This window comes from Pseudoalteromonas sp. TB64 (genome assembly GCF_000498095.1).
Taxonomy (GTDB): Bacteria; Pseudomonadota; Gammaproteobacteria; order Enterobacterales; family Alteromonadaceae; genus Pseudoalteromonas.
Map to the genome: position 1 here is coordinate 1 of NZ_AUTQ01000054.1, position 42238 is coordinate 42238.

At 37.6% G+C, this 42238-nt stretch carries 36 protein-coding genes and 5 pseudogenes; 16 read left to right on the forward strand and 25 right to left on the reverse strand.

The window, feature by feature from the left end; all coding sequences use genetic code 11:
• Nucleotides 1-228: pseudogene (locus L647_RS0101825) on the forward strand (IS110 family transposase); the annotation flags it as partial.
• A 318-nt stretch (nt 229-546) separates the two neighbouring features.
• On the opposite strand, the gene L647_RS1000000125730 reads toward L647_RS0101825, so the two are convergent.
• The 6 genes from L647_RS1000000125730 to L647_RS0101860 all read right to left on the reverse strand — a co-directional run bounded on the left by L647_RS1000000125730 (nt 547) and on the right by L647_RS0101860 (nt 6461).
• Entirely contained in the window at nt 547-825 is a 279-nt protein-coding gene (locus tag L647_RS1000000125730; RefSeq protein WP_139015418.1) for a hypothetical protein, read from the reverse strand.
• 1019 nt (nt 826-1844) lie between these two features.
• The gene (locus L647_RS0101840; RefSeq protein ID WP_024609685.1) at nt 1845-2792 is read right to left on the reverse strand and encodes a hypothetical protein; all 948 of its coding nucleotides are present in this window, start codon (nt 2790-2792) and stop codon (nt 1845-1847) included.
• Between the two features lie 6 nt (nt 2793-2798).
• On the reverse strand, nt 2799-3920 hold the full coding sequence (locus tag L647_RS0101845; protein ID WP_024609686.1) for a DUF3696 domain-containing protein: 1122 nt from the start codon (nt 3918-3920) through the stop codon (nt 2799-2801).
• Nucleotides 3920-5098 (reverse strand): DUF262 domain-containing protein, encoded by a 1179-nt coding sequence (locus L647_RS0101850; RefSeq protein WP_024609687.1) that lies wholly within the window; start codon nt 5096-5098, stop codon nt 3920-3922. Before L647_RS0101850 ends, L647_RS0101845 begins: the two co-directional genes overlap by 1 nt.
• Nucleotides 5099-5353: 255 nt before the next feature.
• Nucleotides 5354-5605, reverse strand: a complete 252-nt coding sequence (locus L647_RS0101855) for a Rho-binding antiterminator (protein ID WP_024609688.1) — start codon at nt 5603-5605, stop codon at nt 5354-5356.
• Nucleotides 5606-5621: 16 nt separating this feature from the next.
• The gene (locus L647_RS0101860) at nt 5622-6461 is read right to left on the reverse strand and encodes a DUF417 family protein (RefSeq protein WP_024609689.1); all 840 of its coding nucleotides are present in this window, start codon (nt 6459-6461) and stop codon (nt 5622-5624) included.
• A gap of 311 nt (nt 6462-6772) precedes the next feature.
• Here L647_RS0101860 and L647_RS0101865 point away from each other — a divergent pair, with 311 nt between their 5' ends.
• On the forward strand, nt 6773-8239 hold the full coding sequence (locus L647_RS0101865) for a DASS family sodium-coupled anion symporter (protein ID WP_024609690.1): 1467 nt from the start codon (nt 6773-6775) through the stop codon (nt 8237-8239).
• A 65-nt stretch (nt 8240-8304) separates the two neighbouring features.
• Here L647_RS0101865 and L647_RS0101870 read toward each other — a convergent pair whose 3' ends face one another.
• Nucleotides 8305-8940 carry a trimeric intracellular cation channel family protein gene (locus tag L647_RS0101870; RefSeq protein ID WP_024609691.1) on the reverse strand — a complete coding sequence of 212 codons (636 nt, stop codon included), beginning with the start codon at nt 8938-8940 and terminating at the stop codon, nt 8305-8307.
• A 376-nt stretch (nt 8941-9316) separates the two neighbouring features.
• Between L647_RS0101870 and L647_RS0101875 the strand changes: the two genes are divergently transcribed.
• Complete coding sequence (locus L647_RS0101875; RefSeq protein ID WP_029880352.1) at nt 9317-10474, forward strand: hypothetical protein; 1158 nt, start codon at nt 9317-9319, stop codon at nt 10472-10474.
• A 146-nt stretch (nt 10475-10620) separates the two neighbouring features.
• On the opposite strand, the gene L647_RS01000000123465 is transcribed toward L647_RS0101875, so the two are convergent.
• Genes L647_RS01000000123465 through L647_RS0101890 form a run of 3 tightly spaced genes read right to left on the reverse strand, consistent with a single transcriptional unit; the run spans nt 10621 to nt 12271 of the window.
• On the reverse strand, nt 10621-11124 hold the full coding sequence (locus tag L647_RS01000000123465; RefSeq protein ID WP_024609693.1) for a hypothetical protein: 504 nt from the start codon (nt 11122-11124) through the stop codon (nt 10621-10623).
• Between the two features lie 33 nt (nt 11125-11157).
• Nucleotides 11158-11622, reverse strand: a complete 465-nt coding sequence (locus L647_RS0101885) for a hypothetical protein (protein WP_024609694.1) — start codon at nt 11620-11622, stop codon at nt 11158-11160.
• Between the two features lie 49 nt (nt 11623-11671).
• Complete coding sequence (locus L647_RS0101890) at nt 11672-12271, reverse strand: RDD family protein (protein WP_024609695.1); 600 nt, start codon at nt 12269-12271, stop codon at nt 11672-11674.
• Nucleotides 12272-13142: 871 nt separating this feature from the next.
• Here L647_RS0101890 and xdhA point away from each other — a divergent pair.
• The 8 genes from xdhA to puuE are packed head-to-tail and all read left to right on the forward strand — an operon-like array spanning nt 13143 to nt 22247.
• Complete coding sequence (gene xdhA / locus L647_RS0101900; RefSeq protein ID WP_024609697.1) at nt 13143-14660, forward strand: xanthine dehydrogenase small subunit; 1518 nt, start codon at nt 13143-13145, stop codon at nt 14658-14660.
• Nucleotides 14647-16995 (forward strand): xanthine dehydrogenase molybdopterin binding subunit, encoded by a 2349-nt coding sequence (xdhB, locus tag L647_RS0101905; RefSeq protein ID WP_024609698.1) that lies wholly within the window; start codon nt 14647-14649, stop codon nt 16993-16995. The genes xdhA and xdhB overlap by 14 nt, the downstream gene beginning before the upstream one ends.
• Entirely contained in the window at nt 16988-17890 is a 903-nt protein-coding gene (gene xdhC, locus L647_RS0101910; RefSeq protein WP_024609699.1) for a xanthine dehydrogenase accessory protein XdhC, read from the forward strand. Before xdhB ends, xdhC begins: the two co-directional genes overlap by 8 nt.
• Nucleotides 17887-18387, forward strand: a complete 501-nt coding sequence (uraD, locus tag L647_RS0101915; RefSeq protein ID WP_024609700.1) for a 2-oxo-4-hydroxy-4-carboxy-5-ureidoimidazoline decarboxylase — start codon at nt 17887-17889, stop codon at nt 18385-18387. Before xdhC ends, uraD begins: the two co-directional genes overlap by 4 nt.
• On the forward strand, nt 18384-18728 hold the full coding sequence (uraH, locus tag L647_RS0101920; protein WP_024609701.1) for a hydroxyisourate hydrolase: 345 nt from the start codon (nt 18384-18386) through the stop codon (nt 18726-18728). Before uraD ends, uraH begins: the two co-directional genes overlap by 4 nt.
• 2 nt (nt 18729-18730) lie before the next feature.
• Complete coding sequence (gene guaD / locus L647_RS0101925) at nt 18731-20095, forward strand: guanine deaminase (RefSeq protein ID WP_024609702.1); 1365 nt, start codon at nt 18731-18733, stop codon at nt 20093-20095.
• Nucleotides 20096-20098: 3 nt separating this feature from the next.
• On the forward strand, nt 20099-21310 hold the full coding sequence (locus tag L647_RS0101930; RefSeq protein ID WP_024609703.1) for a urate hydroxylase PuuD: 1212 nt from the start codon (nt 20099-20101) through the stop codon (nt 21308-21310).
• Nucleotide 21311: 1 nt separating this feature from the next.
• Nucleotides 21312-22247 (forward strand): allantoinase PuuE, encoded by a 936-nt coding sequence (puuE, locus tag L647_RS0101935; protein ID WP_024609704.1) that lies wholly within the window; start codon nt 21312-21314, stop codon nt 22245-22247.
• Between the two features lie 80 nt (nt 22248-22327).
• On the opposite strand, the pseudogene L647_RS01000000123470 reads toward puuE, so the two are convergent.
• The 4 genes and pseudogenes from L647_RS01000000123470 to L647_RS0101955 form a co-directional block, all read right to left on the reverse strand.
• Nucleotides 22328-23044: pseudogene (locus L647_RS01000000123470) on the reverse strand (LuxR C-terminal-related transcriptional regulator).
• A 129-nt stretch (nt 23045-23173) separates the two neighbouring features.
• Nucleotides 23174-24705: pseudogene (locus L647_RS01000000123475) on the reverse strand (trehalase family glycosidase).
• Between the two features lie 14 nt (nt 24706-24719).
• Nucleotides 24720-25937 carry an MFS transporter gene (locus L647_RS0101950; protein ID WP_024609705.1) on the reverse strand — a complete coding sequence of 406 codons (1218 nt, stop codon included), beginning with the start codon at nt 25935-25937 and terminating at the stop codon, nt 24720-24722.
• A 175-nt stretch (nt 25938-26112) separates the two neighbouring features.
• Entirely contained in the window at nt 26113-27120 is a 1008-nt protein-coding gene (locus L647_RS0101955) for a substrate-binding domain-containing protein (protein ID WP_024609706.1), read from the reverse strand.
• Between the two features lie 284 nt (nt 27121-27404).
• On the opposite strand from L647_RS0101955, the gene L647_RS0101960 reads away from it, so the two are divergent.
• Nucleotides 27405-29657 (forward strand): TonB-dependent receptor, encoded by a 2253-nt coding sequence (locus L647_RS0101960; protein WP_024609707.1) that lies wholly within the window; start codon nt 27405-27407, stop codon nt 29655-29657.
• Nucleotides 29658-29737: 80 nt separating this feature from the next.
• Here L647_RS0101960 and L647_RS0101965 read toward each other — a convergent pair whose 3' ends face one another.
• The 5 genes from L647_RS0101965 to L647_RS0101985 form a co-directional block, all read right to left on the reverse strand.
• A complete protein-coding gene (locus L647_RS0101965; RefSeq protein ID WP_024609708.1) occupies nt 29738-30259 on the reverse strand; it encodes a hypothetical protein in 522 nt (173 codons plus the stop codon).
• Between the two features lie 62 nt (nt 30260-30321).
• A complete protein-coding gene (locus tag L647_RS0101970; protein ID WP_024609709.1) occupies nt 30322-31860 on the reverse strand; it encodes an EAL domain-containing protein in 1539 nt (512 codons plus the stop codon).
• Between the two features lie 141 nt (nt 31861-32001).
• Nucleotides 32002-32628 (reverse strand): GDSL-type esterase/lipase family protein, encoded by a 627-nt coding sequence (locus L647_RS0101975; RefSeq protein ID WP_024609710.1) that lies wholly within the window; start codon nt 32626-32628, stop codon nt 32002-32004.
• 11 nt (nt 32629-32639) lie between these two features.
• Nucleotides 32640-33155, reverse strand: a complete 516-nt coding sequence (locus tag L647_RS0101980; RefSeq protein WP_024609711.1) for a DsrE family protein — start codon at nt 33153-33155, stop codon at nt 32640-32642.
• A 105-nt stretch (nt 33156-33260) separates the two neighbouring features.
• Entirely contained in the window at nt 33261-33725 is a 465-nt protein-coding gene (locus tag L647_RS0101985) for a flavodoxin family protein (protein WP_024609712.1), read from the reverse strand.
• A 90-nt stretch (nt 33726-33815) separates the two neighbouring features.
• On the opposite strand from L647_RS0101985, the pseudogene L647_RS1000000125140 reads away from it, so the two are divergent.
• Together L647_RS1000000125140 and L647_RS0101990 are read left to right on the forward strand one after the other, a co-directional pair.
• Nucleotides 33816-33962: pseudogene (locus tag L647_RS1000000125140) on the forward strand (MerR family DNA-binding transcriptional regulator); the annotation flags it as partial.
• A gap of 283 nt (nt 33963-34245) precedes the next feature.
• On the forward strand, nt 34246-34449 hold the full coding sequence (locus L647_RS0101990) for a PEGA domain-containing protein (RefSeq protein WP_343223022.1): 204 nt from the start codon (nt 34246-34248) through the stop codon (nt 34447-34449).
• Between the two features lie 46 nt (nt 34450-34495).
• On the opposite strand, the gene L647_RS0101995 is transcribed toward L647_RS0101990, so the two are convergent.
• Nucleotides 34496-34864, reverse strand: a complete 369-nt coding sequence (locus L647_RS0101995) for a DUF1294 domain-containing protein (RefSeq protein ID WP_024609713.1) — start codon at nt 34862-34864, stop codon at nt 34496-34498.
• 55 nt (nt 34865-34919) lie between these two features.
• Here L647_RS0101995 and L647_RS0102000 point away from each other — a divergent pair, with 55 nt between their 5' ends.
• Complete coding sequence (locus tag L647_RS0102000; RefSeq protein ID WP_024609714.1) at nt 34920-35456, forward strand: hypothetical protein; 537 nt, start codon at nt 34920-34922, stop codon at nt 35454-35456.
• Between the two features lie 68 nt (nt 35457-35524).
• Here the strand turns inward: L647_RS0102000 and L647_RS0102005 are convergent, their stop codons facing one another.
• Complete coding sequence (locus tag L647_RS0102005) at nt 35525-36067, reverse strand: carboxymuconolactone decarboxylase family protein (protein ID WP_024609715.1); 543 nt, start codon at nt 36065-36067, stop codon at nt 35525-35527.
• Between the two features lie 113 nt (nt 36068-36180).
• Here L647_RS0102005 and L647_RS0102010 point away from each other — a divergent pair, with 113 nt between their 5' ends.
• Nucleotides 36181-36765 carry a TetR/AcrR family transcriptional regulator gene (locus tag L647_RS0102010; protein WP_024609716.1) on the forward strand — a complete coding sequence of 195 codons (585 nt, stop codon included), beginning with the start codon at nt 36181-36183 and terminating at the stop codon, nt 36763-36765.
• A gap of 85 nt (nt 36766-36850) precedes the next feature.
• Here the strand turns inward: L647_RS0102010 and L647_RS01000000123480 are convergent.
• From L647_RS01000000123480 to L647_RS0102030, 4 genes and pseudogenes are all read right to left on the reverse strand, one after another.
• Nucleotides 36851-38970, reverse strand: a pseudogene (locus L647_RS01000000123480) (methyl-accepting chemotaxis protein).
• A 104-nt stretch (nt 38971-39074) separates the two neighbouring features.
• Complete coding sequence (gene arsJ / locus L647_RS0102020; protein ID WP_024609717.1) at nt 39075-40292, reverse strand: organoarsenical effux MFS transporter ArsJ; 1218 nt, start codon at nt 40290-40292, stop codon at nt 39075-39077.
• Nucleotides 40293-40316: 24 nt separating this feature from the next.
• Entirely contained in the window at nt 40317-41327 is a 1011-nt protein-coding gene (locus L647_RS0102025) for an ArsJ-associated glyceraldehyde-3-phosphate dehydrogenase (RefSeq protein WP_024609718.1), read from the reverse strand.
• Between the two features lie 59 nt (nt 41328-41386).
• Nucleotides 41387-42148 (reverse strand): IS5 family transposase, encoded by a 762-nt coding sequence (locus L647_RS0102030; RefSeq protein ID WP_024611512.1) that lies wholly within the window; start codon nt 42146-42148, stop codon nt 41387-41389.
• Nucleotides 42149-42238 lie beyond the last annotated feature (90 nt).

The following is a 42238-nucleotide window of genomic DNA, read 5'->3' on the forward strand; positions in this document are numbered from 1 at the left end:
GAATGGGCAGGCTTTTCTATTCGTTATTCGTTTTGGGCTAAAGCGTATTATGAGCAACAAAAAGCCAAGGGTAAGCCGCATAACAGCATTATTAGATCACTGGCATTTAAATGGATAAGGATTGTATTTAGGTGTTGGAAAACGAATACACCCTACGATGAATCGACGTATTTAGCGCCCTTAAAACGCAGAGGTTCACCACTTTTAAAATTTGCAATTAATAGCTAAATTTTACTAGTCGTCCACCTCAGGGCGTGTTGTTAGGTTTTCTGTTAAACCAAATAGCCGATAGTTATTTCTTTTAAAATAGTACATCAATTAGATAGTTACACATAATAAGTAAAATTATGGTCATAGAGATAAATGAACCTATTAAGGTATAACTACCAAACATAAATTCATTCTGGTCATAATGCACAGTATTGTCTCCATCAGAGAAAATCTTACTAGCAAGACCAGCATATATAGTAAGGAACATTACCCCAATGATAGTTAGTCCAATCTTTTTAATCATGCACCAATCTTCCCTGAAAACATAGCAGCTTATTAGGCTCCATACTGCTTACTCAGGTACTCAAAATATTGTTTTTCAGTATTCGTTGGCTTAAATAGGCTACTAGTTAGTATTGAGTACATCACACTAAATGTTTCATTTAGACGATCAGTAGTAAATACAATCCAGTCAGTGCCAAACTTGTCGTCAGACGGTTGTAAGTGGACCCTGTTTCTGAGTATTCTTAGTGTTTCGAGTCTTTCATACATCAGTGTTCTGGAGCCAAATATCGAATGGGATTTAGCAGATTTAATCATTGCGTCGAAAGTCATATGTTTTAGCTGCTTTTTGGATAGCTTTGAATATATGGTTGTGTCGATCCTGACAAACTCACCATCAAGCTTCTTTTGATTCCCTTTGAACAGGGCTTTTTGACTCCACTCTGTATTAGAATGGACGTCCTTAATGATCAAGGAGTAATGAAGCAATGATTCGATAATACTGCAGCTAACAAGGATGATAGTTTTTATTGTCTGAGTGTAAATAACCGAACTGAGTTTAATATCAAGAATTATCCGATATTGAAACTGAAGGTATTGCAAGTTGTAAGCGAGGTCTTTCTTCAATGTATATGAGTTTTTGTATGCATGACCAGATTCTATATACTTTGCCATATAGGCTTCAAGTTTTGAGATTGGAACAGGATACCAAGCTCCATGCTCTTCGTCAGTCCTAATTAATTTGCTCATTACTTTCCCTGTAGCCTAACGAGCCTGTAGATTAACTCGTTTTTTATTTATTTTTATTGATAAACAAACCATAGCTGAGTTCCTATTTTGGTTCAATTGATTACTGTATTTTTACGCAGAATATAGAAGTGTTTGATATTGTTTTAATTGGCGTTTTGGAAGGGATTACGGGTGTTTGAGTGGCTTTTATTTAGAGTAAGATGGCTTACCCTTCTTAATGCATCGTGTTTTGCAGCTTTTCTATATTATGAACAAGGCAATACAGTTGCCGCACAATAAAGTAAAGGCATTCACTTTTGTTTAACCTCGTAAAGTCAATTTATTCACGCCTTTATTTACCGTAATATTCCGTATTTAATTTGAAGCAGATTCTATACAGCCGAGTCGTTTACCATTCTTTAATAAAAATTGTTGCCGCCTATCGCGCTATCTCTTTTTACTTTCATCTTGTCAATGTAGTTCAGCTTTTTACGTGATGCAATTTCACACATTTAACCTAACCTACTGCTATTATTGATAATTTACGTAAAAATCAGAATGGATTTCATCCTAATTTTTCATTCGAAGGGTAATTGATTTTTTAGTACATATAAAAATACGATTCAATATTTAACTGTTGATAAATGAAGACCGAAATAACCAATTGATACTGTTTTTGAATGATAGTCCGCCAATATATGCATTCTCTTTCCATTTTGAAAGTTTTTAACGTGTAATTCAAAAAGTGAGTCACCTAAGAAAGGATGTTTAAACCACCTCTTTCGGGCATGTTTTGCACATTTCATTGTTTCTACACTTTCAAATGACATATTCAATTCTGAATTTTCAATTAAATCTTCAAGGCAATTAGATTGCTTTATAGCAAGATCGAGTTGATCCAGAGCATATATAATTTTTTTAAAATCAATTGTGGTGATTGAAATAGCTGTTAAATTTTTTAATGCTGACGTACAAAAAATAATATTTGGGTACTCTTTATTATCCTTGATGTCTAATGTTTTGAGATAATCCTTATTCGATTTTTTAGTTTCTATGATTTTATGTAAAAAAATATCGATTTGCTCAAGTGAGAATATGTTATCAACGGTTGTACTCTCAATTTTTATTGAGCCATCATCGTCCCAATGTTTTAAAACATCAATTGAATTTGATTTCCAATGTATACTTGATGCAAAACTAACACAGTAAGAATTTAAGATAGAAGCAACTCCCAATGCAGTCACTTCAATATCTTGATCACTTTTAAGCGAAAATATAATATCTTCAATTGGGTTATTATTAACAATAAGAGGACACGGTACATTAGCAACAACACTTTTAATTAGTCTACTGCTTTCAATATCATCTATTTGATTTAGCCACTTACCAAATTCAAATCCTTCTGCATAAATATAAGAGTTCCACCCACCCAGTTTTTCATCTACTTTATTGAAATTTACATTTTTCTCATTAATATAGAATATGATTTCAAAAAAAGTATCGATGTTATTTAAGCAATCTTCATTACTTAAAAATGGTAATGAGGCATCATTAAAAATAAGACTATTCACGTTTTATTAATTACCAATAATTAAAGAGTTTAGGCTTTTATCCCATTCGTCAAAGAAACCTGGTGGCCAATGACTAATCCTACCTGATGGCTCTACTCTAATTTCTTCGACTCTAGCACTATGCTCAGAACTATTCTCATCACGGTAAAGATAATAAATACACACATTATCTGATTCAATACAATTATTTTTGACCGATGTCCTGATACCATTTAAAAAGTGGTCGCTATGAGTTTCAACCAGCACCTGCACTCCATTTTGAGACGCTAAAGCAATTAACTTTGCAATTGTCGACTGCCCTGATGGGTGTAAATGAGATTCAGGATTCTCTATTAATAACATATCACCAGGCTTTGAGCTTAAAATAGCTGTCACTACAGGTAAAACATAAGTTAAACCAAATCCAGTGTTTTGGGGTGAAAATTGAGAGGTTAATTCGGTGTCTGTTTCAAATTGATAGTGTAAGCTAGCTTGATTAATCTCAGGTATTAATTTTGCGATAACTTTAGTACCGGGTGTAATCTCAGACATCCATGCATTCAAACTGCCAATTAAGTTATCGGAAATAGAGTTCTGATGCATTAAAGCGTTAATTGAGACTTTCTCATCGCCATGTTCAGCTAAGAAATGCGCAGTATATTCACCGGTTTTTCCAAGCGAACGTTTCTTATTAACAGCATACTCAGAAACAGAATAAATGCTTTTAGGACTAATTCTTTCTGCAGATAAATACTGAAATGATGAAGTAAATAACGCCTGTTCGAAAACATTAGGACTTAACAAGCTATTTTTTTCATCCAATGGCTGCATATCAGAATTTTCAAAATATAAAAATCTGGATTTAAGAGTTGTATTATTAGACCAGTATAATTCAATATCTACAAACTCATCCTCACCATCACTAAAAAGCAAATCCTTTCCATTACCAATACTTGCGTAATCACCGGCTAAGGACAAACCTGTACTGGGGAAAATATGTTTTTCAAACGACTGGCGAAGTAGCAATAATGATTGAAGAGCCGAAGATTTCCCCATACCATTTAAACCTGTAAACAAGGTAAGATTTTCTAAATCAAAAGTAGCTTCTTTTATTGATTTGAAGTTACATAAGCTTAGACGTTCTAACATTAAAAAATCCTCTTTGAATACTTTTCGATAATGTTTCTCATACCTTCAAATCGAGATTGAACATTATCAGTATTAGCTGTTGAAATTGTAATTGCTGTTAAGAATTGAGGCTCAAGTAACAAGCTTTTAAACTCTTGCTTAAAATGCATACTATTTGATTTGAGAATAGCTCTCTCTTCAAAATTAAGAGTCGCTAAATTCACGGATACTGTTTCAAATAATGGTTTATTAACGACTCGATTTTGATATGATTCTGCGAATGTTCTTCTGAACGCATCTCGACCAAATAAGTCATATGCATCTTCCATTGAATCTAAAAAGCTAGACTTTAACCTTATTATTTCAGTTTCACTCAGCTCGCCTAACTTGATCATGGCTGAATCTAAAAATTTGGGGAGTGAAGATTTATACGTGGATATATCAAACATTCTAAAAGCCATGTGCCTCAGCACCAGCTCTTGATGAGACATCCTCTTACTTTTGTTACCTATGACGTTTTTAAATGAATTTTCTTGAACAATTTCAGTTAAAAATTTAGAAGCAATACCCTTCTTAACTGATTGGCTCATAGCATGTCTAATTTCTTGATGGTTTAACTTTAACCCGCCTGTGTTAATTCGATTAAATAGCGAATATTTCATCACTAATGGAGTCCCTGGTTTTATTAGATAAACCGATGTTTGAAATTCATCAATTCTTCTTTTTAAAGATCGTGGTAAATCGTCATAATAAAAACCTTCGTACTCATTGAGGAATTCTAAATTAGTTAAGGCTAATTTTTTAGTTTTTACAAAGTTAACTATCGCGGATAACCTCTGTAGACCATCAACAACTTGCCAACGGTCTTCATTTAAGGCATCAAAATAAAAAGCAGGGATCGGTAGTCGAATTAAAATAGACTCAATTAAACGGCTTTGAGCTTGCTTACTCCACAAATCTGGAGATCGTTGAAAGTCAGGCATTAAATCTATTTCGTCGTATTTAAGCCTTTCAATGATTGCGCCTAAATTAGGATTAGATATAGATACATCAACTTTCTTTGGGTCAAATGGCTCTGTCTGATCAAATACCTCTTCAGATTCACCTAAGTCTTCATCCTCGAGATCTATGGAATTCTGTTCATCCAAGTCTATTGAGTTATTAAAAGAATCAAGAGATGTAACTTTTTTATCAGCCATAACTGTATCTAATCCACTTTAAATTTAAGGTATTATATTCATTGATAGTTTTTAATAATATCATAACTTGAGGCAAGTTAATTAAACAAATATATGCTTGACTGTGGCTTAAGAAAGACACGTTGAAACAAGTTTTGACCTAAAACGTACTGGCTGTGGAGTAAGCCTCAACTTCCGCATAGAAATAGTGCTGCGAGCCGATTAATACANCAGGCTCGCTGAGATGTTTATGATAAAAACGAATGAGTGAGGTGCTTACTTCACTTCAAAACTCACTTCACTAAAGTATGGGTTTTTCTCACGCGCTTTAAGTACGCTAATTGTAGTAAGCACAATGTGTTGCAGCTCGCCACTGACATTGATAACAATGCATTCATCTCTATTAGCATTGCGCTTAGTGTCGGTAGCTACGCCACATACACCATCGCCATTTTTTAATTTAAGCTCAATGCTTAAATGGTGCATACAGGCAATTTCGATGTAGTCGTATTGGTTGCAACTGATCATAAAATCCCTCTTTATATTATTTAGCCGGTTTAAAAATCATTAAAAAAGCAATAACAACAAGGTTGGCTATATACCAAAGATCTTTAATTACAAACTGCCCTAGGCGTTCCAGTAAAGTGGAAGAACTAAATGCACCGGTTGCGGTAAATAAGAATGTTTGGGTCATCATAAATACGCTTAAACACGCTAAGCCACTTACAATAATTAGTTTTTTATTATTTAAAAATAGCCCTAAACCCAATAACACAGCAAATAATACATCAAACCCGCCAATTACGTTAGATGCGCCTTGTACGCTAAATAACGTGTATAACCACGACATAAACGGTGAGGTTTCTACTAAACTTACAATACCTTTTGCTTCAAACTCGTAAAACTTCATGCCGCCAATCCACAATAAAACCATGGCAACCGGTATAAAGTTTAAAAGTACGTGTTGTTTGTCGGTAAGTTTGTCTTTATAAAATAAAAACAAATACAAAGGCACTACAGCAAAGTATTTAATTATGCCCTGCCCACTACCAATGATTGGAAAGCCACCAAGTTGCGCCATCCAGCGGTTACTGGCAAACAAGGTAAGTAATGCAACTAAACTTATAATTGCTGCAAGTAAAAGTGCTGGTGTAGGTTTCATTAATTTAAGGCGAGCGAGCACAGTGGCGAATGCTAAAGCAACCATAAATGAGCCACTAATTAAACCTAACGCAGATACAGACATTAGCGAATCAACGCCATAAAAACTAAACGTAGCCGTTAACGTATTAGGGTTAGCCCCTAATGCAAACGATAAGCCAAGTAACAAAAAGCTACTCGCTAATAAAAAAGTAATCACGTTGTTGGTTAATTTTAAGTTCATTGTATTTCCATGTATTCGTTAAGACCTACAAAGACCTTGAAGATATATAAAATAATTCAAATTAAGTAATTAAAATTAATAATTTACTATAAAGCTCAATTAGTTAAACAAAAAGTAAATGCTTGTTCATTAATTTAACTATTTATTTTCAACTTACGAGTTTTATTACTTTATTTATAAAATGATTTAAAACTGCTCTTCTTAGTTATTCATATGATGTGTATCATCTTTTTTATTATTAAATGAAGTAAGATGGAATTATTTCTTCGGTATTTAGAAGACGTGTATTTCTAAAATTTAAGGACGCATTAATGAAAGGTACTGATATTAAGGTTACCTCTGGGTTAATCTCAATAGTAATTGTTTTATTACTTTGGTTTGCTGTACCGCCTCCACAAGGTGTAACCGAAAATGCATGGCATTTATTAGCCTTATTTGTTGGTACTGTAGTTGCCATTATTGGTAAAGCGATGCCTATTGGCGCTATTGCTATTTTAGCTATTACTTCTGTTGCGTTAACGGGCGTAACAAATGATAGCCCGTCTGGTGCGATTAAAGATGCTTTAAGTGGCTTTTCTAATTCATTAATTTGGTTGATTGGTATTGCTATTATTATCTCTCGTGGTTTAGCTAAAACCGGTTTGGGAAATCGTATTGGCTATAACTTTATTTCGTTATTTGGTAAAAAAACAATTGGTATTGGTTACGCACTCGCGCTTTCTGAGCTGGTTATTGCACCTGTAACCCCTAGTAACACCGCGCGAGGCGGCGCTATTATTCACCCAATAATGAAGTCTATAGCAACAAGCTTTGGTTCATCGCCTGAGGAAGGCACATCTCGTAAAATTGGGCATTATCTTGCTTTAGTGAGTTATCACATAAACCCTATTACATCTGCTATGTTTATTACAGCCACTGCGCCAAACCCTTTAATTGTAAAGCTTATAGCCGATGCTACCGGTGCTAATATTAGCATTACATGGGGTACGTGGGCGCTTGCTGCTCTTTTACCAGGATTAGTGTGTATTGCGCTTGTACCTTTGGTTGTATATGCCATTTACCCTCCTGAAGTTAAAAGTACACCCGATGCTAAAACCTATGCAGAATCAAAATTAACCGAAATGGGCCCTATGACCTACGGTGAAAAGGTCATGATTGGCGTTTTTTCTATGTTGCTTGTGTTATGGGCTGGTGTGCCTGCAATGATATTAGGGGCTGACTACGCAGTTAACACTACCGCAGTGGCATTTTTAGGTTTGTCGGTTTTATTAGTTACTGGCGTATTAAGCTGGGACGATGTACTTAAAGAAAAGTCTGCGTGGGATACCGTAGTGTGGTTTTCAGCATTAGTCATGATGGCTACTTTTTTAAATAAATTAGGCTTGGTATCTTGGTTTTCAATACTTGTTGAGAGCAACATTGACCAACTAGGGTTTGATTGGATTGTATCGGCAATTATATTAGTAGCGGTGTATTTTTACGCTCATTACTTTTTTGCTAGTACCACTGCCCATATTACTGCAATGTTTGCCGCGTTTTACGCAGCTGGCTTAGCACTTGGTGCACCTCCTTTGTTTCTTGGTTTACTTTTAGCTGGGGCTTCTTCACTCATGATGTCGTTAACGCATTATGCCACGGGTACTTCACCCATTGTTTTTGGTTCGGGTTATGTATCGATGGAAAACTGGTGGGTAATGGGCTTTATTATGAGTATTATTAATTTAAGTGTTTGGGGTATTGTTGGCGGGCTTTGGTGGAAAGCACTTGGGTATTGGTAGCTTTTAGCAATGAATAGCCCACATATATTTATAAACATATGTGGGCTAAAACAGGTAACGTAGCGTTACCTGTTTTCGTTGCTTAACTTCTTTTTCTTAAATATTTGTAGGCGCCAACCCCAATGCAACGATCCAAGTCGTAAAAATAGGGTAGTAATGAGCGAGCCCACAATACACCAAAGGTAATGCACCTCTAACAAAAACAACGCAGCATACACTAAGCCACCAGCTACACATGCCGCTGCATAAGGTTCGTCACGCATTACAGAGGGAACTTCTCTGCATATAACGTCCCTTATTAATCCACCAAATATACCGGTTGTAGTACCCATTGTTATAGCGACTATCATTCCGGCGCCACCCAGCAACGATTTTTCAATACCAACAATATTAAATATTGCCATACCAATTGCATCGACCAGTAAAAAATAGTAATTATTTACATGCGGCAAGTAACGAATAAATAATATCGCAACAATTATTGCAGCATAGGTTGTGTATAAATAGTCTGGTCCTTCTACCCAAAATACAGGCTTATTTAAAAGTAAGTCTCTGAGCGTACCACCGCCCAAAGCAGTGACCGAGCCAACAACCACTACACCAAAGCCACCAATGTTTTTTTCATACCCGAGTAACGTACCTGCAACTGCAAAAAAGGCGACACCCATTAAGTTTAATATATGAAAATATTCATCTGTCATCATAATTCCTTTTTTTAATGTATACGCCGTTGTTTCAACTTACATGCCAAAAAATAAAAATGAAGCTAACAAATAAACAACTTAAAAATCAGTAGATTAAAGTTTAAAAGTACTCTTTAAGTAAAAGGCTTTTAGTCTCTGGCAAGGTAATAAAAGAAATTATTATATTTAAGTGTAGTTTTTACACATTTATTAGATTGATAGCTTTATTAGATTTAAACATTGAATTGTACGCTCATTAAACACCATCCTATTTACTTATTGTTTAAATTTAACTACTCCTTTAACATTAATATTGAATTAACTAAAATAGGTACTAGCAATAATGGGAAATCTAATAAAATGCTTTTTATTACTGTCAATTACGGCAGTTAGCATGCTCGGTTGCAAGAATACACTGGCAAAAGAAACTGCCAATAATGCTAAATACAGCAATAATAATGCAAGCTGGTTAGCTGGCTCTTGGGGTGTTACTCAAAGAATTGATGGTGGTTATAAATTAGATAAAACAGTTAATACATCTGATTGGGTTGCAGGAGCAAAGGAGATAGTTAAAAACTTACCATCGGTAGGTCATGTTATTACATCATTTACTCACCCTGCTCATGCCTATCTTTTTACTCTGCGAGATAACAACAACCTTGATGTAGCGGCTATTCATCCCGATATGGTGCCTTCAATCGAAAACGAACACATTATTTTTGACGTGATTAAAGAGTATCGTCTCGCTGGTAAAAAAGTCATCTTATACTTAAATGCCGCAGGACCTTCTATGATAACCGACACCGATCCTGATAACGAAATAGCAATTAAAAAGGCGTGGGAAAGTTATTACAATTCACAATGGGATGGCGATGAAGGCGCCGCTTGGCGTGATTTAGTTTTAGGTTATGCGCAGCGATTTAATGGGTTAGTTGATGGTTATTGGTTAGATAATGTGAATAAGTTACCTGGTGAGGTATCAGATTTTGTAGCCATGTTACGCAGTGTTGACCCAACACTTGCAATTACCGTAAATAAAACCAAAACCTATTTTAAAAATGAAAATGGTGATTTTATGTATGTTGATAGCGATGGCATTGATGACGAAGATGAAAGAGATTATAAAATAATAAAGTATGCAGCTACCAATGAATTCGAAGACTTTACCAGTGGCCATATTACGCCGTTAGACCGAGGCGCTCCACCTAATTCTTGGGCTTACGATGAATATACAATTCCTGATATGGTCAGCGCACCTTGGGATAACTACAAAGGCAAAAAAGACGTACTTAAACATGCGTGGTTCCCTATAAGAGCACGATGGAGCGTAGCAAAAACTGACCTTGTATTTGAGATAGAGCAAGCTTACCGCTTCACACAAAAACTGACTAATGCTGGCGCAGCAATGACGTGGTCTACAACTCAAGTAAATGGGTATATGAGCACTGATGAAATGGAAATAATGCTCGAGATAGAAAACAGAATAAACAAAAACCAAGATTATGAAGCTTACGAAAGACCTAATGGCGCGTCTTTACTTATAAGTAACTAACGCGCTTATATTGCGAAGTTAAATTTACAACAATGTTTGGTTTTTAAAGAATGCAGCGCCCTTATTTACAGGGGCTATTTAATCTTATGTTACCTACAGGGATGTAGGACAACATGTGTGTCACAAAAAATACCTTAACAAAAATATCACTCTTCTTTTGGGCACTTGTTCACACTTTTAGGTAATTCAGTATTGTTTAACCCAACATTCACGCCACAGTAAAATACATACTTTGAACAGTGATAATTTTCATCAACAATCTTGAGGCCTTTGTCTGTAAATAAAATTTCTAGATTACAGCTAGTATCATATTCGGGCTCTAATTGTGTAAATACCAACTTACCGTCTTTTAATGTTAGCGGTAACGGTTCACTATCGCCTTCTATCGGGGCTGTTATGTGACATACATGAAAGTTTCCGCCCCATAAAAGACCTTGTGCAAAATATTGATGCTCTTTTTTAAAAATATTGATATAGCTTGTTTTTAACTCTGAGCTTTTATCACGCAAAGCGCCTTCTTCGTCCCTCATTGGAACGGCACTATCAATGTCATCTGTTATTGAATAGCAGCCTTCGTATGGCTCTGCGCTTAAAGTACTGCTAAAAATGACTGTTATAAAAACACTTATACCTAAAATATTTTTAACCATTAAACATCCCTTGTTTTGTTCATAACCTTACTTTTAACTTTCACTAAAAAATCGTTCGCGGTCGTCAGTCATTTTTACCGGCAAGCCATTATCAACCATAAAGTAATAAAAGCGCAGATCATCAATTAAATCTGGAGCCGATATTTCAATATCTTGGTATGTTGCATTCGTAAATTTAAATCTTAGCGAATGTTCAAAGCGCTTAGTTTGGCAATACAGTACTTCTTGCAGGTCTGATATTTTTATCTTTATGCCTAGTATCTCAAACTGTCCGTCTATAATTTCAATCGCTTTAGATTGTTTTTTATTTGCCGAAAACCAATTACCAATTACACTTAATAGCCCACCCCCAAATAAAATGAGAAATTGTTTATAAATAGGTTCTTTAGTAAGAAACTCCATCCAAAACAAGAAAATAACGACTACTAATGTAGTCCACGCTAAATTATAAAATAATTTAAAGGTGGGTAATTTTTTATACCTTTTTAACGTTGTCATAAATACCTTTTAATATTTTTCAAATTAAATATTAGTTCTAATTAAACAATTATTTGTTTGTGTAGCTTACTTTTGTGCCTGCTAAATGATCATGTAAACAGCGTTTTTCATCGCCAAAAATAAAAAGAGGGTTAAAAAAACCAGCAATGAGTTCACCAATTGAAGGAACAAGAGTGAGTAACTGCATAGGCAGTAGGCGCTTAAAATAAATAGTCGTAAAACTTGCTTTAGTACCGTCTAAATTTTCGATACGAATAGACAGGCTATATTTACCAATTGTTTGCCCATAATTATACATAAGGTAACCGTGTAAAATCATGGTGGTCGCTGTACCGTAAGCAATAGAAGCAATAGCTAACCACAATGCTGGGATTTCTGAAGCGCTCATACTTACATACATAAATAACGGGATTAATGCCACTACGCTTACTATTAAATCAATAATTGCTGCTATTAATCTATCCGTTCTTGTCGCTTTTTCACCAATATCTTTAGATACACTGGCTACATTGGGGCTTTCTAATTCTTTTTGACGAATTAAATCATCGATCTCTTTGGCGCGCTCTGGATATTTCTCGCGGTCGATGCCTCTTGCCGATGAATAAAGATCATCTAACGAGTAAGTAGAAAAATCTATTTCAAATTCCATGTATACGAAGTCTCTATAATTCCTTTAAAAAACGAATTTAACACAACTAATTTAATCTATTCAATTATTTATAATTCCCAAATAAAAAGACGACTAAAAAGTAGCCTTTATAATACTTAGTACGTTATTTAAAATGGCATTGAACTAACAAATTTGCATTGCGCTCGTTTTGCCTGTCTGCGCCAAATTTGTTTTTCCAATATACGTATTCAATACCTACATCGAGCCGGCCTGTATCTAAGCCAAACATAAGAGCAATATGGTATTTTAATGCAGAGGTGAAGCTAAACCCAACTTCGCTTTTTTCCAAATAGAATGTCGGTACTGTTTGTACTGTTTGTAATGTCGGTAGTATCGTTAATATCGGTAATATCTAAAAAGCCGACAATTCAGTGCCCAAAACAGTTAATGCTAACTCTGCCTGTTGTGATTAATTAATTCGCGTGCATCGGCATTTTTTTAATGTTCATCACTCGCCTATAAAAAACATGTCCCCTTGGTCAGGTTTAACAACCCCGCAAAGCATTTTTATGAGTGTGCTTTTACTTGCACCGTTTTCACTAATAAGGCATGCACTTCTCCATGCTTTATTTTTAAGGTAATGCCGTTGTTAGTTATACAACCGGAGTGTTTTTAGCCATCCCCTGCATAGCAAGGCGGTATTTATTCATTGTGCACATCTTTTTTAGTGATTATTTACTTAATAAGCGTGCTAACAAAAACTTACTGACCGAATGGTCAACAACGGCATAATACCTGCAATACATCTACCAAGATAAAAAAGTTTTTTTCTTTACCGTGCGAAAACAACAAGAAAAAATAAACGCCAAGCTTTAAAAATCAAAGCTTTAGAAAAATTGAGGGGGTCTGTGTGATTCAGTTTTTATTAAATGACACGCCAATTGAAGTACAAGAATGTTCGCCTAGTTTCACCATTTTGGACTGGTTACGCACCAAAAAAGGGAAAGTAGGCACCAAAGAAGGCTGTGCAACAGGTGACTGTGGCGCATGTACTATTTTAGTTGGTGAAGAAAAAATAAATAAAGATGGGCACGCTCATTGGCATTACAAAGCAATGAATAGTTGCTTGCTACTATTAGGTAATGCTCACGGTAAACATATAATGACCGTGGAAGGCGTAACACCTGCACTTTATCCTACTTTAAATGATTTACACCCAGTGCAACGTGCATTAGTAGAGTGCCATGGTTCGCAATGTGGATTTTGTACACCGGGCATAATAATGAGTCTGCTTGCGCTTTATATAAATAACGCTACTTACCCTGGTAAAAAAGCAGTCATACATGCGCTTGGTGGTAATTTATGCCGTTGCACAGGTTACAGCCCTATCTTACTTGCTGCTGAAAAAGCGTATAGCTTTGATCGCACCAACGAGCCTTACTCACAACTTGCAACACAATTTAAAGCATCCCTCAAAGCAAGTGCTGTAGACGATGTACCATTTTTAAAAAATGGACCTCGTACGTTCTTTTTGCCACAAAGCGCAAAGCAGCTCGTTGACTTAAAAGCATTATATCCACACGCACATCTTGTTGCTGGTGGTACCGACTTTGCTATTGAACTTAGCCAAAACCTACTTCTTCCCGACATTATTATATCGCTTAGCCAAGCTAAAGAGCTTACTCAAATGAGTGATAATAACGGTATGTTACACATTGGTGCAGCAGTACCTTATAGCCAGTTTGTAGATACTTTTTATGCGTATTACCCAGAATCGAAAGAGCTTTTTGAGCGACTAGGATCGAGCCAAGTTAGAAATAGCGGCACACTAGGTGGCAGTTTAGGTAATGCCTCACCCATTGGCGACCCTGCGCCACTGCTTATTGCACTTAATGCCAGCATGGAACTGCTTTCAGCACACGGTGTTCGAACTATAAAAGTGGCTGACTACTTTGTTGATTACAAAAAAACAGTTTTAAAAAATGATGAAGTAATTAGCACCATTATCATTCCTAAACGCGCCAAGTCACTCAAGCTTGCGTGCCATAAAATATCAAAACGTTTTGAAGATGATATTTCTACTGTGTGCCTTGTTTTAGCAATAGAGCATTCACAAAACATAATCACCGCAGCGCGTTGTGCAATGGGCGGCATGGCGGCAATTCCAAAAAGTGCGACTCATATAGAGCAGCAATTAATAAGTCAGCCATTAAATGTGAGTAGCTTTATAGATGCAGCGACCGCAATTGAGCACGACTTTGCCCCAATGAGCGATGTACGCGCCAGCGCAACTTATAGAATCACAGTAAGCAAAAACTTACTGCAACGTATTGGCATTGAGTTTTGTCATAAAAATACGGACTTAAACAGCAACCTTAATAAAAATAATAACATTGCCATTACGAGGATTTCTCATGCGTCACTTTGAAATGGATAAACTAAAAGCGCAAGGCGGCAGTGTTGGGCAATCTAAATACCACGATAGTGCCATTAAACAAGTGTGCGGCAGTGCTAATTATGCTGACGACAACCCAGAGCCTCACGGATGTTTACATGCCTACCCAGTGCTTGCGCCTGTTGCGAGCGGTTTTATAAAATCGGTTGATACTAGTAAAGCGCTTGCTTTAGCGGGCGTTAAACGCATTTTTTCAACAGCCGACGTACCCGGCAAGTTAGATATTGGTCCGGTATTTCCAGGTGATGTATTACTTACAAGCGATGAGATTCAATATCACGGACAACCTGTGTTAGTGGTTGTTGCAAGCACTTACGAAATAGCACGCCGCGCCGCTCGTTTAGTCATTATAGAGTGCGAGCAAACAACACCCATACTTGATATTAAAGACGCTATCGAAAAACAAAACTGGGTAAGACCCCCTCATTCACTTAATCGTGGCAACAGCCAGCAGGCTATAAATAGCGCGCACCACCAGCTAAAAGGTGAAATATCTATTGGTGGTCAAGAGCACTTTTATTTAGAGGGGCAAATAGCGCTGGCACAACCCGATCAAGATGGCGGGATACACGTTCAATGCTCTACCCAGCATCCTACTGAAGTACAGCACTTAGTGGCTAAAATTCTTAAAAAGCCATTTAACTTTGTTACCGTAGAAACCCGACGTATGGGCGGTGCATTTGGGGGTAAAGAAACCCAAGGGGCACCTTGGGCGTGCTTAGCGGCACTGGCAGTTTATTACTTAGGTTGCCCTGTAAAAATGCGCTTAGCCCGTAGCGACGACTTTAAATTAACCGGTAAACGTCACCCATTTAATAACCACTACCATGTGGGGTTTGACGAAAACGGATTAATTGAAGGCGCGGATATAACTGTAAATGGTTATTGCGGTTATTCACCCGATTTATCGGATGCGATAGTCGACCGCGCTATGTTTCACGCCGATAACGCCTATTACTATCCTGCAGCAAAAATACAAGGCAATCGCTGTAAGGTAAATACCGTAAGCCATACTGCATTTAGAGGGTTTGGTGGTCCGCAAGGAATGATCATGGGCGAGCTAATAATGGACGATATAGCGGCTAAATTAGGTAAAGATCCACTGGAAATACGAAAGCTAAATTTATACCGCCCAGGTCGCGATATCACCCCGTATCATCAAAAAGTTGAACAACATATTTTAAAAGACATGATTGAACAACTTGAGCAAAGTGGCGACTACTGGGCGCGTAAATCAGCCATTAAAACCTTTAACGCTTCATCGCCTATTATTAAAAAAGGGTTGTCGATGACGCCGGTTAAGTACGGTATTTCGTTTACCGTACAGCACCTTAACCAGGCTGGCGCATTAGTGCATGTATACAGCGATGGATCTATTCATTTAAACCACGGCGGCACCGAAATGGGTCAGGGTTTAAATACTAAAATTGCACAAATTGTTGCGCATGGCTTTGGTGTCGATTTTGATACTGTAGGCATTAGCGCAACCCGTACCGACAAAGTACCAAACACTTCTCCAACTGCGGCCTCAAGCGGTACCGACTTAAACGGAATGGCGGCACTTAACGCAGTAAATACAATTAAAGAGCGCTTAATTGATTTTATTACTGGGCACTTTGAAGTCCCTAGCGAAAGCATTGAATTTAAAAACAACCTTATAACATTTAGTAAAGGCGAAATTAGCTTTAGTGAACTTGCAAACCTTGCTTACATGAACCGCATTTCGCTTTCATCAACGGGTTATTACGCCACACCTAAAATTCATTACGACAGAGCAAAAGGCGAAGGTCGGCCCTTTTTTTACTATGCCCACGGCGTGGCACTAAGCGAAGTAGAAGTAGATACCCTAACGGGTGAAAATACCGTAACTCGGGTCGATATATTGCACGATGTAGGCAGCTCAATAAACCCCGCTCTCGACATAGGTCAAATAGAAGGTGCGTTTATACAAGGTATGGGTTGGTTAACAACCGAAGACTTACAGTGGAACGATAAAGGTGAGCTTGCAAGCTTTGGGCCTGCTAATTACAAAATTCCGGCAATTGGTGATACTCCTGCAGAATTTAACGTAAACCTTTACAACTCAGCCAACCCAGAAACCACTGTTTTTAGGTCAAAAGCCGTAGGTGAGCCTCCATTTATGCTGGGCTTTAGTGTATGGAGCGCGATACGCAACGCTATAAGCAGCGTTGCCGATTACAAATACACAGCACCGCTTGATACCCCCGCAACGCCAGAGCGAGTACTTAACGCAATAACCCACACTCAGCAATGGCTAGCGCAGCATAAGGAGCACAGTAATGACTAATTTAAATCAGTCTTTTCAGGGTTTTCATACTCAAAATTGGGCACAAGCTATTGCACAACATGAACAAAGCGGCACTAATTATGTGATTGCAACGGTGCTTGGCACTAATGGCTCAACGCCACGCGGGACTGGCTCAAAAATGGTAATTAGTGGCGAGCATATTTACGACACTCTTGGCGGCGGGCATTTAGAATTTGTGGTAATTAAAAAAGCACGGGAACTGCTTGTGCAAGGTGAAGCCACGCAAGTAATTGAGCAATTTAACTTAGCTGCTAATTTAGGGCAATGCTGCGGAGGTGCAGCCACTGTAATGCTTGAATGCATGCAGTGTGAGCGATTTACGCTTGATATTTACGGTGCTGGGCATGTAGCGCAAGCGCTTATAGGAATTTTAGCGCAGCTTCCAATACGTATTCGTTGGATAGATAACCGAGCAGACGTGTTTCCTGAACAGATTCCCGCTAATGTTGTAAAAATAATTGACGAAGAACCCACTCAGCAAATAAAGCACGCGCCAAACAATAATAACTACTTAATTTTAACGCATAACCACCAGCTCGATTTCGAACTGACTCAAACCATTATTAAGCGCGGCGATGCAAATTGGTTAGGCGTTATAGGATCAGGCACCAAAGCAAAACGCTTTAAACAACGCCTAACACACCGTAATTTTACCGCCGAGCAAGTTAAGCAAATGACCTGCCCTGTTGGTCTTAAAAACGTAACAGGCAAACTCCCTATGGAAGTGGCTATTTCTATCAGCGCACAGCTTATTAGTTTGTATCAAGCTGAGCAAACAACAGCACCAAAACGCCAAGGATTGCAGTGGCGCACTTTAAAAAATGCACTTATTAGCAGCGCGCAAACTTCTTTAAATGGAGCAACTCAATCATGAGCCTAACTAAGCTAAATGCACTCACAACACAACAAGCAAAGCAGCAGTTAGAACATTGTTGCACCGCACCGCGCTGGATTGAAGGCATGCTAAAAACAATGCCCTTTAAAAGTAACGAGCACCTTTTTGAATCAGCTCAAAACGTATGGGATCAATTAGCCGAGAGTGACTACTTAGCGGCATTTGAAGGACACCCGCAAATTGGCGATTTATCAACGCTTAGCAAAAAATACGCAGCAACCGCACAAAAAGCAGGGCACGAGCAATCAGGTATGAGCAAAGCAGACGAATCAACGCTCACTAAAATGATTGCCCTAAACAACGATTACTTAAACAAATTTGGCTTTATTTTTATTGTGTGTGCAACCGGTAAAACAGCCCAGCAAATGCTCGAACTTATTGAGCAACGTATTAATAACGACCGCAATACCGAGCTACACATAGCCGCTAACGAGCAAGCCAAAATAACAAAAATCAGATTGGAGACACTACTGTGAATAAAAGCCCTATTACTACTCACATTTTAGATACCAGCACAGGCAAGCCCGCCGCAAATGTTCCCGTTTCGCTTTATAAATTAGTAAATAAACAGTGGGAGCTATTAGTACAAGGTACAACCGATAACGATGGTCGGATTGCCGACTGGATAAGCTCAAATACCAACATTGAATTTGGCACTTATCAGTTAATTTTTGATTTAGATAGTTATTACCAAGGGCAAGCAACACCCGCTTTTTATCCGCAAGCGCAAATAAGCTTTAGATTACAAGATAATAAACATCATCATATTCCGTTGCTACTTTCGCCATTTGGCTATTCAACTTACAGAGGCAGCTAATTATGAGCACCCAAAATAATAATAATTTAACCGTAATATGCGCCGATATTTTAGACTTTATTGACGACCCCGCTAAAGCAGGCGAAAACGCCCATCGTTTTTTTGAAAAAGGCGCATTAGTTATAAAAAATGGCAAAGTAGTTACGCTTGGCTATGAGCAAGATATTTTACCTGGCATAAGTAACAGCGCTAAAATTATTCGCCACGACGGTAAATTAGTTATGCCGGGCATGATAGACACCCACATACATTTGCCGCAAACCGAAATGGTAGGCGCTTACGGCGAGCAGCTTTTAAGTTGGCTAACCGAATACGCCTTCCCAACCGAAAAAAAATTCGCCTGTGAAAAGTATGCAAGTGAGGTATCAAACCTATTTTTAGATGAGCTTTTACGAAACGGTACAACCACCGCCTTAGTGTTTGGCACTGTGCACCCACAATCGGTTAATGCCTTTTTTAGCGAATCACAAAAGCGTAACCTTCGTATGATTGCCGGTAAAGTAATGATGGACCGTAACTGCCCAGACGATTTATCTGACTGCGCACAAACCAGTTACGATGAAACAAAAGCACTAATCGAAAAATGGCATAATGTTGATAGGTTAAGCTATGCAGTAACGCCTCGTTTTGCACCAACATCAAGCCCTGAACAATTACACATGTGTACCCAACTTCTTGAAGAATACCCCGATACTTACTTACATACCCACCTCTCTGAAAACAAAGACGAGTGCGAATGGGTTAAAAGCTTATTTCCTGATGCAACCGATTACTTAGGCGTGTACGAGCAAGCAAATATGGTACGAAAACGTGCGGTATTTGCGCATAGCCTGCACCTATCTGAACGCGAACTTTGCTGCTTAGCCGATAATAACGCGGCTATTTCGCACTGCCCTACTTCAAACCTATTTTTAGGCTCGGGCTTATTAAATTTAAAAGCGTGTGAAGATCATAATATAAACGTAGGTATGGGTACTGATGTAGGCGCAGGAACGAGTTTTTCTATGCTGCAAACAGGTAGCGAGGCGTACAAAATACAGCAATTACAAGGTCAAAAATTCTCAGCCTTTAAAGGGTTATATTTAGCAACCTTAGGCGGTGCGCGTGCACTTGATTTAGAAGGCACTATTGGCAATTTTGAGCCTGGTTGCGAGGCTGACTTTATTGTTATTGATTTTGCTGCTACCTCATTTTTAAAGTTTAGGTTAGGGCACGCAAAAACTTTACACGAAAAGCTCTTTGCCATAATGATGTTAGGCGACGACCGCTGTATTGAACAAACCTACATTATGGGCAAAAGCGTGTATAAACGCGATTTAGCTGAGCAATTTACTCCCACCTCAGCGCCCATACTGGAAGAGGCTTAACTTATGGAAAATTATTTTTTTGAGCTTGCTCATCTAGTGCTGCGTTACTTTCATGTTATTGCAGGTATAGCATGGATTGGTGCCTCATTTTACTTTGCTTGGCTCGATAACAACTTACAAACACCACCACAATGGAAAATAGATAAAGGTATAAAAGGTGATTTATGGGCGGTGCACGGCGGTGGCTTTTACGAAGTGGCTAAATATCAAAACGGACCAGAACAAATGCCACATACCCTGCATTGGTTTAAGTGGGAAGCGTATACAACGTGGATCACCGGCATATTACTATTTAGTCTGCTTTATTATGTTGGCGCCGATGTGTATTTAATTGATAACAGCAAAAGTGAGCTTAGTAAATTTGCAGCAATTGGCACATCACTTGGTTTTATTGGCTTAGGTTATGGGGCTTATCGTTTATTGTGTAAAAGCCCATTGGTAGAAAATGGCAAAGTGTTTATTGCTGTTGCTATTGGTTTATTAGCCCTTTGGACATGGGGGGTTGACCAACTATTTAGTGACCGTGCTGTGTATATTCATGTTGGTGCGCTTATAGGTAGCTGTATGGTGGGTAATGTTTATCACATTATTATGCCAGGGCAACGCTATATGGTCAGTGAAGTAGAAGCAGGTCGTATTCCCGACTCAGCTCCTGGTTTAAAAGCAAAACAATGCTCAATACATAACAACTACGCCACATTACCAGTCGTTTTTATAATGCTTAGCAATCACTTTCCCTATACCTATAGCCACAGTTACGGCTGGCTGATTTTAATTGCATTGTTTGGTATTGGAATGTGGATACGCCACTACTTTAATTTAAAACACCAAGGCGTTAATAAGCCCTCGGTACTTATAAGTGGGATTGCTGCATTTTTTGCGCTAATGCTTGCTATTGCACCTTGGCCAACAAGCACACAAAACACCGATAACAACACGCCTTTGCAAGCAAGTCTTAGCGATGCACAAGCGTGGAAAATTATTAATACTCATTGCACGCAGTGCCATAGTGAAACCCCTACCTCAGAGCTTTTTCAAACAGCCCCACTGGGCTTTAAACTAGACTCAATAGAGGATGCAAAAAAGGTAAGTTCACTTATTCATACCCGAGCCGTAGTAACCAAAGATATGCCGCTGGCAAATATGACCAAAATGACTGATACAGAGCGAGAAGCATTAGGTGTTTGGCTAACCTCGTTAAATAGGGAACAATAATATGGCTGATCAAATTAAAACGAACTATCCACGAGACTTAATTGGTTACGGACAAAATCCACCTCATGCAAATTGGCCTAATAAAGCGCGAATAGCAGTACAAGTAGTGCTTAACTACGAAGAAGGTGGCGAAAACTGCGTATTGCATGGTGATGCCGCCGCTGAAACATTTTTATCAGAAATAGTGAATGCCCCTCATGTAGAGGGACGCCATATAAGCATGGAATCAATTTACGAATACGGCTCGCGGGCGGGTGTTTGGCGGTTATTAAAATTGTTTAAAAAATATGATATTCCGATCACTATTTTTGCTGTTGCTATGGCACTTGAACGCCACCCCGATGTAGCAAAGGCATTTGTAGAAGCAGGTCATGAAATTGCATGCCATGGGTTGCGTTGGATTAACTACCAACACGTTGATATAAATACCGAACGCAAACATATGCAACAAGCTATAAATATAATTGAGCAACTTACTGGGCATAAACCTAAAGGCTGGTATACGGGCCGCACCAGTCCAAATACTGCTGCACTTGTAGTTGAAAATGGTAATTTTTTATATGACGCTGACGATTACAGTGACGATTTGCCTTTTTACAGCATAAAAGAAGGTCAACCTCAGCTTATAGTGCCCTACACCCTTGACGTAAACGACATGCGCTTTGCCGCAGTGCAAGGCTTTAATGCCGGTGATCAGTTTTATAATTACTTAAAAGATGCGTTCGATACGCTTTATGAAGAAGGAGATCCTGAGGGTGAAAACGCACCAAAAATGATGTCGATTGGTTTGCATTGTCGATTAATTGGCCGCCCTGGACGAATTAAAGCGCTCGCACGATTTTTTGAATATGCTCGCTCATTTAATGGTGTGTGGTTTGCAACAAGAGAAGACATAGCTAAGCACTGGCATAAAAATCACCCTTACAAAAAGGGGTAACAGATTAAAAATAAAACATTAAAAAGCCCAGCAAGGCTGGGCTTAAATTACTTTAGGAGTAGTGAAGTTTATTTAAGAAACTATTTCCCCATTGGCAGCAAAACCGATATATAGCGCTGCGCCCAATTAGCAAGCTCCACCCTGTTGCGTGAGCTAGTTTTTTAAACGCGCTGTATAAATGTGTTTTTACAGTGTGGTCGCTAATGTTAAGTTTCAGCGATTGTATTGTTACTCGCACCCTGTGCAATTCAATAAATAACAGACTTTTCTCGTTTTGTTAAATGATCGTAATAGCCCTGCTTTAATTCAATGTCGTCGTGCAGGTTATTAAACGACGATGGCATGGCTAAAATATCGTTAAAAGCTTTTGAAATCACTTTATGCGTAAACGAAAGCTCGCCAGTATCAACACGAACTAACCCTTTAAAAATATCTTCTGGCGCATCTGATTTATAAAAAACACTATTAAAATGGTTAAGCAATAAGTTTTGCTCGTACACATCTTCTTTATCAACATTAAAAATGACAACGCTATAGTGTTTAGCTAAACAAATAAGGTCAGTCGGAATAAGGCCTTGCCACTTGCTTTTAGCTCCATCGATTAAAAACAAATCATAATTAGCTCGCTGTTCTGCTTTGGGCACAATATCATCCATTTTAATATCACTAAACAATGCTTGAAGCGTTCTTAAAATAGCAGTGTAATTATGTGAGTGAAAAGATGTTTGAAACATTGTTTTTACAAATACTGAGTTTTTATGGGCATAAATTTCGTCCTTGAAACATTTACACCACATTACCGAAATCAAATACAACTTACAATGAGATTTTGGTATTAAAATAAAGTTATCGCTTCTCATCCTGAAAAAATAAAAACCAATTGAATCAATGTAAAACCTTAATTCACTTTGTTTTTACAACTACTTTTATAAGATAAATAACAGATCAGATTTGCTGCTTAGTAACTTATAAAATCGAGTCGTTACACCATTAGTCCAACCAAAACCCTGCTGTACTTGATATTCACCACCACTGGCTAAAACCTCTGGTGTGCACACATTGTATTTTTCGAGTAAGCACTTATTTGCTGCAAAGTTTTGCTCAACCATATTTACCCAATTTTGCATTATATGTGTACTCAATTGTGTAATACCGTAGTTATTAAGCCCTTTTACCGCAAACCATTGTAGTGGAGCCCAACCATTTGGGCTATCCCATTGCTGTGGTGTATGAGTAATGGTTGTAACAATACCACCCTCTTTTAAAAAATCATTGGCTAATAACGTTGCTACTTTGGTTGCTTGCTCATTGCTGGCTAGATTAACAAACAAAGCAGTAGTTGCTGCTGCACTAAGTACCTGAGATTGAGTGGCTTTACGGCAATTATAATCAACAAAAAAACCGATAGATTCATTCCAAAGATACGTATTTATAAGTACTTTACGATTGCCAGCAAGTAATTTGTAATGCTCAGCTTGCTTACTATTGCCGAGCAGTTTAAAAAACTTACTTAGCCGACTTTCTAAGTTATACATTAGGCAGTTTAAATCAATAGGAACAATATCAGTAGTTTGAATAGAACTTAGTAAATTAGATTCACCCAACCAGCGAGAACTAAAATCCCATCCAGACTCACACGCAGCACGAATATTACGATAAAAATCAGCTTTTTTCTCATCAGCCAACTCTTGTGCTAACTCTAAATCTTCTCGTAGTGACTCAGCCCTTGGCTCGCCCGCATCATCCCAATAACGATTTAAAATACCGCCACAAGGCATTCTGACCACACGGTTTGAACTCAACATATTATCTGAAAGCAACTGCGCGCCTTGCATCCAAAACCTATATTCTTTTTCAAGCGCTGCCACACACATATTTAGCCATTGCATATTAAGCGACTTACGGTGTGTGTGCTCCCATAATAATTCGACCATGAGTGCTAAAACAGGTGGCTGCGAGCGTGACAAATAATAGCGGCGGNGCGGTTACCATTTGGAATACTGCCATAATCGTTAATTAAATCGATAAAATTAAGTAGCATATCTTCAACTACATCACCTTTATCTGCATCAATTAAACCCAAGGCTGTAAAATAGCTATCCCAATAGTAAATCTCTTGAAAGCGCCCGCCAGGCACAATATAGCTGTGTTTTAGTGCTAATAATGAGTCTTGCTTTGGAATATCGGCCTCCCTTTTAAGGCCAGTCCATAATGAATTTATATACTGTTTAACAGATGACGTATCAACCTCAGTGTCCATTGTTAGCACAGGGGAAGTAATAAAGTGTGCGTTTACAAACTCACTAAGCTGCGCATTATTTAAAGGAGCTAGTTGCTCATAACTTTTACATGCACTTTGCCAATTAACACGCGCAATTGCATCTGCGAATGTTTTACAGTCGCTAAATACATGCTGCATTTGAACATCTTTAAATAATTGGCTCTTGAAAAAACTCATAACTTTCCTTACTTTTAAGCTGTGGTTGCGTGTTGTGAGATAGCATCTGTACGTTTTTTGAAAAAAAACACGCTAATAAAAATTAAACTAATAGGAACCAAAGAAAGGTAAAACGCATGCTGGCCACTAAAGTGCTCAAATACATAACCAGTTATTATTGAGCCTGTTGTGCCACCTAGTGCTGAAAAAACTACAATTAAGCCAGTCATAGCGGCATGACGATGTTTTTCAAGTGCGCTGAGCATAACGGAGTTAAGTACCGGATAAATAGGTGCCATAAAAAAACCAATTAACGGCAAAACAAATGCAGCAAGAGGAGCGTCAAATAAACTCGTTACGCTATTTTCAGTAATATTTTCGGTAAGTGGCAAGGTAATGAGTATTAAACCAGCCATAGCAATTAAACAACTGCACAATACAGCAAACCAATTAATGTGTTTAAGTACTTGCCCTGCCACTAAGCGCCCAAGCGCAAGTGCTGCAGCAAAAATACTAGCCAACTGAATACTAATAGCGACAGGAAGTTTTAAAACTTCATTATTAAATGTGGGTAACCAAGTACCTACGCCCTGCTCAATTAGCACGTATAAAAAAGCGCTGATTATAAATATGAGCACTAATGGTTGATATGTTAGCTTTAGCATAGCTATAAAGTCATACCAGCTTGAGCGTTTAGTTTTACTTACAATAGCAGGCTTTATAGGCGCAACAATGACGCTCGCTATAACAATTAGGGTTAGAGCTGCCAGCAAATAATAAACGTTAAGCCACGCGGTTGAATCGTCTGGATCTATAAAAGCAGTAAAAATCCAATAGCCGCTTAATACACCAACCATAAAAATCCCTTNGTGGCTGTTAGCATCATCTGTTACTTGGCCAATAATAGAGTAAATCGATACTTTAACCACAGCAAAGCCACAACCAATGGCTGCGAATAAAATTTTAAACGCATAAAAGTCACTAATTAAAGCAGTACTTATACAAGCAAGCGCAACAACAGTAAGTGCCCCAAGCATGGCAAGCTTATAGCCCAAGCGAGGAATAAACGAAGCCACTAAAAATGACATTACCGCAATGGATAAATCTTTAAACCCTTCAAGAACTGAGGCCTCTGTTTTACTTACCCCTAGGGTATTTATTGCCTGCAAAATAACGGTACCTACACTATTTAATAAAATAGCGAAAATAAAGTAACTTGCTGCAATAGCCAGTGTGACTTTTGTTTTACTCATAATTGCCCTCGCTTTAGAGCGTTATTAAAACGCTATAACGACCTTTATTGTATGCCCATAATGAGTGCATACACTGTGTGTGTTTATATCAGTGAGGTTTGAGTTTAGTTTAAAATAATCGCCAATGCAATCGTTTGCATTTTTATTTTAACATTAACTCAACATCATTTATAAGTTAACGTTTACTCGATTGACGGGTAATTAATTCAATATCAATGACTTGTGATTCGACTTTTTCACCAGCGAGTTGTTGCATTAGCTTTTGAACCAATAGCGTGGCTGCGTACTGTGTGTTTTGTCGAATGGTCGATAATGAAGGGTGGCTAATGTCGGCCATAGCAATATCATCAAAGCCTACTAGAGCGACATCATTAGGAATACTTACATAGCGCTCTTTTAAGGCTTTCATTGCCCCTAAAGCAACCATGTCACTACATGCAACTATGGCATCAAAATAAAGGCCTTTTTCACGCAGTAATTGGTTAATAGATTGGTACGCAGAGCTACTTGTAATATCAATAGATACAACATATTGCTTTAATTTGTAGGATGCTAATGCAGCAGAGTACCCTCGATGACGTTCGCTAATTTCACCATGTTCTGGATCACCTAAAAATACAATATTTTTAGCTCCATGCTCTATTAAATGCGTAGTTGCTTGCAAGCCCCCTAAATAGTTGTCGCTTCCTACAATGGCATAATTACTGGGTGTTTTAGGATCCCCCCATACTACCAGCGGAATACCTGCGTTAGCCGCATTTTCTATATTGGTTTGGTTTTTACCTTGACCTACCACAATAATGCCGTCTGCACGGCGGCTATTAATAAAGTAATTAGCCCAATCGTCTTGCGCCATTATTGAGTTTGATAATAAAAGCTCTAACCCTTGTTGATTAAGCGCAAGGTTAATTTCGCTCACCACTTTAAGTAAAAATGGGTCGCTAATCGACTGCTCTGTTTGTTCGTCAAGGTTAATTATAACTGCCACAACATTAGTTTTTTGTGTACGCAAGCGGCTTGCAGCAGTATTAAGACTAAAATTATGCTCTTTAGCTAAGCGCTGAAGTTTGTCGCGCGTTTCTTGTTTAATTAGCGGGTTATCATTAAGCGCACGCGAAACTGTAGAGGTAGACACGCCTGCTAGTTTCGCTAAATCAGTTAATTTAATTTTTTTGTTATTCATGATCTTCCTAAATAGTCGCTTACCACTGATCAATACAATTATCTAACTCACTGACAATATAGCATTATTATTTTTTGCTGGCGCGAACAACGTCTTAAAAATTGTTTATCTGATAAATAAGCTCAATAAACAAACCATATAAATTCATAAATAATTTACAAATAAATATTGCAAACGTTTGCATTTATCTCTAAGGTTTCAACATACACAGCTTATTTACATTAAATTTTAAGAGATAAGGTTGAAAAATCACACTGTTTCACACACTAAACGGGATCACACACATGAAAATCAATAAAGCGAAAAGCACATTAGCGTGTGCAATTACTTTAGCGCTTAGCACTCAATGCGCATTTGCAGCAGAGCAAACACAAGAAAAACAGAAAGTTGAGCGCATTGTGGTATCGGGAACACCTACGGGTGTTGGAGTTAGAAAAATAGATGCCAGCTATGCGGTAACTAATATCGATAGTGAAAAAATTATTAAACTGTCTCCAAAAAGCACCGCTGACTTGTTTAAAGCAATACCTGGTGTTTGGGTAGAAAGCTCAGGTGGTGAATCGGGCGCTAATGTATTTGTTCGTGGTTTTCCTGGTGGTGGTGATGCCCCATTTTTAACACTCAGTATTGAAGGCTCACCTATTTATCCTGCTTCAACATTGTCATTTTTAGAAAACTCATCAATGTTTCGTATTGATGAAACCATTGAGACAGTAGAAGCCCTGCGTGGTGGACCTAATCCTGTTTTATCTAACGGACAACCAGGATTAACAACCAATTTTAGATTAAAACGTGGTGGCGAAGAAACAGAAGGCTTATTTAAATACACAACTTCTGATTACGACTTACAGCGAGTTGATGCTGTGATGAGTGGTGAAATTACTGACGATTTATACTTTATGGTTGGCGGTTACGTAAAAAGCTCACCGGGTATTCGTGATGCGGGCTTTACTTCTGAAAAAGGTAGCCAATTTACAATCAACATTACTAAAGATTTAGACAACGGTGAGCTTAGCTTTTATACCCGCCAAACAGACGATCACGGTGCATGGTACTTACCAACACCCCTTAATGTTGATGGTATTGACGCAGAATATACGCAACTTGGTACGCTAAATCGTCAAGCAACAATATTTACAGGCCCCGATGCACAAGCACTTGATATTGACCTAGGTGATGGCCGAGGGTGGGACGGCCATGTTTCGGGCGGTAGTATTAAGCTAGAGCTAAAAGATGGTTGGCATTTTTCAGATCGCTTTAACATTACCAAAGGCGATGCAAATACCTACGGTTTAGTACCTAGTGGCTCAGCAACAACGGTTGGAGCAGTTGCTGATAACGGCCAAACTGCATTTGGAGCAGTTACAAACACTGAATACGCAAGCGATACCCCAGTCCAACAACTTGGTCGATGGGTAGTACTTAAAGAAATCAGCTCATTTACTAATGATTTAGCTTTTTCGAAAAAATTTGGCGACCTATCAACAACCTTTGGATATTACACTGCAAGTACTTCAGCAAAAGATTGGTGGAGCTTAGGTAACACTGCATACCATGTACTTGAATCAGGTGGCGAAGCATTGGCTGGGATTGAATGTAATCAAAACACCGATGGTTGTGATTTTAACTACGACATAAGCTCAACAGGTGATGCGCGCACTAACGCGTTTTATGTCACCGGTGAATACAAATTTGCTGATGCGTTTACACTTGATATTGGCGTACGTCAAGAAAACCACGAAGTAGAATACAGTGTAGATGAGGGCCTTGACGGTATTATTACTAAAACCGTTAGCTATGATGAAAGTAAAACATCGTGGACTACAGGGTTAAACTACTCAATTAATGATGATATGGGTGTGTTTGCCCGTGTTAACCGTGGTTATAAAATGCCTTACTTTGATGACTTTAGAGATAACTTTGATGCTTACGAAGGCGGCGAAAAGCTTATTAAAGAAATAACTCAAGGCGAGCTTGGCTATAAGTTAATTACTGAATCAACCGACTTTTATGCAACCGTATTTGTAAATGAAGTTAAAGGCGACACATTTGTAAGACGACCTGGTGTACCAGCAGAAATTTTAACAAACGAAGCATACGGTATAGAGCTTGATTACAACTTTAATCATGAGTCTGGTTTTTCTGTTAATTTAAATACGACATTACAAGATGCTGAAATTACAGAGAGCCCAACAAACGATGGTAACCAGTCGCAACGCCAACCAAAATGGCAAGTACGTGTAACACCAAGCTACGACTTTGAACTGCAAGGTATGTATGCAACTTTATACGGTACGCTTTCAGCTGTTGATGATCGCTTTGGCAATAACGAAAACACGGTAACACTCGATGGCTATGAGAAAGTTGATTTAGGTTTCATCCTAGAACCAATGGAAGGCATTAAGCTTCAAGTAGCAATTGATAACTTAACTGATGAGCAAGGCATCACGGAGGGTGATCCACGTAATGCAGATTCACCAAATGGTCGCTACATTATGCCTCGCACTACGCGCTTTAGTGTAAGTTACGCGTTTTAAATAAAATACAATATAAAGGGAGCATTCGCTCCCTTTCACTTTAATTAACCTAAACAAATAAATTTAAAGGCTAGAGTAAATTACTCAATACTCGCTTTCAGTTTATTTAGCGCATCAACCGAAAAACCTCGATCGTAAAAATATAAAATTTCACCACTGCTATTTATAAGCACAACTCGAGAATTGTTTGGGCTTTGGTTACCTGTAAATTTTTGCACCGCTTCACCATCTTTATAAATAGTGATTACCCCGCCCCATAACTCTTTAGGAATACCTTTGCGCATACCGCTATCTATGAATGTGCTAAACATGCGTGGCGCCATACCTGCAATAGTAGGTAGCTCGTAAGTAGGAAGCGTAACGCCTGCCATATCTAAACCAATTAACCAGCGGTCTATATCAAACTGACTATCTTGCTTATAACCAATTAATAATAAGGTTTTATCTGCTTTAAAATCACTGGGTATAGTTACTACGTTTTGCTCTAAGCTTTCACCACTAATGCTTGGAAATTGTTTACCTATTACTTGTTGGTTTGGGTACTGAGATGTACATGCACTAAGTAGCAATAGTACAAAAACGCTTAAAATTGATTTGATCATAACAAAAGCCCTAATATTTTTTATAAGTATCATATAAATACGTTTAATATATAAATAGAGATCTAAAATGTCTGCTTCGTTAAATATTTTTTAAATTTATCAACAGTCATTGCTCGTCCGTATTTCCAACCTTGCCCGTAATGCACACCCGCTGTTTTTAAAATAGCTTCTTGCTCACTAGTTTCAATCCCTTCGGCCACGCAAGTGTAGTTAAATTTATGCACAAGCTCCATTATGTTAGGGATCATAGAAGCCTTTAAGCCCTCAGTTGCTATATCTTGTACAAATGTGCGGTCTATTTTTAACTGGTGAAAACTCAAGTTTTGTAAGTTTTTTAAGTTAGAGTAACCTGTACCAAAATCATCTAATGACAAGTTAAAACCTGATTCAACTAATGTTTTAAAGTGTGTATGAGCAATTTTAGTATCTAGGTACTCATCTTCAGTAATTTCAAGGCAAATAATGAATCGAGAATGAGTGAGTTCTGGTATTTGTGTTAAAAGTGATACGTTACCTAGCTCTACATCACATGGAAATATATTTAACGACACTTTAAAGTCTTTAGGTAAAGCTTCAAGTGCTGTTAGTTCTTCAAGCACTTTCGCAATCATTACCTCTGTAAACGACCACGTTAAATTATTTTTTCGTATCAGTGGAATAAATTGATCAGGGAAAAGTGGACCATATTTATCTTCAAAGCGAGCAAGCACCTCACAGCCTACAATTTTACCTGTTTGCAAACAAATTATAGGTTGGTAAGTCCAGTAAAAAGAACTTTTGCTTAACCCTTTACGTACTCGAACTCGTGTAGAACGGCGCGCAGAAATTTGAAATTCAACCATTAACGCACTTGATACACCAGCTAAACAATTAAAAATTAATGAAATAATCAATAAAAGCTGATTATCTGCAAAAAATCGACTCCATGGAGTATGAACCGCAACACAGTAATCTGCACTAATATCGCTGCACTTCAGCTTGGTTTCAAAAGGAAGTTGATGGTGGTTCATTATTTCATCGTACAAACCATTACTGCCCGCTAAATGGTGTAACGTATTTTGTGCTTTATAAGTAGCTTCCCACCGAGGAGCTGTAACTATGCCATCATCAAAAACCGCTGTATGCATAATTAAGTTATAGTCTTTTTGGCGAACTATCACTACCTGAATTTCGCGCCCGTTAAAAAGTAATAAAGGGAGTTTTGGGTCAAAACGCACCCTGGCACCACTACCAGGGCGAATAAAGTCAGGCTCTTTATCATTTACTGGTTTATCGAGAAAGCCAACACCCGTGGTACAAACTAATTTATCATTTTCGAAAAAACCAATATCTATTACGTATTTAGCATCAAATAATGCGCGTCGCATTTCGAGTAAATTTAAATCGTCACACTGAGTAAAATTAAGTTTGCTTAGTGGGATAAGAATTCGGCTGCTTTCTAGCACTGCGGCATCTATGTGCTTGATAATATGTTTCGCATCAGCATTAATTGTGGAAGCTAATTTGTGACCAGCAAAATACAAAAGGATTAAACTTCCTATTACAAAAACCAATACTCCGGTTAATATTGCGATTAATGATTTTTGCGGGTACTTTTTCATTATATCCTTATAGACTAAAGAGCATATTCTGTTGATTACACTTTATAATTGCACAACTATTTTTAAATGCAAATAAGTACATAACAAAGCATAAAAAATCACGAGTAAATAGTTTTTAGGGACATACTTTTAAACGAGAAATTAAGCTAAAACAATATCTTTGCTCATTATCTTAAAAACCACATCTGCAACTTTACTGTGCCCTTTACTGCAAATATGAACTCCATCAATTAAAGACACGCTCACAACACTTTGTAGATCAAAAAAGAGTGCAGCTTTATTTAATGCAATACGTTTAAAGTGTTCACTCATAGAATGGTTTTTATGCTCACTTCCCTCATAAACATGTTTATACGAACCTACACACTCAACATAGGCAGGGGCAAGAACAATAATTTTAGGATGATTACTAACACCGTAAAAATATTTAATATCACCAATTAAGTCATCAAGCCCTTGGGCTATTTGAACTGGAGCTAAGTTAAAATGCTTTTTGAGATCGTTTGTCCCAAGCGCAATAATGATTACGTCGAGCGGGTACTTTTCTAAATAAGGCTTTAAATAACTTACACCCGAAACTAAACCATTGAACGGCGGATGATTTACTAAAGTTCGGTTAAGTTGCCCAGCTTCTATAACTTTAAAAGCCGAGCCTAACTTAGTTGCTAACAGCGCGCTCCAACGAATGCTTTCGTCAAAACGCTTACCTGTTTGTGGGTTTAAACCCCAGGTATTTGAATCACCAAAGCATAAAATATTTTTTATCATTTATTAGGTCATTAAAACGGGTTAAGCGTATAACCCTGTTGTTGCAATTGCGCATGCGCGGTCATTGCCGAAAGCGACATTTGCACGCCATCAATCAATTGTTCAGGAGCAACTTTATAATGTGTAGCCGACTGTCCACACACATAAACCACTGTGTTGTTAGTAAGCAATTGCTTAATTAAATTTTGGTTTTTGTTATCGGTTTTAAAGCGCTTTTTATATTCGCTATTATCCAATACATCAACACTTGCACTACCGTGTACAACTAATGCTAGTTGAATATTTTCAGGCTTTACACCGTGCGCTACATGCATATTAATAAAGCGTGCTAGTGAATTCATAGCATTATTTTGCTCACCTTCTTTTGCCGCTTTATCTACATCAAACGCAATTTTAAATTTTGTAGAATCATTAATAGATACATGTTCGGGTACATTATAAAAATTGCCAAAACCTGTGATAACAGGCTCACTAGCACTTGATAGTGGGCTTAGTAATAAAGCAGATGCAAACATTAAATATTTCATAAAACAGTCCTGTGTTTTAAAGTTATTAACCTACATATAGGTTAGTTATAAATTAGCAGAAGTTAAGCCCATTAAGCAACGCACCATGCAGCTATTATTGACCTTTTATGGATATGACTTATGCGAATGATTTAAAAACGTCATTCCTAAGTAATTAAAAGTACGTTGAAACATATCTATAAAAATATCTGGTGCCTCAACAGATGAGGCATTTGATAATAATGAAAACTGCTTTTTTCGTAAACTCCGCAGCTTCGGCTTTAAGCTCTCATCGTCCATGTAGTCGGTGATCCGATCTATAAACGACTTCATTTGTACTGTAGTGTTATACGAATAAACGGGTGATGCAAAAACCCAATGCTCATAATTTAATAGTGACTCAAACACCGTGTAAAAATCATCATCTTTGTGTTTTTTATCGTAACAATATGGCGCAATTTTATAATCATCTAAACAAATTACACGCACATCATTTTGCTCAACAAAGCTATTAACATAGACTGTAGTATTGCCGTTTTTTCTTGCGCTTGAATAAATAATTACAGTACTGTACTTAAGTTTTTGTTGCATTTAGCTAACTCCTTTTTTAATGAAGGAAGAAGCTTAAAACCTCAAGCTATATTGAGGTCAACTAGAGTTTATGACCTAAAGGATTAAGTAATGAATACGGATCAAAAAAAGCTAATTGATGCAAATCTTACTGTTGGATATGTAGCAAAAAGAAGTGGCGTAAAAGTATCGACTTTACATTTTTACGAAACGAAAAATTTGATCAGGAGCTGTCGAAACAGCGGCAACCAACCCAGGGTAAGATTACTATTACCCTATAAATAAGCGAAGTCATCATGTCTACATACCCTGTATCTAATACAACTTTAAATTGCTTTTAGACCCTTTTTAGAACTCTATTCTTGTCTCAATAAATTAAGTAAAAAATGCCTTATCACTGAACTTTTTGTACTACATTATTTTATCTTATTCTACTTAAATCTTCATTAAAACTAACACTAAACAGCCAGTGTAACTAGTTTTCTATACTCCAAAACNCTGGTATAGAAAGAATGAAGTAGCACCAATTTCATTAACGGTTATTACGACTCCAGCTGATGCTCGCGTACGTAGTATGAATATAGCTCCTGTATATAAAGCTGCAATAGAACTAGATGCAGGTAAATACGATGTTGAAGTAAGTAAAAAAGGCTACGATACATATAGAAAATGGATCTCAGTTGATAAAAAAACAATCTTAACAATTCAACTAACTAAAAAAGAAGAAAGCCAAGCAGCTCAATAAGTTACTTAGCTCTATTTAAAATATGCCTTTTATTTATAAAGGCATATTAATTCCTTACTAAAAGTACATACCCTAAAAACCCGATCACACTCAAATTAATTAATATACAAACCCACAGTACAATTATAAACCGTTGTTTTTGCGATTTATGACGCAATAATTGCTGAGCTATTAATGCACCAGGCCACCCACCAAAAAGCGCGAATAACTGTAATGTACGCTCTGATATTCGATTTACTTTTTTGTGTGTTGATTGTTTGGCTTTACGTTTATCCCATGCATATATTAAAAATGTTAAAGCGCTCAATCCACTTACATAGCTTGGTACATAAATAGATGTGTAGTGCGTTAAATAAGCTAACCATAAAATGCCTATAAAGACACTCGCAAATATTATTAATATTTTCTTTATCAATTAATTATCGCCTATACTAGAAATTACAAAACACTAAAATAAAAAGAGCTAAATTATGACATATTTTAAAACGCTATTCTTAGCGTTATGCCTTTGCGCATTTACTAATAGCTATGCCGATCAAAATAACCTGCTACTTGATAAAGAATTAGCCGTGTTTCAACCTTACTTGGGCACTTGGCAGGCTAACTTTAAAGTAGCAGAAAAAAACACAAAGCCAGTTCAAGACATAAGTAAATGGGAGCGAGCGCTTAATGGTAAAGCTATTCGTACTATGCACTCAATTAATGAGGGCGAATATGGTGGCGAATCTACTATTTTTTATGATAGTAAAAAGAAGTCATTAGTTTTTTATTATTTCACTACAGCAGGCTTTTATACGAAAGGCATAATAAAGGTGTTAAGCCCAACTCAGTTTGTAGCTTATGAAGATGTAACGGGCAATAAAGAAGGTATTACTAAAGTTAAGTCGACCAATGATTTAAAAGACGATAAATTTATTGTTTCAACAACTTATCTTAAAAAGGGCGAGTGGACTAAATCCGAAACTCGTACCTACATAAAAAGTACGAAGGCTGTTAAATTTAAATAGCTTTCAGAGCGGTATTTAAAATACAAAAGGCAGCTTAAGCTGCCTTTTGTATTATTAAAGTATGTAAATTATTTTACGAACTTTTTAAATGGTGCATCAACTGGTGTATTTGCAAGGTGGTTTGTGTAATTGCTCATTACTTTTTGAGATAAACCAACAATGATTTCAAGTAGTTGCTGCTTGCCGTAACCTGCTGCAAAGAATTTTTCAATTTGCTCATCGCTAATTACACCACGCTCACGCACCATTGCTAGTGTTGTTTCACGAAGCGTTTCAAGTTTAGGATTTGCTAGTGGTGTTTTATCTACTAGTGAGTCAACAATACCTTGGTCAACGTTCATTGACGCAGCAATTGCGCTATGTGCAGGTACACAGTAATGACATGCGTGCTCAACGTTAATTGATTGCCATACAACTGTTAGCTCTTCTGCATTGAACGATGTTTTTTGGAATAGGTCATGCAGTACTTGATAACCTTTAAGTAATGTTGGTGCTTCAGCCATTACTGCGTGTAAGTTAGGTACCATACCAAATGCAGCTACTGAGTCAGCCATTAGAGATTTTGATTCTTCAGGTGCGTTTTCTGCTGTGTATAAAGTAAATTCTGTCATGTTTAGCTCCAATAAATAATTAGGTTTAAGTAACTTCGAGACACATAATATTTGATTTTGAGCGACTGTTCAAGTTAAAATTGAGCAAATGTTCAAATTAATTGAGAAACAACATGGTAAATAAGGTGAAGTTTGAGCGCGAGACCGTTGTCCGCCTTGCAAGTCAGCTATTTTGGGAGAAGGGTTTTCATGCTACCTCAACGCGTGATCTACAAGATGCTGTAAACATGCGTCCCGGGAGTATCTATTCTGCTTTCGGTTCAAAAGAAGGACTTTATATTGAATCGCTAAAAGACTACACAGTGCAAATGGAAAGCCAAATTAAAGAGTGTCTATCTACATCAGACAGTATTCTTGGTGGTTTACGTGCCTTTGTTGAAGACGTAGTCACAAAAAAAGAAAGTACACCGAGTGCTATTTGTATGTTGGTAAAAGCCAATTGCGAATTTGCCGATAAAGACAGCAATTTATACCAACTAAGTTTAGATTTAGCTGATAAATTTGAAAACTACCTTTCGGTTCTTTTTGAGCAAGCAATTGAAAAGAATGAGTTGAGTAATAATATATCCGCGCAAGAATATGCACGATTTTTTGAAGTTCAATTTACTGGACTACGTGGTTATTTTAACCGCCCAGGTGTGGAGTCATTAGCTCAGCCTATGATCAATCAAATGTTTAAGATCATAAAAAGCTTATAACTGCTTTACCCTCAATTATTTGAATAAAAAAACGGCAGTAATTAAATTACTGCCGTTTTTATTTTATCTGAACATTAAATAAATATTATGTTTTTAATTTATTAAGTTCTGAATCTTGTTTCGCTACTAGTTTGTTAAGCATTTCGCTGCTATCACCGGCTTGNAAGATAAATCAGAAAGCTGTGAAGCCGCATCAGATATAAGCGTCAAGTTACGATTAATCTCTTCAGTTACTAAGCTTTGCTCTTCTGCAGCAGTTGCAATGTGTGTTATTTGATTTGTTATTTCATCAACTTTAACAACCACACTATGCAAGGCATCAAACGCAACAGACGTTTCGTCAACTGCATCTTGAGCTCTTACTACGCCTTTTTCTATTACAGTTGAAGCATTACCAACCTCATGTAACAAGCTGTCAATTAGTTTACTAATATCATCGGTTGATGAACGAGTTTTAGAAGCAAGTGCCCTTACTTCGTCGGCAACTACTGCAAAGCCCCTACCATGCTCTCCCGCACGCGCAGCTTCAATTGCAGCATTAAGTGCAAGTAAGTTTGTTTGCTCCGAAATAGTACGAATTACATCTAAAATTTGTGTAATATCTTTACTACGCGAGGCAACTTTTTCTACTGCTTGATTTGCTTCTTTAATTTCTTCTGACATGGTCTTAACTTGCATCATGGCTGACGATAAACTCGATTCACTGCTAACCACTAAACCATTTATTTCGTCAGCTTGTTGCGCAGATTGCTCTGATGCTCTTGCAACTTCAAGCGCTGTCGCGCTCATTTCGTTCATTGCTGTTACCACACTTTCAATTTCTTGAAATTGCGATTGAACATTATGTTTAGTATCAATTGCTATACTTTGAGCAATTTCACCTTGCTGTTTAGTTTGTTCAGATACATCTTTTAGCTCAGAGATTAAATCACGTAATTTAGTTAAAAATCGATTAAATCCACCAGCTAAAGCAATAAGCTCTGCGTGGCTATCAACGTGTAGTGTATGCGTTAAATCGCCTTCAGAACTTGCAAGGTTATCAACTCTTTGTTGAATTTGTTGTAGCGGCGCTATTACACCTGCAATTACTAATTTCATAACAATAAAGGCGACTACCGCAATAGCTAAACCTGTTATTAAAATAATAAACCCAAGTGACGTTGCCGTTTCTTGCATATTTTTTTCTAGCGCTTGAGGGCCTGCAAGTGCAAGCTCTGTTGGCACTTCAATTATTAATGACCATTGTTTATTGGCTAATTTAATATTTATTGGGTAATTAACGAGGTATTCGTTATTAGTTTTAAAAATACCGCTTTGTCCTTTAGACTTTTCAATATCATTAAATATATTAGAACTAACGGCTTCTTTAATTGGACGCCCTAGCTTATTTTTATAGTGACTACTGCCTACAACTAAACCTAAATCGCTCAATAAGGTTACTTTAGCTTGTCCGTTATATAGTTGTTGAGATAGCTTCTCGGTCAACGCCTGAAAGGTCGGAAGCGTTAAATCAACACCAGCTAAACCAATAAACTGCCCTGATTTCAAAATAGGCACAGTTAAAGAAGTAAGCATAACCGAATCGCCCGACGGTATTTCGTATAGGTAAGGTTCCATAATACAAGGCTTGAGTGTATCTTTAGCGCACAAGTACCACTGAGCTTCGCGAATACCAAACTCATTTAACGTTGTAATGTATTTATCGGCTGCATTAGCTACTTTTTGCTGCTCAATTACACCATTTTGATCGCGAGTAATATAAACTTCTAATGTACCTGCACCATCAACTGAATGCTTAAAACCTTGTTGATATTGAGAATCTTGCCCGTCATAAGCATTAGCCTCAAACTGCGAATAAATAGATGATAAAAGCGTGTTTTGCTCTAAAACAGCGCGATTTATACTTACAACTGCATTTCGATCCAAAGTATTTTGCTTTGCTGAGTCACCAAGTAAAGCGGCTAATGAATATGGAACCCTGTAAGCCTCATTTATAAACCCAGCAATTCTTTCACCATAAACAGCGGCATTGGCATTAAGTTTTTCTTCAACTTCTGCAACAATGTATTCTTCAGACTTGGTCGCTAATTGTTCATTACTTGATGATAATTGCCACCATAATATGCTCGAAAGCACCAGTACTGTTATAAATATACTGCCGACACTAAGCCAGAGTAACTTTTTTGCTAACGATATTTCCCGCATTAAACACACCTTTTGATTAAACTACCGTTACAGTTTAGTAGTTTTTGAAAAGGAAGCTATGAATATCACTAAACTAACTGAATTAAATACAATAAGTTGAATTTTTAATGCTTGGCTAAACGAACAGTTATAATTGAAGCTGCAATTAACAAACACACACTCACCCATAAGCATGCATTAAGTCCGTACATCTGAAAAATCCAACCAGAAAGCACAGTACCAAGCAAGCGCCCTATCGCATTGGCCATATAATAAAAACCAACGTCGAGCGACACACCATCATTTTTAGCAAAACTTACAATTAAGTAACTGTGCAACGACGAGTTTACTGCAAATACGCCACCAAAAATGAATAATCCAATAATGAGTGTAAAGTGTACTGCTATATCAAATTGCATCAGCAATGCCAAAACACCTGTTACACCACTTAATAAAACAACCCACCAATATGCTTTTTTAACGGTATGTAAGTTATTGATGTTTAGCCCTGTAATGCGCGGTGCTTGAGATTGTACTAATCCATAAGCAATAACCCACAAGGCAATAAAACCACTCACCCACCAATGGTCCCAGTTAAACTGAGCAGCTAAATACACAGGTAGTGCCACTACAAACCATACATCGCGTGCAGCAAACAAGCATAAACGCGCGGCACTAAGTAAATTTATTGCGCGGGACTTAGAAAATAACTCTTTAAACTTAGGTTTGCTTTTAGCTTTACCAATATCGCTTTTTAAAAAAATTAAACTAATAATCCAAGCAATACTTAGCAAAGTAATTAAACTCAATAAAGCACCTACAAACCCAAATAACGTAAGTAGCAAGCCGCCTAAAAAAAAGCCCACCCCTTTTAAAGCATTTTTAGACCCTGTAAGTATGGCAATCCATTTATATAATTGGTTTTGCCCATCGTCTCCCTTTGGTACTAAATACTTAATGGCACTTTTTGCGCTCATTTTATTTAAGTCTTTAGCAATACCACTCAGTGCTTGCGCTGCCATAACATAGGCAACGGTTAGCCAATCTCCTGGCACGCAAAGCATGACTAAAGCTACAAGTTGTAGCCCAAGCCCTACATTCATGGTTTTGTTTAACCCTAAATATGCTCCTAGCCATCCACCTACTAAATTGGTGATTACGCCAAAAATTTCATAAAACAAAAACAACATGGCTATTGCAAATGCATCATAACCCAACTGATGAAAATACAGCACCACCAGCATCCTTAGTGCGCCATCAGTAAGGGTAAATGCCCAGTAATTACCGGTAATTATTAAATATTGTTTTATAGAGCTTGGTAAATTAGCTAACTGCGCAAGCATGAATTTAAACCTTTTTAAACGAGATTAAACCAAATCACTTTGTGCAACTTTAAGCATTAGCTCAGCGGTACGGTTTGCATAACCCCATTCGTTATCATACCAAGCGTATAATTTAAGCTGAGTGTTGTTAATTACCATAGTTGAAAGCGCATCTATGGTGCAACTACGTGGATCTGTTTTGTAATCTACCGATACAAGCGGTCTTTCTTCATAACCTAAAATACCTTTAAGCTCAGTATTTGCAGCGTCTTTAAACCAGTCATTCACTTCACTTTGTGTTACGCCTCGCTCAAGCTCAAACACGCAATCAGTAATTGATGCATTTGTAAGTGGTACACGCACAGCATGACCGTTTAATTTACCTTTAAGCTCAGGAAAAATATGCGTAATGGCTGTTGCACTGCCTGTTGTTGTTGGTATTAAACTAGTACCGCATGAACGCGCTCTGCGTAGGTCTTTGTGGGGTGCATCTATAATAGTTTGAGTATTGGTAATATCATGTATGGTGGTCATTGAGCCGTGTTTAATGCCTACTTTTTCTTGCAATACCTTTACGATTGGCGCTAAACAGTTAGTTGTGCAAGAAGCGGCAGTAACAATTTTATGCTCATCGGAGTTATAAAGGTTATCGTTTACACCCATTACTATATTTAAAATACCATCTTCTTTTACAGGAGCAGTTACTACTACGCGCTTAACACCTTGCGCTAAGTATTGATTTAACAGCTCAGTGGTTTTCATTTTTCCACTGGCTTCAATAACCACGTCGCAATCTGACCAATCCGTTTCATTTATGGTTTTGTTATTCGTTACTAAAAGAGTGTGTTTACCTACACTAAATGAATTATCGTTACTTGTAACCTGCTGCGCTAAACGCCCGTGTACTGAGTCAAATTCAATTAAATGAGCGTGGGTTTTAGCATCGCCCGCTACATCATTTACTTTAATAAACTCTATTTCTGGCCAATCAACTGCTGCACGCAGTGTTAAACGCCCCATACGGCCAAACCCGTTAATACCTACTTTAATAGTCATAATTAAATACCTTTAATGAGTTAATTTATTAGGGGCTGTTGATCTTTGTAGTATATATATTAATCAGCCCACATTGGTAGCCACATCATAGTAAATGCTAAAGCGAGCATGGAATGATAATTCCGTTCAAGCTTTTCATACCTTGTAGCTATCCCTCTATATTGTTTGATCCGACCAAAGGCATTCTCAACTAAGTGCCTATATTTGTACATGCACCAGTCAATATCTTCATTACCCACTAAACTGTTATCCTTGCGTGGAATAACGGGTGTAGCGCTATTATCACGAATAAACTCTCTTAGTTTTTCACTATCGTAGCCTTTATCTGCGACAACCACATTACTCGTTGGGCAATTGTCTACAAGTGACTCTGCATGGACGATATCATGCGTATTTCCACAGGATAATTCATAATAAACAGGCAATCCTCCGCTATCTACTGCAAGATGAATTTTAGTCGAATTGCCACCTCGACTCTTACCGATTGATTCATTGCCAGCGGTTCTTGCACCGCAACTATGCTGGTGAGCCCTGACAATACTGCCATCAATAAAGATCCAATCCATATCAGCATAGTGGGATAACACACGAAATAATTCATTCAAAATATCTTTTTTGGACCATAAATTAAATCGTCTATAGATAGCACTCCACGAGCCGAAATAAGACGGTAAATCTCGCCAAGGAATACCGGTACGCATCTTATAGAGTATGCCTTCGAGCGTTTTTCTATGCTCAGGCTTATTATAAATTCGACCACTTAAGTGCATTACTTTTGATAAGACATTCCATGTCGCGTCTGTTAACATTAATCTTGGCATGAGGGTTCGGTGTAACGTTTTTTAGCGAATTCAATTATACCTTATCCTCATGCTGTTTGTTTTTTATACCGCAAAGATCAACACGCCCTA

Coding starts and splice junctions, on each gene's coding strand:
- L647_RS1000000125730 (WP_139015418.1), bottom strand. CDS start 825: ATGACTTTCGACGCAATGATTAAATCTGCTAAATCCCATTCGATATTT.
- L647_RS0101845 (WP_024609686.1), bottom strand. CDS start 3,920: ATGTTAGAACGTCTAAGCTTATGTAACTTCAAATCAATAAAAGAAGCT.
- L647_RS0101850 (WP_024609687.1), bottom strand. CDS start 5,098: ATGGCTGATAAAAAAGTTACATCTCTTGATTCTTTTAATAACTCAATA.
- L647_RS0101855 (WP_024609688.1), bottom strand. CDS start 5,605: ATGATCAGTTGCAACCAATACGACTACATCGAAATTGCCTGTATGCAC.
- L647_RS0101860 (WP_024609689.1), bottom strand. CDS start 6,461: ATGAACTTAAAATTAACCAACAACGTGATTACTTTTTTATTAGCGAGT.
- L647_RS0101865 (WP_024609690.1), top strand. CDS start 6,773: ATGAAAGGTACTGATATTAAGGTTACCTCTGGGTTAATCTCAATAGTA.
- L647_RS0101870 (WP_024609691.1), bottom strand. CDS start 8,940: ATGACAGATGAATATTTTCATATATTAAACTTAATGGGTGTCGCCTTT.
- L647_RS0101875 (WP_029880352.1), top strand. CDS start 9,317: ATGCTCGGTTGCAAGAATACACTGGCAAAAGAAACTGCCAATAATGCT.
- L647_RS01000000123465 (WP_024609693.1), bottom strand. CDS start 11,124: ATGGTTAAAAATATTTTAGGTATAAGTGTTTTTATAACAGTCATTTTT.
- L647_RS0101885 (WP_024609694.1), bottom strand. CDS start 11,622: ATGACAACGTTAAAAAGGTATAAAAAATTACCCACCTTTAAATTATTT.
- L647_RS0101890 (WP_024609695.1), bottom strand. CDS start 12,271: ATGGAATTTGAAATAGATTTTTCTACTTACTCGTTAGATGATCTTTAT.
- xdhB (WP_024609698.1), top strand. CDS start 14,647: ATGCGTCACTTTGAAATGGATAAACTAAAAGCGCAAGGCGGCAGTGTT.
- xdhC (WP_024609699.1), top strand. CDS start 16,988: ATGACTAATTTAAATCAGTCTTTTCAGGGTTTTCATACTCAAAATTGG.
- uraD (WP_024609700.1), top strand. CDS start 17,887: ATGAGCCTAACTAAGCTAAATGCACTCACAACACAACAAGCAAAGCAG.
- guaD (WP_024609702.1), top strand. CDS start 18,731: ATGAGCACCCAAAATAATAATAATTTAACCGTAATATGCGCCGATATT.
- L647_RS0101930 (WP_024609703.1), top strand. CDS start 20,099: ATGGAAAATTATTTTTTTGAGCTTGCTCATCTAGTGCTGCGTTACTTT.
- puuE (WP_024609704.1), top strand. CDS start 21,312: ATGGCTGATCAAATTAAAACGAACTATCCACGAGACTTAATTGGTTAC.
- L647_RS0101955 (WP_024609706.1), bottom strand. CDS start 27,120: ATGAATAACAAAAAAATTAAATTAACTGATTTAGCGAAACTAGCAGGC.
- L647_RS0101960 (WP_024609707.1), top strand. CDS start 27,405: ATGAAAATCAATAAAGCGAAAAGCACATTAGCGTGTGCAATTACTTTA.
- L647_RS0101965 (WP_024609708.1), bottom strand. CDS start 30,259: ATGATCAAATCAATTTTAAGCGTTTTTGTACTATTGCTACTTAGTGCA.
- L647_RS0101970 (WP_024609709.1), bottom strand. CDS start 31,860: ATGAAAAAGTACCCGCAAAAATCATTAATCGCAATATTAACCGGAGTA.
- L647_RS0101975 (WP_024609710.1), bottom strand. CDS start 32,628: ATGATAAAAAATATTTTATGCTTTGGTGATTCAAATACCTGGGGTTTA.
- L647_RS0101980 (WP_024609711.1), bottom strand. CDS start 33,155: ATGAAATATTTAATGTTTGCATCTGCTTTATTACTAAGCCCACTATCA.
- L647_RS0101985 (WP_024609712.1), bottom strand. CDS start 33,725: ATGCAACAAAAACTTAAGTACAGTACTGTAATTATTTATTCAAGCGCA.
- L647_RS0102000 (WP_024609714.1), top strand. CDS start 34,920: ATGACATATTTTAAAACGCTATTCTTAGCGTTATGCCTTTGCGCATTT.
- L647_RS0102005 (WP_024609715.1), bottom strand. CDS start 36,067: ATGACAGAATTTACTTTATACACAGCAGAAAACGCACCTGAAGAATCA.
- L647_RS0102010 (WP_024609716.1), top strand. CDS start 36,181: ATGGTAAATAAGGTGAAGTTTGAGCGCGAGACCGTTGTCCGCCTTGCA.
- arsJ (WP_024609717.1), bottom strand. CDS start 40,292: ATGCTTGCGCAGTTAGCTAATTTACCAAGCTCTATAAAACAATATTTA.
- L647_RS0102025 (WP_024609718.1), bottom strand. CDS start 41,327: ATGACTATTAAAGTAGGTATTAACGGGTTTGGCCGTATGGGGCGTTTA.
- L647_RS0102030 (WP_024611512.1), bottom strand. CDS start 42,148: ATGCCAAGATTAATGTTAACAGACGCGACATGGAATGTCTTATCAAAA.